Source organism: Pseudomonas sp. VS40 (assembly GCF_018587885.1).
GTDB lineage: Bacteria > Pseudomonadota > Gammaproteobacteria > Pseudomonadales > Pseudomonadaceae > Aquipseudomonas > Aquipseudomonas pergaminensis.
The window spans coordinates 1-57,671 of sequence record NZ_JAGYWD010000008.1; the positions used below are offsets into that span (position 1 = coordinate 1).

The 57,671-nt window shown below is 60.7% G+C and carries 40 protein-coding genes, 1 tRNA gene and 2 pseudogenes (1 of these 43 running past the window's edge); 15 read left to right on the forward strand and 28 right to left on the reverse strand.

From position 1 onward, the window contains the following. The first annotated feature begins 1,292 nt into the window (after positions 1-1,292). Entirely contained in the window at positions 1,293-2,561 is a 1,269-nt protein-coding gene (locus KHP07_RS22360; RefSeq protein WP_214498041.1) for an MFS transporter, read from the forward strand. Here the strand turns inward: KHP07_RS22360 and KHP07_RS22365 are convergent. The 5 genes from KHP07_RS22365 to KHP07_RS22385 form a co-directional block, all read right to left on the reverse strand. Next, positions 2,512-3,309, reverse strand: coding sequence for a DNA/RNA non-specific endonuclease (locus KHP07_RS22365; protein WP_214498042.1), 798 nt, complete (start codon positions 3,307-3,309; stop codon positions 2,512-2,514). The two genes, KHP07_RS22360 and KHP07_RS22365, sit on opposite strands and share 50 nt — an antisense overlap. Positions 3,310-3,442: 133 nt before the next feature. After that, positions 3,443-4,462, reverse strand: a complete 1,020-nt coding sequence (locus tag KHP07_RS22370) for a sensor histidine kinase (protein WP_214498043.1) — start codon at positions 4,460-4,462, stop codon at positions 3,443-3,445. Positions 4,463-4,470: 8 nt separating this feature from the next. After that, positions 4,471-5,931, reverse strand: a complete 1,461-nt coding sequence (locus KHP07_RS22375; protein ID WP_214498044.1) for an ATPase domain-containing protein — start codon at positions 5,929-5,931, stop codon at positions 4,471-4,473. Next, positions 5,928-6,362 (reverse strand): hypothetical protein, encoded by a 435-nt coding sequence (locus KHP07_RS22380; RefSeq protein WP_099492312.1) that lies wholly within the window; start codon positions 6,360-6,362, stop codon positions 5,928-5,930. The genes KHP07_RS22375 and KHP07_RS22380 overlap by 4 nt, the downstream gene beginning before the upstream one ends. Positions 6,363-6,423: 61 nt before the next feature. Beyond that, positions 6,424-7,635: an MFS transporter gene (locus KHP07_RS22385; RefSeq protein WP_214498045.1), complete on the reverse strand. Its 1,212-nt coding sequence runs from the start codon at positions 7,633-7,635 to the stop codon at positions 6,424-6,426. A 122-nt stretch (positions 7,636-7,757) separates the two neighbouring features. Here KHP07_RS22385 and KHP07_RS22390 point away from each other — a divergent pair, with 122 nt between their 5' ends. Continuing rightward, a complete protein-coding gene (locus KHP07_RS22390; RefSeq protein WP_214498046.1) occupies positions 7,758-8,414 on the forward strand; it encodes a TetR/AcrR family transcriptional regulator in 657 nt (218 codons plus the stop codon). Here KHP07_RS22390 and KHP07_RS22395 read toward each other — a convergent pair. After that, positions 8,411-9,322, reverse strand: a complete 912-nt coding sequence (locus KHP07_RS22395; protein ID WP_214498047.1) for a LysR family transcriptional regulator — start codon at positions 9,320-9,322, stop codon at positions 8,411-8,413. The two genes, KHP07_RS22390 and KHP07_RS22395, sit on opposite strands and share 4 nt — an antisense overlap. Positions 9,323-9,605: 283 nt before the next feature. Then, a pseudogene (locus KHP07_RS22400) lies at positions 9,606-9,926 on the reverse strand (LysR substrate-binding domain-containing protein); the annotation flags it as partial. Between KHP07_RS22400 and KHP07_RS22405 the strand changes: the two are divergent. Next, positions 9,924-10,607: pseudogene (locus tag KHP07_RS22405) on the forward strand (cation:dicarboxylate symporter family transporter); the annotation flags it as partial. The pseudogenes KHP07_RS22400 and KHP07_RS22405 sit on opposite strands and share 3 nt — an antisense overlap. Before the next feature lie 52 nt (positions 10,608-10,659). On the opposite strand, the gene KHP07_RS22410 reads toward KHP07_RS22405, so the two are convergent. Continuing rightward, positions 10,660-11,118, reverse strand: coding sequence for an Hsp20 family protein (locus KHP07_RS22410; RefSeq protein ID WP_099492304.1), 459 nt, complete (start codon positions 11,116-11,118; stop codon positions 10,660-10,662). A gap of 342 nt (positions 11,119-11,460) precedes the next feature. On the opposite strand from KHP07_RS22410, the gene KHP07_RS22415 reads away from it, so the two are divergent. The 3 genes from KHP07_RS22415 to KHP07_RS22425 all read left to right on the forward strand — a co-directional run bounded on the left by KHP07_RS22415 (position 11,461) and on the right by KHP07_RS22425 (position 13,136). Continuing rightward, the gene (locus tag KHP07_RS22415; RefSeq protein ID WP_025855055.1) at positions 11,461-11,763 is read left to right on the forward strand and encodes an ArsR/SmtB family transcription factor; all 303 of its coding nucleotides are present in this window, start codon (positions 11,461-11,463) and stop codon (positions 11,761-11,763) included. 93 nt (positions 11,764-11,856) lie between these two features. After that, a complete protein-coding gene (locus KHP07_RS22420; RefSeq protein WP_214498048.1) occupies positions 11,857-12,837 on the forward strand; it encodes a zinc-dependent alcohol dehydrogenase family protein in 981 nt (326 codons plus the stop codon). Continuing rightward, complete coding sequence (locus KHP07_RS22425) at positions 12,834-13,136, forward strand: antibiotic biosynthesis monooxygenase family protein (protein ID WP_214498049.1); 303 nt, start codon at positions 12,834-12,836, stop codon at positions 13,134-13,136. Before KHP07_RS22420 ends, KHP07_RS22425 begins: the two co-directional genes overlap by 4 nt. Before the next feature lie 631 nt (positions 13,137-13,767). Here the strand turns inward: KHP07_RS22425 and KHP07_RS22430 are convergent. From KHP07_RS22430 to KHP07_RS22455, 6 genes are all read right to left on the reverse strand, one after another. Continuing rightward, positions 13,768-14,034 (reverse strand): hypothetical protein, encoded by a 267-nt coding sequence (locus tag KHP07_RS22430; protein WP_122768404.1) that lies wholly within the window; start codon positions 14,032-14,034, stop codon positions 13,768-13,770. Positions 14,035-14,305: 271 nt separating this feature from the next. Continuing rightward, positions 14,306-14,860, reverse strand: a complete 555-nt coding sequence (locus KHP07_RS22435; protein WP_214498050.1) for a hypothetical protein — start codon at positions 14,858-14,860, stop codon at positions 14,306-14,308. Between the two features lie 2 nt (positions 14,861-14,862). Further along, positions 14,863-21,930 (reverse strand): two-partner secretion domain-containing protein, encoded by a 7,068-nt coding sequence (locus tag KHP07_RS22440; protein ID WP_214498051.1) that lies wholly within the window; start codon positions 21,928-21,930, stop codon positions 14,863-14,865. Positions 21,931-21,963: 33 nt separating this feature from the next. Beyond that, complete coding sequence (locus KHP07_RS22445) at positions 21,964-23,685, reverse strand: ShlB/FhaC/HecB family hemolysin secretion/activation protein (protein ID WP_214498052.1); 1,722 nt, start codon at positions 23,683-23,685, stop codon at positions 21,964-21,966. A gap of 175 nt (positions 23,686-23,860) precedes the next feature. Next, positions 23,861-23,936, reverse strand: a tRNA-Asn gene (locus KHP07_RS22450). 60 nt (positions 23,937-23,996) lie between these two features. After that, on the reverse strand, positions 23,997-24,893 hold the full coding sequence (locus tag KHP07_RS22455; RefSeq protein WP_099492301.1) for a LysR family transcriptional regulator: 897 nt from the start codon (positions 24,891-24,893) through the stop codon (positions 23,997-23,999). Positions 24,894-24,994: 101 nt separating this feature from the next. Between KHP07_RS22455 and lldD the strand changes: the two genes are divergently transcribed. After that, on the forward strand, positions 24,995-26,125 hold the full coding sequence (gene lldD / locus KHP07_RS22460; RefSeq protein WP_099492300.1) for an FMN-dependent L-lactate dehydrogenase LldD: 1,131 nt from the start codon (positions 24,995-24,997) through the stop codon (positions 26,123-26,125). On the opposite strand, the gene KHP07_RS22465 is transcribed toward lldD, so the two are convergent. Genes KHP07_RS22465 through KHP07_RS22475 form a run of 3 tightly spaced genes read right to left on the reverse strand, consistent with a single transcriptional unit; the run spans position 26,122 to position 29,698 of the window. After that, positions 26,122-27,354, reverse strand: coding sequence for a CaiB/BaiF CoA transferase family protein (locus KHP07_RS22465; protein ID WP_099492299.1), 1,233 nt, complete (start codon positions 27,352-27,354; stop codon positions 26,122-26,124). The two genes, lldD and KHP07_RS22465, sit on opposite strands and share 4 nt — an antisense overlap. Positions 27,355-27,380: 26 nt before the next feature. Further along, positions 27,381-28,910, reverse strand: coding sequence for a 3-hydroxyacyl-CoA dehydrogenase (locus KHP07_RS22470; protein ID WP_214498053.1), 1,530 nt, complete (start codon positions 28,908-28,910; stop codon positions 27,381-27,383). Between the two features lie 2 nt (positions 28,911-28,912). Continuing rightward, positions 28,913-29,698 carry an enoyl-CoA hydratase gene (locus tag KHP07_RS22475; protein WP_214498054.1) on the reverse strand — a complete coding sequence of 262 codons (786 nt, stop codon included), beginning with the start codon at positions 29,696-29,698 and terminating at the stop codon, positions 28,913-28,915. Between the two features lie 358 nt (positions 29,699-30,056). On the opposite strand from KHP07_RS22475, the gene KHP07_RS22480 reads away from it, so the two are divergent. The 4 genes from KHP07_RS22480 (at position 30,057) to KHP07_RS22495 (ending at position 34,620) form a co-directional block, all read left to right on the forward strand. Next, positions 30,057-30,833, forward strand: a complete 777-nt coding sequence (locus KHP07_RS22480) for an IclR family transcriptional regulator (RefSeq protein WP_252994303.1) — start codon at positions 30,057-30,059, stop codon at positions 30,831-30,833. 69 nt (positions 30,834-30,902) lie between these two features. Further along, a complete protein-coding gene (locus KHP07_RS22485; protein ID WP_214498056.1) occupies positions 30,903-32,057 on the forward strand; it encodes an acyl-CoA dehydrogenase family protein in 1,155 nt (384 codons plus the stop codon). Between the two features lie 54 nt (positions 32,058-32,111). After that, a complete protein-coding gene (locus tag KHP07_RS22490) occupies positions 32,112-33,386 on the forward strand; it encodes an MFS transporter (RefSeq protein ID WP_100490101.1) in 1,275 nt (424 codons plus the stop codon). Between the two features lie 307 nt (positions 33,387-33,693). Next, positions 33,694-34,620: a GGDEF domain-containing protein gene (locus tag KHP07_RS22495; RefSeq protein WP_078049526.1), complete on the forward strand. Its 927-nt coding sequence runs from the start codon at positions 33,694-33,696 to the stop codon at positions 34,618-34,620. A 19-nt stretch (positions 34,621-34,639) separates the two neighbouring features. On the opposite strand, the gene KHP07_RS22500 is transcribed toward KHP07_RS22495, so the two are convergent. The 7 genes from KHP07_RS22500 to KHP07_RS22530 form a co-directional block, all read right to left on the reverse strand. Continuing rightward, a complete protein-coding gene (locus KHP07_RS22500; protein WP_250883706.1) occupies positions 34,640-35,407 on the reverse strand; it encodes an iron-containing redox enzyme family protein in 768 nt (255 codons plus the stop codon). A gap of 79 nt (positions 35,408-35,486) precedes the next feature. Further along, positions 35,487-37,949 carry an EAL domain-containing protein gene (locus KHP07_RS22505; protein ID WP_214498057.1) on the reverse strand — a complete coding sequence of 821 codons (2,463 nt, stop codon included), beginning with the start codon at positions 37,947-37,949 and terminating at the stop codon, positions 35,487-35,489. Positions 37,950-38,020: 71 nt separating this feature from the next. Beyond that, the gene (locus tag KHP07_RS22510) at positions 38,021-39,838 is read right to left on the reverse strand and encodes an ABC transporter ATP-binding protein (protein ID WP_099492293.1); all 1,818 of its coding nucleotides are present in this window, start codon (positions 39,836-39,838) and stop codon (positions 38,021-38,023) included. Next, positions 39,831-40,433: a DsbA family protein gene (locus tag KHP07_RS22515; RefSeq protein WP_178076789.1), complete on the reverse strand. Its 603-nt coding sequence runs from the start codon at positions 40,431-40,433 to the stop codon at positions 39,831-39,833. The genes KHP07_RS22510 and KHP07_RS22515 overlap by 8 nt, the downstream gene beginning before the upstream one ends. A 36-nt stretch (positions 40,434-40,469) precedes the next feature. Next, positions 40,470-41,411, reverse strand: coding sequence for an oxygen-dependent tRNA uridine(34) hydroxylase TrhO (trhO, locus tag KHP07_RS22520; RefSeq protein ID WP_078049531.1), 942 nt, complete (start codon positions 41,409-41,411; stop codon positions 40,470-40,472). Between the two features lie 196 nt (positions 41,412-41,607). Beyond that, positions 41,608-41,901 (reverse strand): BolA family protein, encoded by a 294-nt coding sequence (locus tag KHP07_RS22525; RefSeq protein WP_069077894.1) that lies wholly within the window; start codon positions 41,899-41,901, stop codon positions 41,608-41,610. Between the two features lie 6 nt (positions 41,902-41,907). Beyond that, entirely contained in the window at positions 41,908-42,426 is a 519-nt protein-coding gene (locus tag KHP07_RS22530; protein ID WP_003236690.1) for a DUF2059 domain-containing protein, read from the reverse strand. A 193-nt stretch (positions 42,427-42,619) separates the two neighbouring features. Here KHP07_RS22530 and KHP07_RS22535 point away from each other — a divergent pair, with 193 nt between their 5' ends. Continuing rightward, positions 42,620-44,002: a class II fumarate hydratase gene (locus tag KHP07_RS22535; protein WP_100490098.1), complete on the forward strand. Its 1,383-nt coding sequence runs from the start codon at positions 42,620-42,622 to the stop codon at positions 44,000-44,002. Here the strand turns inward: KHP07_RS22535 and KHP07_RS22540 are convergent. The 3 genes from KHP07_RS22540 to pap all read right to left on the reverse strand — a co-directional run bounded on the left by KHP07_RS22540 (position 43,999) and on the right by pap (position 48,251). Next, positions 43,999-44,955 carry a DMT family transporter gene (locus KHP07_RS22540; RefSeq protein ID WP_078049533.1) on the reverse strand — a complete coding sequence of 319 codons (957 nt, stop codon included), beginning with the start codon at positions 44,953-44,955 and terminating at the stop codon, positions 43,999-44,001. The genes KHP07_RS22535 and KHP07_RS22540 overlap by 4 nt on opposite strands. Positions 44,956-45,443: 488 nt before the next feature. Continuing rightward, positions 45,444-46,628: a thiolase family protein gene (locus KHP07_RS22545; protein ID WP_078049534.1), complete on the reverse strand. Its 1,185-nt coding sequence runs from the start codon at positions 46,626-46,628 to the stop codon at positions 45,444-45,446. Between the two features lie 108 nt (positions 46,629-46,736). Next, positions 46,737-48,251 (reverse strand): polyphosphate:AMP phosphotransferase, encoded by a 1,515-nt coding sequence (gene pap, locus KHP07_RS22550; RefSeq protein WP_078049535.1) that lies wholly within the window; start codon positions 48,249-48,251, stop codon positions 46,737-46,739. A gap of 141 nt (positions 48,252-48,392) precedes the next feature. On the opposite strand from pap, the gene mnmC reads away from it, so the two are divergent. Next, complete coding sequence (gene mnmC, locus KHP07_RS22555; RefSeq protein WP_214498058.1) at positions 48,393-50,381, forward strand: bifunctional tRNA (5-methylaminomethyl-2-thiouridine)(34)-methyltransferase MnmC2/FAD-dependent 5-carboxymethylaminomethyl-2-thiouridine(34) oxidoreductase MnmC1; 1,989 nt, start codon at positions 48,393-48,395, stop codon at positions 50,379-50,381. Here mnmC and KHP07_RS22560 read toward each other — a convergent pair. After that, positions 50,378-55,210 (reverse strand): NEL-type E3 ubiquitin ligase domain-containing protein, encoded by a 4,833-nt coding sequence (locus KHP07_RS22560; protein WP_214498059.1) that lies wholly within the window; start codon positions 55,208-55,210, stop codon positions 50,378-50,380. The genes mnmC and KHP07_RS22560 overlap by 4 nt on opposite strands. Positions 55,211-55,519: 309 nt before the next feature. On the opposite strand from KHP07_RS22560, the gene KHP07_RS22565 reads away from it, so the two are divergent. Both KHP07_RS22565 and ngg read left to right on the forward strand, forming a co-directional pair. Beyond that, positions 55,520-57,292, forward strand: a complete 1,773-nt coding sequence (locus KHP07_RS22565; protein ID WP_214498060.1) for an N-acetylglutaminylglutamine amidotransferase — start codon at positions 55,520-55,522, stop codon at positions 57,290-57,292. Between the two features lie 3 nt (positions 57,293-57,295). Further along, positions 57,296-57,671 carry the beginning of an N-acetylglutaminylglutamine synthetase gene (gene ngg / locus KHP07_RS22570; protein WP_214498061.1) on the forward strand. 1,358 nt of this gene lie beyond the right edge of the window, so 376 of the gene's 1,734 nt are visible here — the first part of the coding sequence; its start codon is at positions 57,296-57,298; the stop codon falls past the right edge of the window.

Below are 57,671 nucleotides of genomic sequence, written 5' to 3' on the forward strand. Positions count from 1 at the left end.
GCAAAGAATATGTCGGCAGTGCCGCCGCCTTCGTAGCCTCGCTGGGGCTCGACAACTCCCACATTGGATCTTTATTGCTGTCGGGTACTGCATTCGCCGCAATGGCCCTGTGAACCGAGACCCAACAGACACCGCCGGTCTTCTGTGGGAGCTGTCGAGCTTTAGCGAGGCTGCGAAGGCGGTGTGTCAGGCAAAGAATATGTCGGCAATGCCGCCGCCTTCGTAGCCTCGCTGGGGCTCGACAACTCCCACAGTGGATCTTTATTGCTGTCGGGTACTGCATGCGCCGCAATGGCCCTTTGAACCGGGACCCAACAGACACCGCCGGTCTCCTGTGGGAGCTGTCGAGCCCCAGCGAGGCTGCGAAGGCGGTGTGTCAGGCAAAGGATATATCGGCAGTGCCGCCGCCTTCGTAGCCTCGCTGGGGCTCGACAACTCCCACGTTGGATCTTTATTGCTGTCGGCTACTGCATTCGCCGCAATGGCCCTGTGAACCGGGACCCAACAAACTCCGCCGGTCTCCTGTGGGAGCTGTCGAGCTTTAGCGAGGCTGCGAAGGCGGTGTGTCAGGCAAAGGATATATCGGCAGTGCCGCCGCCTTCGTAGCCTCGCTGGGGCTCGACAACTCCCACATTGGATCTTTATTGCTCTCAGCTACTGCATTCGCCGCAATGGCCCTGTGAACCGAGACCCAACAGACACCGCCGGTCTCCTGTGGGAGCTGTCGAGCATTAGCGAGGCTGCGAAGGCGGTGTGTCAGGCAAGGGATATGTCGGCAGTACCGCCGTCTTCGTAGCCTCGCTGGGGCTCGACAACTCCCACATTGGATCTTTATTGCTGTCGGGTACTGCATTCGCCGCAATGGTCCTGTGAACCGGGACCCAACAGACACCGCCGGTCTCCTGTGGGAGCTGTCGAGCTTTAGCGAGGCTGCGAAGGCGGTGTATCAGGCAAGGGATATGTCGGCAGTGCCGCCGCCTTCGTAGCCTCGCTGGGGCTCGACAACTCCCACATTGGATCTTTATTGCTCTCGGCTACTGCATGCGCCGCAATGGTCCTGTGAGCCGAAAACTCAACAGACACAGCCGGTCTCCTGTGGGAGCTGTCGAGCTTTAGCGAGGCTGCGAAGGCGGTGTGTCAGGCAAAGGGTATTTCAGCAATGCCGCCGCCTCGCTAAAGCTCGACAACTCCCCCATTGATGTTCACTGTGGTTGTGGACGGCACTCGCCGCACACTGTTGCCAGGTCATCTTCCAATCGTCCTGGCCTGCTTGAGGAGTCACGAACACCGCCATGAGTTTCCTCGGCACCTTCCGTTCCCTGCGCAGCCCCAATTACCGCATCTGGGCCGCCGGTGCGCTGGTTTCCAATATCGGCACCTGGATGCAACGCACCGCTCAGGATTGGCTGGTACTCACTCAGCTCACCCCGCACAACGCCGCCGCTGTCGGTATCGTTATGTCGTTGCAGTTCGGGCCGCAATTGCTGTTGCTGCCGTGGACCGGCTTTGCTGCCGACCACTACGACCAACGCAAACTGCTGATCGTGACCCAGGCGGTCATGGGTCTGCTGGCGCTGACGCTGGGGGTGTTTACCATCACCGGTTTTGTCGAGCTGTGGCATGTGTATGTGTTCGCCTTCCTGTCCGGCTGTGCCTCGGCGTTCGATGCGCCGGTGCGGCAGATTTTCGTAGCGGAATTGGTAGGCGAGAAGGACTTGTCCAACGCCATCGCGCTCAATTCCACCTCGTTCAATATGGCGCGCATGATCGGCCCGGCGGTGGCCGGGCTGACCATCGCGTCGGTGGGCACCGGCTGGGCGTTCCTGCTCAATGGCAGTAGCTTTTTTGCGGTGCTGGCGTCGCTGTTTTTCCTGCAGGTGTCAGGGCAGCATGCCAAGGTCCGTGCCTTGCGCACCAAGGGCAGCCTCACCGAAGGCCTGCGTTATGTGTGGGCGCGACCGGACTTGAAGGCGATCCTGCTGATGCTGTTCCTGATCGGCACCTTCGGCATGAACTTCCCGATTTTCATCTCGACCATGGCAGTGCGCGTGTTCGAGACCGATGCGCGCGGGTATGGCCTGCTGTCCTCGACACTGGCCATTGGCACTATCGCCGGCGCATTGATCGCGGCAGGCCGTGAACGGCCGCAGTTCAAGTCGCTGCTCAACGGTGCGGCGATCTTCGGGATTGGCTGTACGTTGGCGGCCGTGGCGCCGAACTACGGGTTGTTTGCGGTGGCGCTGGTGATTATCGGCGTGGGCGCCATGACCTTCAGCAACACTACCAACAGCCTGATGCAGCTCACCACCGAGCCAGCCATGCGCGGCAGGGTGATCGCCCTGCGTGTCGGCGTGGCCCTGGGCGGTACACCGATCGGTGCGCCGATTGTCGGTTGGGTGGCCGACCACCTGGGCCCACGTTGGGCGCTGGTGGTCGGCGCAGTGTCGGGCATCCTTGCCGTGGGGGTGGCGCTCTACACCCTCAAACGCCAGCTGGATCGGCCCGCGTCGATCACGTCCGCCCCACCGACCCCGAAACCGGGAGATCCCCCAGCAACTTGAGCCCGGTACTTTTTACAAAGGTGGCGTAGTCCATCGGCTTCTGGATCCGCGTCTCGGCGTTGGGTAACACGTAGGCCCAGGCGCGCTGGCTCGAGGCGTCGTACACCAGTTTGAACAGGCGCGTCGGCACCCAGACTTTGTTGTCACCGATGGTGCCGTAGCCCGCGTCGAACAATGGGCCGGTGAACACATACACATCGCCACCGGCCCGCTTGGCAAACTTGCGCACGTCGGCCTCGACCTTGCTCCAGATCTTGCGGTTGTTGGTGGGGTCTTGCGGCACCATGTTCGACAGCGCGAAGGATTGGGCCATGGCATGGGCGTTCGGCGCGTCGGCGGCCGGAGCCTGGTGGCCACGGTCCACGGCCGGGTGCTGGCTGCGGTAGTCACTCAGCTCTGCGCGACCGCCTTTGGGAATGCGCGGGTCCGCATAGAACTGGTTGGTGCGCTCCTCGCCCTTGGCGTCTTTCAATTGCGCGGCATTCAGGCGCTCGACCACCACCAGTGGCGTCTTGCTGGTTTGCGAATACAGCACCGCAAAGGTGTCGGAACACAGGGCCAGGGGCTTCATCGACGCCGCAACGGTGGCCGTCTTGATCGGGGTGGTGGCGGGAAAAAGTTGGGCGCAACCGTCAAACGAGCTGCGTTGCTGCGCGGGGGTATAGGGATTGGCCAGGCTGCGTGCGTCTACAGCGGTGGAGAGCAAAACAAGGGCCGACAGCCCGACTGCAATGTTGCGTAGGTACATGCGTTAGATCTTATGGTGAGGGTAAAACGGACGACAGGCTCCGAGGCACGGAGCCGACAGACGCACGACCACAGTCGGCCGCGCGGGGCTTATGGACCCTCATAAGTCAATTTGGTGCCGCAGGTTCAGCCTGCTAGACCGACAGCGGCAGCGTCACCACAAATTCGCTGCCCTTGCCGTGCCCTTCACTCTTGCCCGTGACCGTTCCGCCGTGGGCTTCGACCAGTTCGCGCACCACGGTCAAGCCGATGCCGAGGCCGGCGCTGTTGAAGCCGATGGCGTGGGCGTCCTGCACATAAGGGTCAAAAATGAACGGCAGGGCCTTGGCGGTCACGCCGATGCCATTGTCGGCAATGCTGATCCTCAATTGCCCGGCCTCTACGGTCGCCTTCATCGCAATGGTGCCACCCGCCTGGGTGTACTTGGCCGCGTTGCCCAGCAGGTTGTGCAGGATCTGCGCCAGCCGCACGGGGTCGCCGTTCAGGCTGAGCACGGCGTCGGGCAGCGCCACATCGAATTGCTGCTTGCGGGTGATCATCACCGGACTACAGGCGTCGACAGCGGCATTGAGGATGCGCAGCATGTCCACTTCGCGGCGGTTGATGCGCAGTTTGCCGGTGCTGGCGCGTGACACATCCAACAAGTCGTCGACCAGTTGGGAAATATGCTGGACCTGGCCTTCGATCAATTCGCGCATGCGCGGCAGCTGGTCGCTGGGCAGCCGGACCATGCGCTCGGCAATCAGGCTGATGGGCGTCAGTGGGTTGCGCAGTTCATGGGCGACCATCGCCAGGATGCTTTTCTGCTGACCCAACGCACGTTCGGCGGTGGCCTGCAGGTCCTGGGCACTGAGTGCGGCGATCACCAGTTGTGCATTGGCTTCGCGCAGTTCCTGGAACAGCTGCTGCTCCTCGACCTGAGGCGCCGCGACCGCGTCGGATTGCGCCAGCAGGATCGCCAGCACCAACTGCTGATTGGCCTCGATCAGTTGCTCGACGTGCTGGGAATCCACCAGGCGGCTGTTGGCGTCGCTCAGTTGTTGCTGCAGTGCGGCCAACACCGCGCGCGCTTCAACCGTTTTCTGGCCGAGCAGGAACAGTTCATGGGCGGCATTGGCCACCTCACGCGCGTCCCCGCCTGTGCCTTTACTCATAAGTCAACTCACACATTTTCAGCGCCTGTGCGCAAGGTGGTCGGGCGACCACCCAGCAGCCCCTCCTGGTCGGCGAGCATCTCGCCGATCTGCAGGCCATCGTCATTGATGTGGTATTGGCGCAGCTCATCGCAGTGAGCGCTGGCGCGCACCTTTACCACGGCCATGATGCGCAGCAGCCGGCTGCGCACTTCGATGTAGCGCTGCACGATGATCGCATCCGTCAGGAACGCCGTGCCGTAGGGGCTGAAGCGCAGGTCGGTGTAGCGGTCTTCGAGTTCCGAGGTCATCAACACACTGACCCCGGCGCGGGTCAGCGCGGTGACCATGCGTGACAACGACTCACGGAAGTCCGCGCGGAAGGTCGGCGCCAGGGCCAACTCAAAGCCCGACAGCGAATCGATGACCACCCGTGTGGCGTTCAAGCGGCTGATTTCACTGAGCAGCAGTTGGACGATTTCATCGATCGACAGGTCCGGTGCCCGGCTGTCCACCAGGCCGACCTTGCCGCTGTGGATCAAGTCGGCCAATACGGCATTTTGCGAACGGTTGGGCCGCTGCTCGAACACCGCGATAACGCCGGTTTCGCCATTGCGCGCGCCCTCGGCCAGGAAGGTTGCCGCGAGGATGCTTTTGCCCGACCCCGACGGCCCCGCCACCAGCAGCGAATAGCCGCGAGGCAGGCCGCCGCCGAGCATATCGTCGAGGCGTGGAACGCCCATTTTCAGGCGTTGCACAGGCAGCGTCATCGGCGCTTCGACCGGGTTGATCGCTGCCGGTGCGAACACCTTGATGCCGGAACTGGCGATACGAAAGGTGTGCAGCCCCGGCAAGGTCGGTTGGCCGCGCATCTTCATGATTTCCATCTTGCGCACCATCGAATTGCGCTCGACGCTCTGGCGCAACCAGATCAGCCCATCGGCCACGGTGAAGATCGGGTTGGTGTCGGTCTCGGTGAAGTACTCGCCGATCAGGAAGGTGGTCGCCTGCCAGGTCGTCATCAACATGCCCAGTTGTTGCACGAACTGCGGCAGGTTGTTATTCGGGTTGTGCTGGGTCTGGCTGGCGAGCACCACCGAACGGAAGGAGTCGACAAACACCAGCGACGGCGAGTGTGCCTCCACTTCGCTGACAATGCGGCGCAGCACTTCGTCCAGGTCCCCGGCCAGGGTGTCGTCGGCCAGGTTGATATAGCGAATCGACTGGTTGATGGCGTCGTTGTCGAAGAAGTCGAACTGCTGCTGATACCGCAGCATCTTCAGCGGTGGCTCGCCCAGTACGGTGAAAAACAGCGCTGGGCGTTCGGGTGTCGCCAGGGCAAACATCATCTGGTGCGCCAGTGTGGTTTTGCCACAGCCAGGCGGGCCGGCGATCAGGTTGAACGAAAACTCCGGCAAACCTCCGCCCAGCACCTCGTCCAGCCCTGGCACACCGGTAGCCAGGCGGTTGATAGTTACTTTGGTGCTCATGGCGAATTTTCCTGCGAAGGGGTGTCGCTCAAAGAAGGTTCCCACACGTCGCGCAGTAAGCGAGCAGTCAGCGAGGGCCCGATCAGCGTGGTGAGCAAGGTATAAAAGGTGGTGAGCAGCACCTCACCGAAAAACAGTGCATCGGCTTCACTCAGCTCAAGCAGTGCGGCCTTGAGCCCGGCCCGATCCGGTGCGGCCTGCGCGCGGTCGTGCACACCGGCCAGGCGCGCCTGGGTCGATGCACTGAGGTGCAGGCTGCGGCGCAACAGCGCGACACAGCCTTGCTGCCCGATGATGGGGGTGAGTGCTGCGTCCATGTCCTGCAATATCGACATGATCGCCTCGGCGATGCCTGCAATATCAGCGGTGGGACCAGCACGGTGCGCCAGAGACGCTACGATCTGGCGGCTCTCTTCGCTTTGCGTGGACATGAAGGGCTAATATCCGATGAATTGAGGCCCAGCGTACACCCTATGGCGTTCGTCCGAAGGTTTAATGCGCCACCACTGCCGCACCCGCCCGCCGCCCGGGCTTGAAACCATGGGCACGGGCGCCCCAGGCAATCGCCAGGGACACGCCGACCAGCACCAGCATGGCCCAGGGAAACGACGCCACGCCCCAGGTGTCCAGCAACACCCCGCCGACCACGCCACTGCCGGCAATCGCGCTGTTCCAGGCCACCACATTCAGCGACAGCGCCACATCCGCGCCATCCCCCGCCGCATCGGCCAAGGCCGTTTGCAGCAAGGTTGCAGCACCGCCGAAGCTCAGGCCCCATACCGCCACGCCGAGGTAGATCACCTGCGCCACGCTGCCGAACAAGCCCAATACCAACGAGACGGCCCCGAACACTGCCAGGCTGGTGAGGACCGTGAGGCGCAACAGCGGCTCCACCAACCTGGCGGTGATCCAGATCCCCGCCAACGCAGCGATCCCGAAGACCAACAGCACCAGGTCGACCCGATCCGCCAAGCCGGCAGGCGCCACGAAGGGTGCGATGTAGGTGTAGAGAATGTTGTGCGCCAGCATCCAACTGATCACGACCGCGAGCACCGGCCGTACACCTGGCGTGGTCAACACCTTGCCCAACGACACGCGTTGGTGCGCAGGCTGGGGCGCGTAGTCCGGGACCTTCACCAACACCCAGGCAATCAGCACCAGGCTCACGGCCGACATCAAGCCAAAAGTAGTGCGCCACCCCACCAGCCCGCCCAGCCAGGTGCCCAGCGGCACACCCAACGACAGTGCAATCGGCGTACCGACCATCGCCAACGCCAGCGCCTTGCCCTGTTGATGCGGCGCGACCATGCGCCGGGCGTAACCGGCCAGCAGGCTCCAGGCCAACCCGGCCGCGACGCCCGCAAAGAAACGCGCCACCAGCGTCACGCCATAGTGGGACGACAGCGCCGTGATGGAGTTGAACAACAGAAAACCGACGATGGTCAGCAGCAGCACATTGCGCCGGCGCCAGCCACGCGTGGCAATGGTCATCGGGATCACCGCCAGCACCGAGCCCAGGGCATAGGCAGTGACCATCTGCCCGGCCATCGATGGGGAGATCGCCAGGCCGTCACTGATCAACGGCAACAGGCCAGCGGGCAGGGTTTCGGTGACGATGCAGATAAAGCCAGTCATGGCCAGGGCGAGCAAGGCGCCGATGGGCAGGCGGTCGGATGACGCCGATAAAGTCAGTGAGGGTGTCACGGAAAACTCCTTGAGCGGGACTTAAATACTGATCGATACAAATGTTGCAGGCGAGCGCGCCACGTTGTCAACGACTTATGTATCGACTAGTATTTATCTCGCTTCCCCACCGGAGATCAGACATGGCACAGATGGGCCGCCCCCGCACCTTCGACCGCCAACTCGCCGTGGACCAGGCCCTGCACCTGTTCTGGCAGCACGGCTACGATGCCACCTCCCTCGCCCGGCTCAAGGCCGGCCTGGGGGGCGGGATCTCCGCACCGAGTTTTTACGCAGCGTTCGGCTCCAAAGAAGCGCTGTTCGACGAGTGTGTGCAGCGCTACCTCGCCACCTACGCCCGGGTCACGGAATGCCTATGGGATGAAAACCTGCTCCCGCGCCAGGCCGTTGAAACCGCACTGCGCCAATCCGCACGCATGCAGTGTGAAGACGGGCACCCCAAGGGCTGCATGGTGGCCTTGGGCGTGATGAGCGCACCAAGCCCGGAGAATGCGCGGGTGGCGGATGGATTGACGCAATCGCGGCTGCGCACGCGGGCGGGGATCGTGGCCTGTGTGGAGCGCGCCATCAGCGCGGGGCAGTTGCCGGAGACGATCAACGCCTCGGCCATGGCGGCGGTGTTTGACAGTTTCTTGCAGGGCGTTTCGATACTGGCGCGCGACGGCGTGCCCCATGCAGCCATCGACGCGGCGATCAGCCAATTGCTGCTGACCTGGGATATTGCTGCATCCATCGCGCCTCCCTCACCACAGGGGCGATGCCTGCATGCCGGAGGCTAAGCCTCCCGACATTGCATCAGAAAATCCACAAACGCCCGCACCCGGTGCGGCACATACCGCCCATGGGGATACAGCAAGGTAAACGGTCGCGAGCGTCCGCCGTAAGGCTGCAAAACCTCCACCAGGCTGCCATCGGCCAATTCTTGCTCGACGATAAACTTGTAGGTCTGAAACAACCCCGCGCCGTGCTTGGCCAGGGTCACGCCGCCCAGCACATCATCGGAGCAGCTGTACCCTGCCTCCCCCGCGTACTCCTGCGCCTTGCCGTCGACCTGGAACAGCCAGGCGATGCGCCGACCGTTGCTCGGCAGTTCGTACTGGATGCATTCATGGGCGGGCAAATCCGCCAGCGTCTGTGGCACGCCGGCGCGTTTCAGGTAGGACGGTGCCGCGACCACCACCAATTCAGCGTCTTCCAACAAGCGCGCGATCAGTGACGAGTCGGGCTGGGCGCGTACACGGATGGCCAGGTCATACCCTTCGGCGACAAAGTCGATATTGCGGTTGCTGATATGGACATCCACCGTGACCTGCGGGTACAAGGCGCGAAACTTCGGTAGTAACGGCAGCAGGCGGTGATGGGCGTAGGTGGTGGGAATGCTGATACGCAGCAGCCCAGAGGGCACGGCCTGGGCGCCCATCACTTCCTGCTGGGCTTCCACCAGTTGAGTCAGGGCCTGGCGGCATTGTTCGAAGAAGGTCCGGCCACTGTCAGTCAAGCGAATGCTGCGAGTGGTGCGCACAAACAGGCGCGAGCCAAGGCGTTCTTCCAGGCGCGAAATGCTGCGGCTCACGGCGGCGGGTGTGACACCGGCAACCTGCGCGGCGGCGGTGAAGCTGTTGGCTTCGGCGGCAAGGCAGAACAGTTCGATACTGCCCAGCTGCAAATCTTCGAAATGGCGCTTCATGACGCATTACACCGGGTAAATAGGTGTCGCCATACTTACCAGCCCACCGCAAGTAAATACAACAACTCCCGCGCTATTCAACCGCCTTCGGCACAGTGACATACGCATCGGCGCCGGCTGAATACTCAACAATCGAAGGTGTGTTCATTCTGAGTTCGTGGCGTTCGATAGGGTCGCTCTTCATCCGCGAAAGAAAGCGAAACTAGTACAAGCCAGGCTCATCCAGCTTGACCACATACTTGAGCTCGTAGGATTCGGACGGTCCAAAGTCCAAAGATAGGCGCTAAAACAACAGCCGCGAAAAATCGCAGCAGGCCTGGGCCAGCTTCGCCACGTCCTGGTTCAGGCCGAACTGGCGGTCCACCCGGTGCAGCGCCACGTATTGGATATCCGGCAACGCCGGCTGGGTGACCAACGCGCGCAACGTGCCTTGCTCGATCAGATGGGACAGGCACGCCACCGGCAGGTAGCTCACGCCAATCCCCGACAGCGCCAACCCGGCCTGCACCAGCAGGTTGTGGCTGGTGAGGGTGCGCGGCATCTGCACGTTGTTTGCCGCCAGCCAGCGCTCGTAGATCATCCCGGTCCCCGACTGTGAGCCTTGGCCTACTCGCCCATTGGCGTGTTCGGCATGATCGCCGTGACCGTGGCCAACTTCGGCTTTGGCTCGTTGCTGCCGTTGGCCAAGCTGATCATGGTCAGTTACGTGTCCATCGCGTTCTTTGTGCTGGTGGTGCTCAACCTGGTGGCGCGCCTGTGCGGGATCAATCTGTTTGCCTTGATGCGCCATATCAAGGATGAGCTGATCCTGGCTTTCTCCACCGCGAGTTCGGCGTCGGTCATGCCGCAACTGATGAAGAAGCTGGAGACCTACGGCGTGCCGCCTTCGCTGGTGAGCTTTGTGGTGCCGGTGGGTTACTCGTTCAATCTCGACGGCGCCTCGCTGTTCCTTGGCATCGGCACGCTATTCGTGGCGCAGCTATACGGAATCGACTTGAGCCTTGGGGATCAGGCGCTGCTGGTGGTGACCATGGTGCTCACCTCCAAGGGGGCTGCGGGTGTGCCGGGGTTCATGTTCGTGATTCTCTCGGCAACACTCGCCAGTGCCGGGTTGCCACTGGAGGGGATCGCGTTTATTGCCGGGGTGTATCGCTTGATGGAAATGCCGACTACCGCACTGAACGTGCTGGGCAATGCGCTGGCGCCGTTGGTGATTGCCAAGTGGGAGGGTGGTGACGCTAAGGCGACGCACGAACCGAGCGCCAAGAATGTGCCTTCACGTTAGCGAGGGCCTTACGAATAAAGGCGCTCCAAAGAGCGCCTTTATTCATTTCAACTCACTGCTCGCCGATGGATTTCACCTCAGCTTTAGCAGCGCCACCGATGGCAATGCGTTTAGGCTTGGCTTCCTCCGGCACGACCCTGAGCAGGTCGATGCTCAGCAAGCCATTGGAAAGCTGTGCGCCTTGCACTTCGATGTGGTCGACCAGGCGGAACGACAGGCGGAACGCGCGCTGGGCAATGCCTTGGTGCAGGTAGGTGATGCCTTCATTGTGTTCGCGTTTGCCGCCGGCGACGGTCAACACGCCCTTTTCCACCTGGATTTCCAGGTCATCTTCCACCAGGCCTGCCGCCGCGATGACGATTCGATAATGGTCATCGCCGTGCTTTTCGACGTTGTGCGGTGGGTAGGTGGTACCGGCCTCGCTGCGAAGCGCCGATTCGAAAAGGTCGTTGAAACGGTCAAAGCCGACGGAATGGCGGAACAGTGGGGCCAACGAAAGAGTAGTAGCCATTGCAAAATCTCCTGAGGTTTCTCCAAGTGATTTGGTACGCGACCCATATTCGGCATCGCGTAAAACCTATGTAGGTTCAGGCTTAAAATTTTCAAGCGGCGCCCACAAAAAAATTTACCCGATGCGATAAGCCCCCAACGAAAGGCTCACACACCTACGCGCAAGGACCGTTGTGGGATCAACCAAGGCGACCCGGTGGGCACCGATTTCAAACACGTCACACTGCGCCGGTACCAGCGGCAACTCGGTATACCCAAGGAATGGCGATGGCCTGGGCACCGGAAAAAATCATGGCTTCACTTTGCACATTGACATATCGGTAAATCTCGATATCCTAGCGCCATGGACCTACTCGACATATTCAAAGCCCTCTCAAACCGAACTCGACTTGAAATCCTGAAAGGTTTGAAGGACCCCGAAAAGCACTTCCCCCCGCAGGATGAAGGGGACGTTCATACCGTGGGCGTCTGCGTCAGCAGCATCCAAGAGGGCGTCGGGCTGTCGCAGTCAACTGTGTCCGATTACCTGGCCACGCTGCATCGAGCCGGCTTGATTGAAACCCGGCGCATCGGCCAGTGGACCTACTACAAGCGCAACGAAGCAACCATCAGCGCCCTGGCCGAAATCATCGGCAAGGAGCTGTAATTTTTTACCCCAGGATATCGAGAATTCCCGATATCCCTTTTTACCGAAATTCACTGCTACTGAACCCCACTGTTACTGAAACGAGGTAATGCAATGAAAGCGATGATGCTCGACTCATTTGGCGGCCCGGATTCGTTCAAACGCTGCGAGGTGCCCACGCCGGTTCCGCAGACAGGACAGGTACTGGTGCGGGTCCACGCAACGTCTATCAACCCGCTGGATTACCAGGTGCGGCGCGGCGACTATGCCGACCTGGTACCCCTCCCCGCCATCACCGGCCACGACGTCTCAGGCGTTGTCGAAGCCATCGGCCCGGGCGTGACGAACTTCGCGCCCGGCGACGAAGTCTGGTACACCCCGCAGATCTTCGACGGCCCCGGCAGTTACGCCGAATACCACGTCGCAGCCGAAAACATCATCGGCAAGAAACCGCCCGCCCTGAGCCACCTTGAAGCGGCCAGCCTGAGCCTGGTTGGCGGCACGGCATGGGAAGCGCTGACCGTGCGCGCAGCGCTTCGGGTCGGGGAAAGTATCCTGATACATGGCGGCGCCGGCGGCGTCGGCCACGTGGCGATCCAACTGGCAAAAGCCATCGGCGCCAGGGTGTTCACCACCGTGCGCGAAGCCAACATTGAGTTCGTTGAAAGCATGGGCGCCGACGTGATCATCAACTACGAAAAGGAGGACTACGTTGACGCCATCCTGCGGGAAACCGGTGGGCGCGGCGTCGATGTGGTGTTCGACACCATCGGCGGCAACACGCTGTCGCGCAGCCCCGACGCACTCGCGCAACTGGGCCGCGTGGTGTCGATCGTCGACATCACCCAGCCACAGAACCTAGTCCAGGCCTGGGGCAAAAATGCGAGTTACCACTTCGTGTTCACGCGGCAAAATCGCGGCAAGCTGGATGAGCTGAGCACGTTGGTTGCGCAGGGCCAACTGCGCCCCCATGTGGGCGCCGTCTACTCGCTGGCCGACATTGGACGCGCCCATGCCCGCCTGGAGAGCCCCAACAACGGCATCCAAGGGAAGATCGCAATTGCTGTCGAGCCTACTCAAGGAGCAACGTCATGATCTACGAGATCGCCGTGCTGCCTGTTCACAAGGAACACATCGACGCCTTCAGGCTTGCCTTTGCCGAGGTGGCGCCACTGCTCAGCCGTGCGCAAGGCTACCTGGGCCATATGCTTGCCCAGGGCGTTGAAACACCGGAGCGCTTCAACCTGATCGTGCGCTGGGAATCGCTGGAGCACCACACGCCGGTGTTTGAAGCGAGTGAGGACCATCGGCTGTTCATGCTGGGGTTGGAGGCGTTTTTTTCGGAGGAACCGCAGGTTTATCACATTGAGGGGGGGGCGGGGTTTATCGACTAGAAAATCCAAGGCAAAAAAAAGCCTGCATCTCTGCAGGCTTCTCTTGATGTCGCTATCTGGCTCCACGACCTGGACTCGAACCAGGGACCCAATGATTGACAGTCATTTGCTAGCTGTTAGGCGCACAGGGGCCACGAAAAACGTGGTGGAGAGATGGGATTGCTGCATAGCGTGGTTCGCATGAATGCGTCACGCCAGGAAAGTTAGTCGGGTTGGGTTGGCTTGTCAAAGCTGTGCAAATTAATGATCTGTAAGAAAAGGAGACGGTCGTTGTCAGCTACCCGGAGACGAGGCGTCTCAGTGATCTACTTTCTCGACCTTATCTGTGTGCACATCTTTGCAGCCAATGGGTGCCTTATCCTTCTAGCTTGACCCAGGCCGTTTTTCCTTGGCATCGGCATAGCCATACTCTTTTGAAACGCTGTAAATGTCAGGAATTTCCGGCCAGTCTCCGGCCAGAAGTATTTTTTCAGCGTCATCCACCATCGCAAAAAAAGGCTAGTCAACCCCATCAAGCGGGTCCTATTGCTGCCACCGGCAAGACCATCAACTACAAAGAATATACATCTGGAATATTAACCGCTGACAGCTACAGCATTCAAGCCCATAGGCATAATGACTTCCGCACGATCTACCGATCTAATCCTTTCAAGTTACAAACATCAATGAAGTCTGACATAGAGATTTCCTGATCACCATCTTCGCCAGCGATCAAAACGTCTTGCACAATCACCCTTGCTCTTGAAAAGTCCAAAACCACATCAAAGCTATTGAATTCAAACTCTCGTTTATAGACGTTTTCAGAACTACGCTTCTCGTCGATGGCGCCCTGCAGGACCCCTCTAACATGAGTATCTAATTCCTGCTGCACAAATCGTTCTATAACATTCATATTCATCAACCAGCCCTCAATAGGGATACACTGTGTGAATGATACCATCGCGAACATTCACATGGATGGATTTGACTGCGTTCCCAGCTTTATCCGTCCCGATGACCTTTCCTAAGTTGTACTGAACCACATACCCACCTGGGCCATTGTGGGTTACTTTTCCATATCCCAAAGCATCATCGTTGTTTCTGGCCCAAGTCATGAAGGCCGGCCGTTCGTGCCAGAAGGCAGTGAATTACTTTTTTCTCAAACTTTGCTCTCGGCCATATTCGCCCTCTCAACTACCATAAGAATCAATTAGAGCCTTTGCGATTCTAGCTTCAATCAATGAGCCGGAAGCCAACTCACGTAGTTCTCGCATAGAAATAAAATTAGCATTTAGATACATCTCGAAATCCTTCTTAAGAGCAGATGATTTCACTGCAATCACACCAAACTCTTCAAAGGCACTTTCAAATGCCACCCAATCAAATGTGCCATTAAAAAAATAGATTGGATAGCCGACTTTCCCACCAAAAAAATCGTCAGCTCCCTCATTCAGCCAGATGACGTCTTCATTAACGTCTTTCCCTCCCATAGAAAAGCAGGACTGCTCTAAAAACTCCGCGCCAGAAAACTTAATAAAAACACTCGATATCAAGCTTGATACGCTTTCAGCAACCAACCCCGCGAACACATCAACCAAACAAATAAGTGGTCGCTCAAAAAACCAAAAAACCAGCTCATCGCCCATAAAAATATTCGCAGGCAGATCTTTACTCAAGTCGACTACTCCCGATAGTCTATTAAGCAACAAAAATAGCTCTTCCTCTCCAACCTTATGAATAGCCATCACTATTCTCCTGAAAATCTGATTTTAGTAATCGGTTTTTTCATACCATTGATAGTCAGTGATGCAGAGGGTTGACCCGTGGATGTGGACGAAGGATAGAAACGATAAGTTTTTTCAGAATTTGATAAAATCGTAACTGAACCATCTTTAGAAACCGTTTTGATGTAGCCACTAGATTCAAGAGTTTTAATTGCACTGCTCTGAGAAACATTCGCATTAATCTGTCCCGCGCTGTTTCGAGTGGCCTTCGGTAAAAACTCTACGTCTGTTACCTTCGCTTTAGACCGTTTGCCAGGCATGATGAAAATGCCCTGCTTAATCGCTTCTGCTGCCAACGTAGCAATAGTAGTATCACCTTTGACTCCAATTATCGCACCAATATTTGCAGTGGATCCGAAGTTTTGATCAATAATCATGCCTACGGTTGATGCTGCGGGGTTGCCTTCATGACGTAGCACGCTGATCAAATCAGCTGATTTTTGATAGTCATCAGCGAGCCTGATAGAAATCGCCCTGCACTGGTCAGGAGACCTGACACATAATTCGTCCAGCTCAGCATCCCTTTTCGCGCTTAACGCATTGTAGCGGTCAATGACTTCCTGTTTCTCAGTTGCCGTACTCTTACTATCGACCTCACGAAGCATTTCCTTGATTTCTTCATGATACAGATAGTTGAACGTTGTAGCCTTCTGAGCAATCACTGAACCTGTATTAAGATCTCCTCCTACAGCTGCCGCACCAATCAACCCTGTGAGCTGAGAAAAAACCAACTGCAACTGATCATTTTTACCAGCCGCATCGGCCATGACGTTAATCAAGGCCTCGTTCAATCCGGCGGCAGCAGCACCGGTCTTGAAGTCACTCCCAGTCAGCTCTGCCAATAAGCCACCCATAATGGCGTGGGCAGCAATTTTCTGAACACTTCCATTTGGAAAGGTGATCTGATCCCCTACCCAATTGAAACCGGTAGCCATGGCCATATTCCCCGCCTCGCCCAATAGGGCCGCGTTGAAATTATTGCCGAAGCTGCCACCACCAATCGCAGTGGATACGCCACTGCTGATAACTGCTCGAGTTACTGTACGAGTCGCCGCATCAGTCGCATTGCTCCAACGGAATATGTCTTTGGAAGGGTTAGCTGTGCTTACGGCAGCACCATCCGCAGGTTGAATACCCTGTGTGGCGGACCCTGCACCATCGGCTGCCGTAAACCATTTATCGTCCGCGTAATCAAGAAACCCAGCAGTAAACCCTGCAATCGCAGCGTTCTTCAAACTACCCGCGCTGAACGTATCTTTAATCGCCAGACCAAGATTGCCCTTGTTATCAATGGTGCTGGTGACTGCAGTAGTGCTCAAGCTGGCCGCGACAGCCAAGTTAGTCCCACTCAACCCAAGACCCGCAGGGCCAAGTATGAAAGACATCAGAATTGCGATGGCAATCTTGGCGCCGGCTCCCAGACCGGACGATTCATACTTGAAGCTGTCGTGAATTTCTTTTACTTGGCGCCAATCGATATCGCCCCGAGCTTCCGCCTGCTTCATCCAAGCAAGGTTCGGATCAGCTTGAACCATCGCGTCGATGGTTTGGCTAACGCTTTGTTGATCGACCTGTTTGATGTCAATACGAATGCCTTCGGCCGCATTAATGACAAGCTTGCCTTGAGCGATCAGAGCGCTTTGCCGAAGGGTCTCATCCGTTTTCCCTTCGCCTTTCATCTTGTACCAAGCCAAGTCACCCTTGCTCTTGGTATGGCTCTCATCGTGGAAATCCTTCACCCCCTCAAACACGATGCGGCCACCGCTATCCAGCGTCAGGTCCTTTCCGCTATCCAGGGTTGCCACTTGATAACGTTGATCGCCGCCACTCTTGAGCGTGAGATTGCCGCCCGTCTTGATTTCACTGCCGACGTTTGTGTGCTGCGTCACCTCATCCCGTTTCGCCGCGTTACTCCCCCAACTGCCTTTCTTGGTCATGTCATAAAGGGAGTAGTCGCGATTGAGCTCAGCCAGTAAATTCAGCTGGTTACCGGCAACCAGATACGCCTCATTACCAGCGTTGATTTTGCTGGCCACCATCGTCACGTCGTTCAGCGCAACGACGTTTACATCTCCACTGGCATCAATCGTCGTACCCTGCTGCCGAATATGGTCTTCATCCTGATTGATCTTCTTGCCGCTGCGTTTATAGCGGTACTCACTTGATTCTTCGTTGGCAGCCGCCAGGAGGTTCACATCCTTGCCAGACAGGTTGACGTCGCTCCCCGCCTTGACATGGCTGGCGACCATCGTGAGCTCATTCGTCGCCACAACATCGAGATCCCCACCGACCTTGATCTCACTGGCATGCTGCACCGTCTGGCTTTGTTCCCAGAAATGCCGTTTGTCCTGACGCATCGACCCGGTTTCTTCGCGAGCCGCCGCAATCACCACATCATTACCCGCGCTTAACTCCGCGTTCTTGCCTGCCGTAATGGCCCCGCCCACGTTCAGCAGGTCGCGAGCGGCATGCATCGTCAGGTTGTTTCCGGCTTCAATGCTCGCAGCGCTATCCACAACAGCAGTCTTGGAGCTGAACCCTTTTCCACTGTTTTCAATCGTGGTGATGGTCCGGTCGTTGCGGATATCGCCGGTCAACGTGCTCAGGTCAACATCCTTGCCTTTGAGGATGCCGCCTTGCATGTTCACCAGGTCCTTGCCCGCGACCAGCTTGAGCTTTTCACCAGCCTCGGCCAGCCTTGTATTCACCAGGTTATTACCCGCCGCTGCCGACAGGCTTTCACTGGCGCGCAAGGTCCCGGCGTTCTTCAAATCCGCACCGGCAATCAGCGTCACATCCTTGCCTTGAATCAGCGCGCCATCCGCCGTCAGGCGGTTATTCGCCTGGGCCATGTACAACACGGGCACCAACACGTGTTCACCATTGACCACCTGGTCTTCCATCCAGACGATGTCGTGGGTCAGTGCGGCGACTTGTTGGGAGGTGAGGGTTACACCGACGGCGAGGTTAAGTTGCTCCTTGCTGGCAATGGCGTTGTTCATCAAGTACTTGAACATGCCTTCATCGGTGGTCTGGCCAGCGATGAAACGTTGTCCGGTTCGGGCAGTGACGGCTTGTTGGATCAGGCGTTGTTCGTAAAGGCCGTCACCCAGGCGTTTCCAACTGGTTTCAGGGTCGTAGCCGAGTTTGCCCAACAGGTAATCCGAGCTCATGAATTGCTTGAGGTCGGTGAAGGCGGAGTTGGTTTCGACCAGGTATTTAGGGCCAACGAACACGCGGCTGGCGTCCGAGCCCTGGATGTTGGCCTTGCTCAGGTCCTGGCTGTTTTTGGCTGCAGCGGCGCTATCGACCACATGGAACAAGCCGTTCGTACCGCTCGGCAATGTGAAGCCCGGCAGATTGGTCGGGTTGACTTGTTGCTGTGCCAGGTCAGGTGGTAGCTGTGGGTTCAGCACGACCACGGCGGGTTTGGTCACTGCAGTAGCGCCGCCTTTGTCCGAAACCGGTGTAGGCGGTGCGAACTGTACGATGCTGCTGTTTTCCAGCTGTTGGGTCGCCTGGATGCTGATGTTACCGCCCGCTTGAATCACCGAGGCGATCGGGTCGCCAGGGGTCACGGTGGTGGTATCACCTACCAGATTGAAGGAGTTGAGCGCGCCTACCGGTAGTACCTTGGGGTTACCTTGCGCGTTGTAGGGGTAGATCCAGTTGGCACGAAAGCGCTCGTCTGTACCATCGGTAATACGACCGGTGTTCCACGTACGCGTGCGCGTGCTGGTACCGGTGGTCGCGCCAATGTTGGCGAAGTTGTCAGCGGTGATCAGCAGATCAGCGCCCGAGGCCATGGTGCTGTACTTATTGAGAACACTTGACCCTTCGACGGTCAGCTTCGCGCCACTCTGGATCAAAGAGCTGGCCGAATCTGTCGCCACCACACTTTTGGAGACTTCATGTGCAACGTAGTCGACGTTGTGATGATCACCACCGCAGTCGTAGCACGTCACGCTGAGGTAGCCCGAGACCGCCTCGTCGACGGTGCTAAATACGTCCTTGCGGTTGATCACGCTGTCGCTGCGCACCAGCACATCGTTGGTGGCTTCGATATGGCTGGAAATGTTTTCCAACGACGCACTGCGTGCCACGCCGTCGCGAGCCATCATGCTCAGGCCGCCCAGGCTGTAGATATCGGCGTAGTAATTGGTCAGATTCTTGAAGCGCAGCGCCATGTCGGTGCCGCTGAAGATCAGGCCGTGGTCGTTACGTACAGCTTCGGCGTTCAGATCCACCTTGCCGGCGCCACCGAGGGTACCGGTGTTGATGACGTTGGTAGCGGTCAGGGAGAACGTCCCGCCACTGGTAATGCGCCCGGCATTGGTCCACGTGTCGCCCTTACCGGTGAAACTCTGGCTGGCGGCAAGCTTGCCGGTGGCTGCCTGGTTGAACTGGCCTACGGTGACGTTGAGCACATCAGCTTGAATGTCGGTGCTGTTGTCCCAGGTCGCGGCATCGACGGTCAGTGTGCCGGCAGTTGCAACGCTTCCGCCGATATTGCTGAACTTCGCCAGATCGACTCCAAAGGTCCCAGTGCCGACGTGCTGGATATTGCCATCCGTGTTGTTGAAGCTGGCCATGCGCAACGAGACGTCATGGTTAGCCGCTTCGATTATGCCGCTCTGGTTATCCAGCAATTGCTGGCTGGCCACGCTGGCGGTGCCTTGTTGGCCGAGGGAACGCAACTTGCCGTTCTGGTTGTTGATGGAGGCGGCGCCGATCAACAAACCGCTGGAGCCTTCGACCAGGCCTGACTGGTTGTTCAGTACGCCGGTCAGGCCGAAGTCGATGGCGTCGGCGGCCGCGCGGCCTTGGGTGTTGTTGAGGTCGTGAGCGCGTACCACCAGCTGTTGCTTGGCCAGCAAGGCGCCGCCTTGGTTGTCGAGGGTGGCGGTGGTGATCAGGGCATCGCCATTCAGGGCAGACACTTGGCCGCCGTTGTTGAGCACGGCCTGCTGGGCACCGAGGTCGAGCGACTGAGCCTGAATCAGCCCTGCCTCGCCGGAAATGTTGAGCGACTTGCCATTATCCAATACAGACGCCAGGGTGGTCTTGAGCTTGCCCGCGACACTCGCCAAAACTCCCCCACGGTTATCGACGCTATCGGCATCAATAGTGAGGTCGTCTGTTTGCGTGATGACGCTACCGTCCCTGTTGTTGAGCCCCTCGCTCAACGTAGCGGTAATACCGCTCTGGCTGAGCAGGCTGCCGGTGGTGTTGTCCACCGCACCGCCGTTGATCGTCAGGCCCTGCTGGGTGCTGATAATGCCTTTGCCGGTGTTAATCAATTGCTGGTGGGCCGTAAGGCTCATGGCATTGGCGGACGCGATGTAGCCGTCAAGACTGTTATCAAGGGTGTCGGCTACCAGCGTGAGTTGGCCTTGGCTGATCAGCTTGCCGCCCTGCTGGCTGAACGTTTTGGCCGTGGCGAGGATGTCTCCCTGACTGGTGATCTGGCCCTTGGCGTTTTCAATGGTCATGCCGTCAAGCGTCAGGGTGTTTTTGGCGGTGATCTTGCCGCTGGTGTTGTCGAGGCTGGCTACGTCCAGGCCCAGCGTGTCTTGGCTGCTGATGACGCCATCAATATTTTTTACTGCCACAGCGTTCAACGTTTGCTCGCCGCCGCTGGCGAGAGTGCCTTTTTCTCGGTTGTCGAGTGTGCCGCTGAGGGTGGTCTTGACCGCACCCTGACCCGTCAAGGTGCCGCCACGGTTGTCCAGATCCTGCGCGTCAAGCGTCAGGCGGGCGCTGGCTGAAAGTGTGCCCGCACGGTTGTCGAGTGCTTCGGTGGCGGTTGCCTTGAGGTCACGGCTGGCGACAACGCTCTGGCCACGGTTGTCGATGCGCTTGGCGGTGAGCACCACGTCACCGGTCTGGTTGCGGGTGTTCTCCGGGGTGACGCCGGCTTCGATCATGCCCAGGTTTTCAAGCTGACCCGCCGTGGTCAACGCAACGCTGTCTTGGGCAGCGATGGCGCTGCGATTGGTCAACGTACCTTGGGTGGTCGCTTCAACGCGGGTGCCGGCGTAGATCTTGCCTTGGGCATCCAGGCTCTGGGCCTTGATGACAACCGCTTCGGCGGCGGTGGCTTGCACCAGGCTCAAATGACCATTGGCATCCAGTTGCATGTCGCCGCCACTGGCGAGCATCTTGCCGTCGAGCTTCACGCCCACGCCGCCTTCGCTGCTCACGAGCTTGATTGCACCGGCGTACATCCCGCCCAACGCCGAAGAGTCGATGGCCAGTTGAGGCGCGGTCGCCGGGTCAGCGTTACGTGCCGTTGTCTTGAGGGTCTTGGCATCGACGTCGTTGGCGCCGGCGATGATTGTCAGGTTCTTCGCCTGGATCTCGGCATTGATCTTGGCCGAACGGGTGATGATCTCGAAGCGGTCGATGTTGTTGGCGTTGAGCCCGGCGCCTTCTATGGTGACGCTGCCTTGATCGACTTGGTAACGGCTGACCTGGCCGTTTTCGATCACCGCTTTACCGGTGGTCAGGGTCGCCTGTGGCGTGTTGATAAACCCGCAGCCGTTGCAGGTGATGCCGTAGGGATTGGCGACGATCACATGGGCCGACTGCCCCGCCACTTCGGTGAAGCCGCGCAATTGGCTGGGGCTGCCGCCATTCACCTCGTTGAGGATCACACTGGCGGCGTTACCCTTGAGGTTCGAGTTGCCAAGGATGATCCCGCCCAACTGCGTGGACTGGGTACGGCTGGTGGCGTTGTTAAGAATCAGCCCCTGCTGGCCGACGTTGTAGTCCTTGAACTGGTTGTGCGACAACCCGCTGCCATTGGGCGCAGCGATATTGACGATCGGTACGCCATTCGCCGCCTGGCCCAAGCTGGTGCCGGGTGCGCTGACCACAATACCGTCCGCCTGGGCCAGCAACGGCTGCCAGAACATGGCGTTGGCAAGCACCAATGCCAACCCACGTTTGGGCAGGCACAGAAAGGTGGAACGGGTTTTCAAGGCCGCAGAAGGTTGGCGCGCAAGAAAGGCGAACTGGCGAACGTCCATGTATTTTCTCGATGCCCGAGGGGCGGTAAAAATTTAAAGAAAGAAATCCAGTCGAAAATAGATCGGCGCTTCACGCTCAGTGATCGGCCCCGGTCGTTCCAAAGAGTGTGCAAAGGTCACCGTGGCCGCGACGTTCTGGCCGCGTGCAAACAGATCGACCGAGTTGCTGCTCATGCGCCCATGCTGCTCGGCGTTGTAACGGCCGTGGCTGATCACGCCCTGGTCGTAGCCGAGGCTGGTGCCGTACTCGCTGAACACCGGTTGCAGCCAGGCCCAGGTCACCGGGCGGCTCCAGCGCAGGTCGTTGCGCCAGTAACCGCCGCTGTCGCCGCTGAGGGTCTGGTCCTTGTAGCCACGAATCGAAGACTGCCCGCCGAGGCTCATGCGTTGTGGGCTGAACAGCACGTCTTCACTGCGCTGGCCGGTCATCAGGCTGCTGAAGCTGAACGACTCGCCCCACAATTTGAAGGGGTACAGATAGCTCAGCGTTGCGGTGTATTTGCGATAGCGCGCATCAGCCTGGCCCGGTCGAGGGTTGTGATTGGCCTGGGCGTCGAAGGCGCCAATGCCGTCCTGCATGCCCAGGTCGATGTTGAGGAATGACCCGCCTATGCGCCGACCATGGTTGATGCCGAACTGAGCTTCGCTGAGGCGGTTGCTGCTCAGGGCCAGCTTGCTGTCGTCGATGAAGTTGTTGGTACGCAGGTAGGCCACGCCGGTGCTAAGGGAGGTTTTACTCAGAGCATCACGATGGACGACCCGCTCCAGGCGCAACTGGTGGTTCTGGCTGTCGCCGGACTGCTTGAAGTTGAAGTTGCTGGCATGGGCCAGGGAGCGGTACTCGGACTCGCTGTAGGTGTAATTGAGGTTCCACCAGCCAAAAGGCAGGTTGTAATTGAGCATCGAGTTACGCGAGGTTTTCTGGTGATCGCTGACCGCATCATGGCCGCCGCGCAGGGACAGTTGGTCGGCCAGGCCGAGCGGGTTGTCCCAATCCAGGCTCGCTCCCCACTGCTGTTCGCCGGTGCTGCGCTGGCCACCGTTGTGGCGTGACAGGCCGACGCGCCAGGGTTTCTGCGGGGCGTTCTTCACCAGCACGTCACTGCCGCCGACGGCCTTGCCGGGGGCCAACTCCATCTGCGCCTGGTTCGACGGAAGGCGGTTCAACTGATCGACCATCTGCTCGATTTCACGCAGGTTGAGCAGGTCGCCGGGTTTGCCGGGGAAGGTCATAGCCAGTTGGCGATCGGTGATACCGCTGCCCTCTTCGCCCTTCATTCCTTCGAGGCGGCCTTCGATCACCTGCACCTTCAGGTTGCCACTGGAGAGGTCCTGTTGTGGCAGGTAGGCACGGCTGGTGACCAGGCCTTTGCCCAGGTAATGATCGGTGATGACTTTGAGCAACTCGTTGAGCTGCGGCACACCGAGGCATTTGCCGATGTAGGGTTTGAGCAGGCTGTTGCGCTCGCCTTCGGACAGGGCGTCGGCACCGATGAGTTCGATGGTGTTGATGGGGAAGCAGCGGGTGTCGACAGGTGCTGATGGCTTGGCTGGCGCGGCGGTTTTGTCGGGCAGGTCTTTGAGTTCTTCTAGGCGGCGTTGCTGCTCTTCGAGCAGGCGGTCCTGGCGGTCGCGGATCAGGTCAGTGACGCCTGGAGTGTTCGGCGGAGTTGCGCCTTGAGCCAAGCTGGCTGTGCCCAGGCAAAAAAAAGCGGACAGCAGGCCGAGCCTGGTCCGATGTACCGAACGCCACATGTCTAGATCCCTCTACATGGCCTTATGCCATATTTTGGCGGCGATCTTATGGTGGCGCTTTGATGACGTCAATAAAATGTACGAGTTTGTTTCAGCACTGATACTCGGGATAGCTTGATAAAATCCGGGCAAAAAAAAGCCTGCATCTCTGCAGGCTTCTCTTTATGTCGCTATCTGGCTCCACGACCTGGACTCGAACCAGGGACCCAATGATTAACAGTCATTTGCTCTACCAACTGAGCTATCGCGGAATGCGCCGTATGTTACTGATTGAAAAGGAGAAGTCAAGCTTTCTATAGCATTCGGCGCGATTAAACCGGATGGCCGGTTGAAACGGCGTGTTCCCTGGCCAGTTCCAGCCATGCCAAGGCGGCGGGTGGCAGGTGGGCGCTGGTACGCCAGGCCAGGGCGATGTGCCAGTCGGTGTGCGGTTCGTCCAGAGGGATCAGGGCGATGCCGGCGTGTTGATGCTTGTGCGCCAGCATGCGTGGCAGGAAGGCCACGCCCAGGCCGGCCGCGACCAGGTCGACAATAAAGTCGATCTGCCCGCTGCGGGCTGTCACTTTGGGGGTGACGCCTTTGCGCTCACAGGCGGCGAGGATCTTGGCATTCAGGGCGAAGCCGGCTTCGAACAGGATGAACGGCGAATCGGCCAGGTGGGTGAAGTCGATACGCCCGAGGTGAGCCAGTGGGTGGCTGATGGGCAGCACGGCCATCAGCGGCTCATTGCGCACCGGCTGGTAATCGAAGTCTTCGTCGACCGGCAGCAACAGCGCCGCCAGGTCGACCTCCCCCGCTTCCAGGCACTCGCGCAGGCGTTTGCTGCCGTATTCGGTGAGTTCGATGTCGATGTCCGGGTAGCGGCTGCGGTAGGTGGCGAACATTGTTGCGAAGAGCACGCCGCAGCCCACGGGTGGCAGGCCGATGCGCAGCACGCCACGCTTGAGGCCGCGCAGGTCGTTGATTTCGGCCACCAGGTCATTGCGCTCGGCGAGCAGCACCAAGGCGCGGCGGTAGGCAATTTCGCCGGCAGCGGTGAGTTCATTGCGGTGGCCCAAGCGATTGAGCAGCGGCGTGCCCAGTTCCTCTTCCAGGGTTTTGACCGCCTTGCTTACGGTGGATTGAGTCAGGGCCACCACCTCGGCAGCCTGGGAGAAACCGCCCTGGCGCACCACTTCGACAAAGGCCCGCAATGTTCTGAGGTTCATCAGTATTCCTTTGGCGACTGGCTACCAGTGATAAAAGTTGTTTTTATCATGCCAGAGAGTTGCCTATCCTGAACCCACTTTGCCTTGTGGAGCCCCTAATAATGATCATCTCGTCCGCCTCCGACTACCGCGCAGCCGCCAAGCGCAAGCTGCCGCGCTTCCTGTTCGACTACATCGATGGCGGCGCCTACGCCGAACACACGATGCGTGCGAACAGTTCGGACCTGGCCGAGATCAGCCTGCGCCAACGCATCCTGCGCAATGTGGACAACCTGAGCCTGAAAACCACCCTGTTCGGGCAGTCACTGGACATGCCGGTGATCCTCAGCCCGGTCGGCCTCACCGGGATGTACGCGCGGCGCGGCGAAGTGCAGGCGGCCAAGGCAGCGGCGAACAAAGGCATTCCGTTCTGCCTGTCGACGGTGTCGGTCTGCCCGATTGAAGAAGTGGCGTCGCAAAGCGCGCAGGCGATCTGGTTCCAGCTGTATGTGCTCAAGGACCGTGGCTTCATGCGCAACGCGCTGGAGCGCGCGCAAGCCGCTGGGGTCACCACCTTGGTGTTTACCGTGGACATGCCCACGCCCGGCGCGCGCTATCGCGATGCTCATTCGGGTATGTCCGGGCCGTTCGCGGCACAGCGGCGCATGCTGCAAGCCGTGACCAAGCCGCAGTGGGCGTTCGACGTCGGGTTGATGGGCCGCCCCCACGACTTGGGCAATATCTCCAAGTACCTGGGCAAACCGACCCATCTGGAAGATTACATCGGCTGGCTGGCGAACAATTTCGACCCGTCGATCAGCTGGAAAGACCTGGAGTGGATCCGTGAGTTCTGGAAAGGCCCGATGATCATCAAAGGCATCCTCGACCCCCAGGACGCCAAGGACGCGGTGAGCTTCGGCGCCGACGGCATCGTGGTCTCCAACCACGGCGGGCGCCAGCTGGACGGCGTACTGTCCACCGCCAAGGCCTTGCCGCCGATTGCCGATGCAGTGGGCGATGACCTCACGGTGCTGGTGGACTCGGGCATCCGCTCCGGACTGGACGTGGTGCGCATGCTCGCCCTGGGTGCCAAGGCGTGCCTGCTGGGACGCGCCACCGCCTATGCACTGGCCGCCGATGGCCAGCACGGCGTGGAAAACCTGCTGGACATCTTCGCCAAGGAAATGCGCGTGGCCATGACCCTGACCGGCGTCACCTCCATCGAGCAGATCGACCGCACCACCCTGGTCTAACCCTGCTGCTCGACGATCCCGCGTGCCTTGAGTTGGGCCAGTTGCTCCGGCGTCAGGCCCAACCGCCCGCCGAGGATATCGTCGGTGTGTTGCCCCAGCATCGGCGCCGGCCGCACATACTCCACGGGCGTACCCGACAGCTTGATCGGGCTGCCGACCATGGCAAAGTCCGGGTTGCGGGGGTGGGGGATTTTCACCATCAGGTTGCGGGCAATCACCTGGGGCTCTTCCAGGGATTGGGCGATGGAATTGATCGCCCCCACCGGTACTTTCGACGCATGGATGCACGCCACCCACTCATCGGCGCTGCGTCCCAGGAAGTGCGCCGAGAGCAGCGCGACGATTGCTTCGCGATGCGCCACGCGGTCGGCATTGCGGCGAAAGCGCGGGTCGTCCGGCAGGTGTGGCAGGCCAATGCTCTGGCACAAGGCAATGAACTGGCTGTCGTTGCCGCAGGCGATGATGAAGTCGCGGTCGGCGGCGCGGAACACCTGGTAAGGCACGATATTGGCGTGGGCATTGCCATAGCGCTGCGGCACCTTGCCCGAGGCCAGGTAATTCATGCTCTGGTTGGCGAGCGTGGCGACCTGCACATCCAGCAGCGCCATATCAATGTATTGACCCACACCGGTACGTTCCCGGCTGAGCAGCGCGGCCTGGATTGCCACGGTGGAATACAGGCCGGTCATCAGGTCGGAAAACGCCACGCCGACTTTTTGCGGGCCGCCGCCCGGCAGGTCATCACGCTCACCGGTGATGCTCATCAGGCCGCCGATGCCCTGGATGATGAAGTCGTAGCCGGGCTCTTCGGCACGCGGACCGGTCTGGCCGAAGCCCGTGATGGAGCAATACACCAGGCGCGGGTTGAGCTCTGCCAGGGTCGCGTAGTCCAGACCGTAACGGGCCAGGGAGCCCGCTTTGTAGTTTTCGATCAATACATCCGAGCTGGCCGCCAGTGCGCGTACCAGCTCCTGGCCTTCGGGGCTGGCCATGTCGATGGCCACGGATAACTTGCCACGGTTGGTCGACTGGTAATACGAAGCTTCGCCCGACGACTCGCCGTTGTCAGCCTTCATCCAGGGCGGCCCCCAGCCACGCGTGTCGTCGCCGCTTTGGGGGCGTTCGATCTTGATCACTTCCGCACCGAGGTCGGCCAACACTTGCCCACACCAGGGACCGGCCAACACACGGCTTAAATCCAGCACCCGCAAACCTGTCAATGCACCCATTGTTCTTATCCTGTGAGGTTGGGAAATCAGCCGAGTGTCGGCTCTTCATGGCGCAGGGAAATCCCCAGCATCGCCCGCCGCCGCAACCAGGGGCTGGGGCGGTAACGCGGGTCGTGGGTGAGTTCGCTCATGCGCTGCAAAATCGTCAGCAGCCGCCGTGGCCCAAGGGCATCGCCCCACGCCAGCGGACCATTGGGGTAGCCCAGGCCGAGCTGCACCGCCTGGTCGATATCCTCGACGCTGGCAATGCGTTGCTGGGCGATGTCACACGCCAGGTTGACCACCATCGCCAAGGTGCGCTGCGCCACGAAGCCAACGCTGTCACCGATCACCGTGACGCCCACGCCATCCGCCGCCAGCAAGGCGTGTGCCGCGTCGCGCATGGCCGTGGATGTCAGCGGGTTTTGCATCAGTGTGCGATGGCGTGACAGGTCCGTCAGCAGGTCGACGCACAGGGTCCGTGCAGGGTCGGTATCGAAACGCACGCAGGCGCTGGTGGCATCGAGGCCATACGGGGCCAGCAGGCACAACGCGTCGGGCGAGGGTTGCGCGGCGTGCTCCACGTGGGCGCCCAAGTTGATCACCAGGGCACTCAAGCGCTCGTAGTCTTCACTGTTCTCGGTGGCGATCCATACCGGTGGCTGCTGTTGCACACGGGGCACCGGCTGGGGTTGCGGGCCGTTGATGAGCTGGCCGTTCTCATAGTGATAGAAGCCATGGCCGGTCTTGCGCCCGAGGCGGCCGCCCACCAGCATCTGCCGGGTCAGGGGCGACGGTCTGTAGCGTGGCTCCTGATAGAACTGGTTGTAGATCGACTCCATCACCGGGTGCGACACGTCCAGGCCGGTGAGATCCAGAAGCTGCAGCGGCCCCATGCGGAACCCGGCGCCGTCGCGCAGGATGCGGTCGATATCGCCGCGCTCGGCGATGCCTTCATCCAACATTTTCAGGGCCTCGGTGCCATAGGCACGGCCGGCGTGGTTGACGATGAACCCAGGGGTGTCCTTGGCGCGCACACCGCGATGGCCGATCCGCGCCACCAGCGCCAGCAGCGCGTCACCGACCGCCGGCGCGGTGGCCAGGCCGTCGATCACCTCCACCACGCGCATCAGCGGCACCGGGTTGAAGAAATGCAGCCCGGCCACGCGCTCAGGGCGCTGGCAACCGGTGGCGATGGCCGTGACCGAGAGTGACGAGGTGTTGGTCGCCAGGATGCAGTTCGGGCTCACGATACTTTCAAGCTGTTGCAGCAGCCCGCGCTTGGCGTCGAGGTTTTCGACGATGGCTTCCACCACCAGGTCGCAGCCCTTCAGCTCGTCGATGAGGCCGACCACCTGCAAGTTGGCCAACGCCGCGTCCATCGCCGCCTGGCTGATCTTGCCCTTGCTTAACAACGTCGCAAACGTGCTGTCGAGGTGGTCCCGCGCCGCTTGCGCAGCGCCGTCACGGGCATCGAACAGGCGCACCGCCACACCGGCTTGAGCGGCGATTTGCGCAATGCCTGCGCCCATGACACCGGTGCCCACCAGCCCCATCGTATTCAGGGTGTCGGTCATGCTTATTCCCCTCGGTATTGCGGCGTGCGTTTCTCGAAGAACGCCGCGGCGCCCTCCTTCTGGTCCTTGGAATCGAACAGCAATTGGAACGCCTTGCGTTCCAGCACCAAGGCGCTTTCCAGCGGCAGGTCGGCACCGGCCAGCATCACTTCCTTGATCTGCTGCACCGCCAGTGGCGGCAGCGCGGCGATCTGCGCGGCCAGTTCCAGTGCGCGCGGCAGTGTCTGGTCGTCGCTGACCATTTCGCTGAGCATGCCCATCGCCAGGGCTTCCTTCGCACTGACCATGCAGCCGGTGAGCGCAATGCGCATCGCCTGGAACTTACCCACCGCACGCACCAGGCGCTGGGTGCCGCCCGCGCCCGGCATCAAGCCCAGTTTGACCTCGGGCTGGGCAAAGCGCGCCGATTCGCCAGCCACGATCAGGTCGCAATGCATCGCCAGCTCGCAGCCGCCGCCCAGGGCAAAACCGTTGACGGCAGCGATCACCGGCTTGGGGCAACGGCTGATGGCTTCCCACAGGTATTCGGTATGGCGGCGGTACATATCAATCGCGCCCGCTGCGGCGAACTCCTTGATATCCGCCCCGGCGACGAAAAACTGTTCGCCACCGGTCAGCACAATGGCGCGCACATCCTGGCGCCGGGACAGCGCACGGAAATGCTCGGCAAGGGCTTCACGCACCTGGGCATTGAGGGCGTTCTTGACCTCGGGCCGATGGATACGGACCACGGCCACGCCATTGTCCTGGACGTCGAGGGTCACTACGGGTGGGTTAGCGCTGGTCACATTCACTCCTGCTACAACGTTCTTGTTAGTGGAATTGTTGTTAGTTTCGCTGTGCGAAATAATATTCCGTATTTGTCGATAATCATAAGTATCGACCCCGCACGTGTAAACGTAAAAACCCTAAGCCTGACTAAAACAATCGATAACATGTTGTTTTAAAGGGTTTTATCGACATTAAATATCACGGATTAAAAAGTTGCTTAGTTTCGCTGTGCGGAATACTATTTTGTTTTGTTGATTTTATAAAAAAATGAGGATTAACATGCGCGGTCGAAACGCGGACTCGGACACCCCAGGAGCTCCTGCAGGAAACGTCCCTACAGGCAACAACGCCTTCGAGCATTTGTTGATTGACCCGATGAACAACGATGAGGAGGAAGACAAGGACCGCCAGTTCGTCACCGCCCTGGCCCGTGGCCTGGAACTGCTGCGCTGTTTCACGCCGAGCGAGAGCGTGCTGGGCAACCAGGAATTGGCGCGCAAGACCGGGCTGCCAAAGCCGACGATCACCCGCATGACCCACACGCTGACGCGCCTGGGTTACCTCAAGCACCTGCCGCAGTCGGGCCGGTACCAGTTGGAGGTGGGCGTGATGGCGTTCGGTTACGCGATGCTGTCGAACCTGTCGATCCGGGCCGTGGCGCATCCGTTGATGGAGACCATGGCCAGGTACGCCCAGGCTGCCGTCGCGATGGCCACCCGGGACCGCCTCGACGCGGTGTACCTGGACGTGGTCCAGGGCGAAGCGAACATGACCATGCGCCGCCAGGTGGGTACGCGGTTGCCGTTGCACTTGAGTTCAGCAGGCCGCGCCTGCCTGGCAGCGATGCCGGAAAACGAGCGGGATTTCATTCTCGACCACATCCGCCAGCGCCATCTGGAGGACTGGCCGACGATCCGCAAGGGGCTGGAACGCGCCTTCCGGGACTACACCGATTTCGGCTACTGCATGTCGATCGGTGAGTGGCACCGCGATGTCAACGCCATCGCCGTACCGCTGCGACACGCACAACACGGCTTGCTGGCGTTCAACTGTGGCGGACCGAGTTTCCACCTCTCCCGGGAGAAACTCGAAGACGACATCGGCCCACGCCTCAAGCACATGGTGAACAATATCGAGGCCGCCACCCGCTAGCTGGACAGGTGCATGGCCTCGGCAGATCGACGATAACAGGCCCGCCGAACGGGCCGCTGAGGAATGCACATGATCCGAGACGCACAAACGCTTCATATCCTGGTGGACGCCATTGCGCAGTTCGTCGACGAAGCGCTGATCCCACGGGAAAACGAAGTCGCCGAGACCGATGAGATCCCGGCGGATATCGTCAGCCAGTTCCAGGACATGGGCCTGTTCGGCCTGACCATTCCCGAAGCCTACGGCGGCCTGGGCCTGACCATGGAAGAAGAGGTGACTATTGCCTTTGAACTGGGCCGCACCTCCCCGGCCTTCCGCTCCTACTTCGGCACCAACAATGGCATCGGCTCCATCGGCATCCTGCTCGACGGCACCGATGCGCAGAAAGAACACTACCTGCCGTTGCTGGCCAGCGGCGACCTGCTCAGCTCGTTCTGCCTCACCGAACCGGACTCCGGCTCCGACGCCGCCTCGCTGAAAACCACGGCGGTGCGCGATGGCGATGACTACATCATTAACGGCACCAAGCGCTTCATCACCAATGCCCCACACGCCGGGATCTTTACGGTAATGGCGCGCACCAATCCTGGCATCAAGGGTTCGGGTGGGATCAGCGCTTTTATCGTCGAACGTGAAACGCCAGGCCTGTCGTTGGGCAAGCGCGACCACAAGATGGGCCAGCAAGGCGCGCACACCAGTGACGTGATTTTCGACAACGTGCGTGTGCCCGCCAGCCAATTGATCGGTGGCGTCGAAGGCGTGGGCTTCAAGACCGCCATGAAGGTCCTCGACAAAGGCCGCTTGCACATCGCCGCCGTCAGCGTAGGCGCAGCCGAGCGCATGTTGAGCGACGCGCTGAACTATGCGATCGAACGCAAGCAGTTCGGCCAACCGATTGCCGAGTTCCAACTGATCCAGGCCATGCTCGCCGACAGCAAGGCTGAAATCTACGCCGCGCGCTGCATGGTGCTCGACGCTGCCCGCCAGCGCGACGAAGGCCGGGACATCGGCACCGAAGCCTCGTGCTCGAAGATGTTCGCCACCGAAATGTGCGGCCGCGTCGCTGACCGTTGCGTGCAGATCCATGGTGGTGCCGGTTACATCAGCGAGTACGCCATCGAACGTTTCTACAGGGATGTGCGCCTGTTCCGACTGTACGAAGGCACGACGCAGATCCAGCAACTGGTGATTGCCCGCAACATGATTCGCGCGGCGCAACGCTAAGCCTCACCGCACCACCATACCCAATGCCCTAACAACTACAAGCAAGGTATCGTTATGGAAGTCGCCGCATCGGCGGGCGCGTTGTCGCCTGCACAAAGCAAACTGTGGATCATCGTTTTTATCTTCTGCTTCCTTGGCCTATTGATCGATGGCGCAGACCTGATGCTGCTGTCCTACAGCCTCAGCAGCCTCAAGGCCGAATTCGGCCTGACCAGCGTCGAGGCGGGCAGCCTCGGCAGTTTCACCCTGGCCGGCATGGCCATCGGCGGCATCTACGGTGGCTGGGCCTGCGACCGCTTTGGCCGGGTGAAGACCGTGGTGTGGAGCATCGTGCTGTTCTCCGTGGGCACGGCGATCCTGGGCATGACCCACAGCTATTGGCAGTTCGCGAGTACGCGGTTTTTCGCCTCCCTCGGCCTGGGCGCGCTGTACGTGGCGTGCAATACGCTGATGGCGGAATACGTGCCGACCCGCTACCGCACCACCGTGCTCGGCACCCTGCAGGCGGGTTGGTCGGTGGGTTACATCGTCGCCACCCTGCTGGCCGGCTGGATCCTTCCCGAGCACGGCTGGCGCTGGCTGTTCTACGTGGCAATCATCCCGGTGATCCTCGCCGTGCTGATGCAACGCCTGGTCCCCGAGCCCCAGGCCTGGCTGACCGCACGGGCCGAGCGAGCACGGGAGAAAGCCACTGGTAGCCAGCAGGCCATGACGAAAAAGCCCGACGGCATGTTCAAATTGATCTTCAGCGACCCGAAGGCCAGCCGCATGTTTCTGCTCTGGGCCCTTACCGCAGGCTTCCTGCAGTTCGGCTACTACGGAGTGAACAATTGGATGCCGTCCTACCTGGAAGGCGAGTTGGGGATGAACTTCAAGTCAATGACCAGCTACATGGTCGGCACCTATGCGGCGATGATCTTTGGCAAGATCCTCGCGGGGCTGGCGGCGGATCGCCTGGGACGTCGCGCCGTGTTTGCATTTGGCGCCCTGGGCACGGCGGTCTTCCTACCGGTAATCGTGTTGTTCCAAAGCCCCGAGAACATCTTGTGGATGCTGGTGGTGTTCGGCTTCCTGTACGGGATTCCCTATGGCGTCAATGCCACGTACATGACCGAAAGCTTCGAAGCGAAGTTTCGCGGCTCTGCAGTGGGCGGCGCCTATAACATCGGGCGCATTGGTGCGGCAGTGGCACCGGCGGCCATCGGTTTCCTGGCGTCCCATGGCTCGATCGGCATGGGCTTCCTGGTGATGGGCGGCGCGTATTTTATCTGCGGTGTGATCCCCGCGTTGTTTATTCGCGATAAGCAGTTTGATCCGCAAAAACAGTAAGCCCTGCCTTCAGTTGCCAAATAACTGGCGTCATCATTCGGCGACTGTTTTTAGCGATAAAAACAGTCGCTTGATTTATAAGCCATTTAATTAGATTGAACCTATTTGGCATGAATCTCGCTCTAACCTCACCCAAGCAGGTTAAGCGATGACAAGACGTGCGGCAGTACCCAGGGGTTATAACCCTTGGCAAAGCGGTCTAAACTGTTACCTATGTTTTACGGAACTGAAGGAACAGTAAGACGCTTGGCACTCGCCACTCTCATCGAGCCTGTAAGACAGCTATGTGCTTTGAGGCCGATCGCTTATGAAAACACCTACCCAGACCAACGCAATTGACTTTGACACCGCCAAATTGCAACGCCTGGGATTTGGTCAGCCATCCCTCCTTCCACGCCGCCCCACGACCCTTGCGCAACTTCGCCAGCAGCTGAGTCAGCAATTGCAGACCAGCCTGGAACCGGAGCGCATCCTCGGCGTGTTCTTCCGCGAGATCCAACGCCTGGTACCGCTGGACGCCCTGCAGTACCGCCATCAAGCCAGCGACTTGCGCCTGGAGTTCGGCCATCGCGGCCACCATTCGGTTAGCTACTGCCTGAGCCATGAGGGCGAGCACCTCGGCGAGCTGATCTTTCGGCGCAACCAGCGTCTGGTGGAAGAAGAACTCGGCCAGCTCGAATCCCTGCTGTCCACCCTGCTCTACCCGATGCGCAACGCCTTGCTCTATCGCGCCGCCACCCGCAGCGCGCTGCGCGACCCGCTGACCGAGACCGGCAACCGCATCGCCATGGACCAGACCCTGCAACGGGAAATCGACATGGCGCGTCGGCACCTGAACCCGCTGTCGTTGCTGATGCTGGACATCGACCACTTCAAGACCATCAACGACACCCACGGTCATGCCGCTGGCGATAACGTACTGCGCGCCGTCGCCGGGGCGATCAAGGGCCAGTTGCGGAACGTGGACATGGTGTTTCGGTTTGGCGGGGAAGAGTTTCTGATCCTGCTGTCCAACACCGGCCGTGACGCGGCGGCGATGGTCGGTGAACGCCTGCGCCAGGCGGCACAGAACCAGGAATACTGGGCCGACGGGACACGGATCGAATTGACGGTCAGCCTGGGTTGCTCGACCCTACTGGCCGCCGAGTCTGGCGAAAGCCTGCTGCGCCGGGCCGACAGTGCGTTGTACGTGGCCAAGCGCGAAGGCCGCAACCGCCTGGCAATGGCGGGGTAACCCCCGCCATTGAATGACGTCAGGCTTCGCTGGCGACCCGCGCCTGGCGTTCACGCAGCACGGCTGGGGCTTTCTCTTTCTCCAGGCGCATGCAGCTTTCCAGGAACAGGTACATGTAGTCGTAGCTCTTGCACACGGCCTGGCGCAGCTCTACCTGCAATTCCTTGCTTGGGTTCATCCCGGCCAGGGTGCAGATGATCTCCAGTGCTTCCCACGGATGGGCGTCGTCGTACTGGGCGTGCATCTTCAGCCACTTCATTGCACGCTTGCGCTCTTCCTCGGGGAAGGCGGCCGCGTAGACACCGGTGGAGCACACCACCGCAGACCACTCCCCCGTCGCCCCCTCGATCGCGTAGTTGGTCGCGGCAATGGCCACGATCAGCGAATCGGCGGAGCTGGTGTGCCAGCACCAGTGGCTCAGCGCATGCAACTCCGGCGGCACGTTCTGGGCCTGCAACTCCTCCAGGCTCACACCGTGGGCACGGGCCCAATGCACCCAATAGTCGGCGTGGTTGAGTTCCACGCGAATATTGCGCATCAGCCAGCGGCGCGCCATGTCCTCCCCAGGATGGCGGGCGAATTTGGTCTTGGTGAGGTTCTGTGCCATGTACAAGGCAAACTGTTCCACCACTGGCCAGCCACCGATCAGGTAGTGACGCATGGTCTTGGCGCTGAGCGCGTTATCGCGCATGCGCTGGTACAGTTCGTGTTCGACAACGCGGCGCTTGCTCTCGCTACAGTCCAGGATCAGTTTCTGAGCCCAGGCGGGGTAACTCGAGGCTTCCATAAGCGGGCCGGTTCTGATGAATGTGTCGATCACTGTTAAGGCTCCTTTTTAAGTGTGATTGTACAGACCAGCAAATGTTTCAGCGGAATGTGCCGGGCGCCTTGAATAACAGAGGCTGCGGCCGCACAGGTCGACACTGCAAGCTATCAAAGGTAAACAATTGCGGTCGTTCAATCAGGTAGCCCTGAGCGTAATCCACACCAATCTCGAGTAACGCCTGTTCGATTTGCGGTGTCTCAACAAACTCTGCAATTGTGCGCTTACCCATGACATGGCCGATGTGGTTGATCACTTCGACCATCGCGCGGTTAATCGGGTCGTCCAGCATATCCTTTACGAAACTTCCATCGATCTTCAGGAAGTCTACAGGTAAATGTTTGAGATAGGCGAATGAGGACATTCCGGCACAGAAGTCATCCAGGGAGAAATGACACCCTAAGGCTTTGAGTTCATTAATAAAGCGGATCGCACTGCCCAAGTTTGCAATCGCACTGGTTTCAGTAATTTCAAAACAAATCATTCCCGGCGGAATATTGTATGTATGAAACTTCTCACGCAAAAACCCAAGGAAGTCATCATCGCCAATGGTGATGCCTGACAGATTGATCGCACACATAGCCATGGGGCGCTCCGGACGCTCCAGCAGGCAACGGGCGATGATCCTGAACACGTTCTCCACCACCCAACGGTCCAGGGATGTCATCAACCCGTAACGCTCGGCGGCCGGGATGAAGCTGTCGGGCAGGATCATCCGCCCGGCCTCGTCATGCAGGCGCAGCAGAATCTCGATATGCCCATCGCCGCCGTCGGTGTGGCCCAGCGGTGAGATCTCCTGGGCGTACAGGCAGAACCGGTTCTCTTCCAGCGCCATGTGCAAGCGCTGCACCCAGGCCATTTCGCCAAAGCGCAGCGACAGTTCAGAATCGTCGGCGTGGTACACCTGCACACGGTTGCGGCCTTTTTCCTTGGCCATGTAGCACGCCATGTCGGCGGCGCGCAGTGAGGTTTCCAGGGTGGTCGGGGTGTTCCCCAGGTGCACCAGGCCGATGCTGACGGTGGTCATGAATGGCCGGCCCTTCCAGACGAAGTGCAGGCTTTGCACAGTATGGCGCAGGCTCTCGGCGATTTTTTCCGCCACCGCCGGCGGGCAGTTCTCCAGCAGGATCCCGAACTCATCGCCGCCCAGGCGCGCCAGGGTGTCGCCCTCGCGCAGGTCCGACTGCAGCAGCGCGCAGATATGCCGCAGCAACTCGTCACCCGCCGCATGGCCACAGGTGTCGTTGACCAGCTTGAACTGGTCCAGGTCGAGGAACATCAAGGCATGGCGCCCGCCGTTTTGCTGAGTGGAAGGATGCAGCACCTGCTCCAGGCGGAACTCGAACTCGCGGCGGTTGGCCAGGCCGGTCAGGGCGTCGTGGGTCGCCTGCCAGGACAGGTTGGCGATGTATTGACGCTCCTGGGTCATGTCATGCAACACCAGCACCGCCCCCGTGATTTTGCCGGCACTGCGGATCGGCGCGCCCACCAGGGTCACCGACACCGTGCTGCCATCCAGGCGCTGGATGGTTTTGGAGTGTTCGCTGCCCCCGCTGAGCTGGCCCTTGACGATATGCTCGATCAAGGTAAAGCCGTCAGGCTGGGCATTGTCATCCAGCAACTTGAACAGCGCCGCCAGCGGCAGCCCCTGGGCCTGGGCCGAATTCCAGTGGGTCAGCGCCTCGGCTGCCGGGTTCATATAGGTGATGGCGCCGTCGACGTCGGTGGTGATCACACCGTCGCCAATTGACTCCAGGGTGATCTGCGCCCGCTCCTTCTCTTGCTGCAGTGCGTCGGCAAACGCGTGGCGCTGGGTCAGCAGCTTATGGGTACGCAACAACGCCAGCACGATCAGGCCCAGGGCCGTCGCCAGGTTAGTGATCAACAGCAGCCGCAGGATCATCCGCGAGCCTTCGCCCAAGGCATCGCTGAAGGCCTTGGCCGCTGGCGTCACACCTTCGTTGATGGCGATGATGTGCGCCTTCCATTGCCGCACATCGTTGGCACTGACCTGGTCACGGGTGATTGCACCGTGCATCTCCCGCGCCAGGTCATCGAGTTGCACCAGGTAGCCATCGCCCACGGTCCATAGCTCGATGGCTTTTTCCAAATAGCTGAAATGGCGAAAGTTGAGGTACAACCAGATTAGGCTGGAGACGTCATCCGGGTGGTTGCCGCCCTTGAGAATCCCCAGGCGTGCAGCGCTCAGGTCGGGGGTGGAGCGGTCCAGGGCGATGCGCAGCTCATGCCCGCCCTGGGGCACGGCGATGGCCTGCTGGTATTTAAGGTAAGTGGCTTCGTCGCGGTTGTCGGCGTAGAGGGTCAGGTAGTAGATGGCGTCCTTCTGGCCCTTGGACCACAGGCTTTCGCCAGCCACGTAACCACGCACCGCCGAGAGCACATAAAGACTGACGCAGCCTAACAATGCCTGGAACAGTACGACGGCGATAAAGGGCCAGACAATGCCCAACAGCCTTGGCGTTCCGAGAGTCCGCTTTTGCTTCATGAAGTCCCTTGCACATGCACTGCTGGATACGCACGCGAAAATCCGCTTCCGATAGCTCAGCCTAGGCTAAATCAACGCACTTGTTGTAAGTGTCCGTAGAGTTTGGCGTACAGCCCACCGTCAGCAATCAGTTGCTGATGGTCACCGTCCTCTGCAATGTGACCGCCGTCGAACACTAATACTCGATCGGCCTGCTTAACCGCCGACAGGCGGTGGGCAATAATCAGTGTAGTACGCCCACTGAGGAATCGCGCCAGCGCCTGGTGCAGGTTGTACTCGGTGGCGGCGTCCAGGGCGGAGGTGGCTTCGTCGAGTATCACCACCTTCGGTTCGGCCAACACCATGCGCGCAATCGCCAGGCGCTGACGCTGCCCGCCGGAAAACCGCACGCCCGAACGCCCGACCACACTGTCCAGGCCCATGGGCAAAGCCCTGACAGTAGCATCCAACTGGGCGATTTCCAGTGCCTGCCAGCAGGCCTGGTCACTGCGCTCACGGCCCATGGTCAGGTTGGCACGCACGGTGTCGTTGAACAGTGCCGGGTGCTGCAGCACCACGGCGACGTGCTCGCGAATTGTCTCCAGGCCGATTTCCTGCTGGGTTGCACCGCCAAAACGGATCGTGCCGGCCTGGGGCGTGTAGAGCCCGAGCAACAGTTGCACCAGGGTGCTTTTGCCCCCGCCGCTGGCGCCGACAATCGCCACCTTTTCACCGGGCGCAATGGCCAGGTTCAACTGGTCGAGCACCAGCTCTTCGCCATAGCCGAAATTGAGGCCGCGCACTTCGATGCCGACGGTCTCACGCCCGGTGAAGGGGTCTTGGCCACCGGCGTATTGCGGCTCATCGGCGCGCGCCAGCAGCTCATTAATCCGCGTCAGCGCCCCGCCCGCTGCGTAGTAGGCATATTGCAGGTTGAGCAATTGCTCCACCGGACCAATCATGAACCACAGGTAGCTGAACACGGCGAGCATCTGGCCGATGGACAGGTCGGAAAACAACACCGTCAGCATCGCCGCCGCGCGGAAGATGTCGATGCCGAACTGGAACAGCAGCCCGCTGGCACGGCTGGAGGCGTCGGTTTTCCACTGCGAGTGGATCGCGTAGTCGCGCACCTCCTGGGCACGCTGGCCCAGGCGCCCGAGGAAAAAGCCCTGGCGGTTGCCGGCGCGCACTTCCTGGATCGCGTCCAGGGTTTCGGTCAGCGCCTGGGTAAAACGCGAGGTGCTGTCGTTTTCCAGTTTTTTCAGGTGTTTGACGCGCTTGCCCAACTGCACCGTGGCGTAGATCACCAGTGGGTTGAACAGCAGGATCAGCAACGCCAGTTGCCAATGCATCCAGACCAGAATGGCCGAGGTGCCCACCAGGGTGAGCATGGCCACGAGGAAACGGCTGAGGGTTTCGCCGACGAATTTATCCAGGGTATCCAGGTCGGTGACCAGGTGCGTGGTGACAGTGCCACTGCCCAGGCTTTCATATTCGCCCAGTGATATACGCTTGAGCCGTTCGATCAGCCGCACGCGGATGCGATACACGATGTCCTTGGCCAGCCGCGCAAACAGCCGCGCCTGCACTACGTTGAACACCAGGGCGCCGCAGCGCAGGCACAAGGTCACCAGCAGCATCAAGCCAATATAGCCGGCTGCCTTCTGCCAGCCCAGGGGCAACGCGTGGTTCATCACCTTGAGGGCGGCATCGCCATGGCCCAGCAGCACTTCGTCCACCAGCAACGGCAAGAGCAGCGGGATGGGCACGCTGCACAGGGTCGCCAGTACCGCAACGCCATTGGCGATCCACAGGGATTTCTTGTGGCGCAGGGCCAGGCGGCGAATTTCCGCCCAGGTCAGGCGGTCGATGCGTTTACCGGGTTCTTTGTCGGGCTGATCATGCACAGGTTGCTCGCTCCAGCCATCGACCCAACAACGGCGACAGCTCGGACAGCGGCTGATACCCATTGGTCAACAAGGCCAATTGGCCATTACGCTCGGCCAGCAACGTCGGGAAACCGGCGATGCCCAAGTCTTGTACCCAGGTGAAATCGGCAGCGGTGGCCGCGTGTTGCTCGGCGCGGTCGAAGGCGCCGGCAAACTCGATACGCGGGATGCCCGCCTGCTCGGCCAGCTCCACCAGCACGCTGGCGAGGGTCACGTCGCGACCCTCGACGTAAAACGCGCGCTGGATCAGCCCCAGCAGCTTCCAGGCACAATCCGGCGCCAGGCTGCGGGCAGTGACGATGGCACGGCACGCAGGCTCAGTGTCGTAGACAAATCCCTCGGGCAACGCACCTTCACGCTTGAACGGCTGGCCGGTGGCGTCGGTGACCGCCTGCCAGTGCTCCAGGATATAGCGCCGGGTCGTCGGCTCCAGCGCCGCGCCGCTGCCGGTGCGCAAGCCGCCCACCACCAGGTGCAACTCCACGCCGGCCGCCTGGGCCTGCTCCACCAACGCTTCGGCCACCGGGGCAAAGCCCCAGCACCAGGAACACATCGGGTCCATTACATAGAGCAGGCGCGCGGACATGGCTCAGGCCTCGGAAGGAGTTTGCTTATAGTTGAAGCCAATCGGGTGCGGCATGTTGCGGGCCTTGGCCAGCTCGATCTGCTTCTGGCGGTCAATCGCGCTGCGACGGGTCTTCTCCGGCAGCTTATCCCAGCAATGCGGGCAACTGATGCCAGCCACGTAGTGCTCGGAGGCGCGGTCTTCGACGCTCACCGGTGTGCGGCAGGCATGACATTGATCGTAGTCGCCTTCGCTCAGGTCGTGGCGCACGGTCACGCGATTATCGAAAACAAAGCAGTCGCCCTGCCACTTGGTGTCTTCCTGGGGCACCTCTTCGAGGTACTTCAGGATGCCGCCCTTGAGGTGGTAGACCTCGTCGAAACCTTCGCTGAGCATGTAGCTCGAGGCTTTCTCGCAACGAATGCCGCCGGTGCAGAACATGGCGACTTTCTTGTGCTTGGCCGGGTCGAAGTTGGCTTTGATGTAGTCGGGAAATTCGCGAAAACTGGTGGTTTTCGGGTCGATCGCACCTTCGAAGGTGCCGATGGACACTTCGTAGTCGTTACGGGTGTCGATCAACAGCACTTCCGGGTCGCTGATCAGCGCGTTCCAGTCCTGCGGGTCGACATAGGTGCCAACCTTTTTGTTCGGGTCGACGCCTTCGACACCCAGGGTCACGATCTCTTTCTTGAGCTTGACCTTGGTGCGGTAGAACGGCTGGTCGTCGCAGTAGGATTCTTTGTGGTCGATGTCGACCATGCGTGGGTCGTTCTTCAGCCAGGCCATCAGGCCATCAATGCCTTCACGGCTGCCGGAAACGGTGCCGTTGATGCCTTCTTCGGCAATCAGCAAGGTGCCTTTGATGCCGTTGTCGACCATCGCCTGCAGCAATGGCTCGCGCAGGGCGACGTAATCTTCGAGGGTGACGAACTTATACAGTGCCGCCACGACAATCGGTTGAGTCATGGGTGTTCTCTCCAGGTGGCTACCCTCGTAAGGGGTGAACCGGATTTGGGCAGTTGCGAGTTTTAAGCTGCAAGCTGCAAGTAAAAGCGAAAGCAAAAAAAACGCGCCGACTAGGCGGCGCGTGGGATTCTAACAAAAACGCAGAGGCAAGCGCGCTTCAATCTTGCAGCTTGAAACTTGAAGCTTGCAGCTGCTGTCAGTGCCCTCCGGCGCAGGTCGGCGAAGCCGGGGCTGCGTCGATTTTCGCCCATTCCTCAGGCGTGTAGGTATGCAGCGCCAGCGCATGAAACTCGCTCATCAGGTCACCCAGGGTGGCGTAGACCTTCTGGTGGCGCTTAACGCGGTTGAGCCCCTCGAACTGCGGGCTGACCAGCACGGCCTTGAAGTGGGTCTGCAACCCACGGCTGTGCATATGGCTTTCATCCAGCACGCTCAAGTGGTCTGTGCCCAAGGCGGCAAGCGCCGTTTCGATACGCTGTTGCATGGTCATTCCTGCTTACTTCTTCTTGGCCGGTGCGGCGGCTTTTGGCGTCAGCTCGTTGGTCATGTCTTCCAACAGCTTGTTCACTACCGGTACGGCGCTTTCCAGCTTGGCCTGGGTCATCTGGGCCGATTGCTGGGTCAGCTGCGGCATTTTTTCCAGGACTTTCTTGCCCAGTGGCGACTGGTAGAAGGCAACCAGGTCCTTGAGCTCGGATTCGCTGAAGTTGGTGGTGTAGAGCTTGACCATGTCAGGCTTCAGCTTTGGCCAGCCAATGGCCTGGTCCAGGGCGGCGTTGGCCTTGGCCTGGTAGCTGTCCAGTACGGACTGCTTGGCGGCAGGCGCCTTGGTCTGCTCGAAACGCTGGGCGAACATTTGCTGCACTTGCATGTACACCGGGGTACCCAGCTTGTCGGCATGGGCCAGGGTAAGGAAGGCTTCGGCACTGGCGTTATGGCTGGCGGTATCGGCAAAGACTTGGCCGCTGGCGCAAACCAGAGCAACCGCGGTACAGATGGCACGAAGACGAGTCATCGAGTTTCCTTTTCTAGCAGGCGAGGTAAGACCCCAAGGGCGCCCATTCTGCGCCTAAAAAACGCCATGGCTCAACCCCACCCCTTGTCGCGCCTGGATTTGCGGCGCTCAATCCGATGAAAAGTCTTTTAGGGGAACCCCCAGGGCCCATCACAGCCTAAACTGCGCAAACGAACCTGAAGGAGTGTGCCCGATGAGCCGTATCGAAACCGACAGCCTGGGAGAAGTCCACGTCCCGGATGACGCTTACTGGGGCGCCCAGACCCAACGTTCGCTGGTGAACTTCGCCATTGGCGAACAGCGCATGCCCCTGGCGGTATTGCACGCCCTGGCCTTGGTCAAGAAGGCGGCGGCACGGGTCAACGACCGTAATGGCGACCTGCCCGCCGATATCGCCCGCCTGATCGAACAGGCCGCCGACGAAGTACTGGCGGGCCAGCACGACGACCAGTTCCCCCTGGTGGTCTGGCAGACCGGCAGCGGCACCCAGAGCAACATGAACGCCAACGAGGTGATCGCCGGGCGCGCCAATGAACTGGCGGGCAACAAGCGCGGCGGCAAGAGCCCAGTGCACCCCAACGACCACGTCAACCGTTCCCAGAGTTCCAACGACTGCTTTCCTACGGCCATGAGCATCGCCGCCGTACAAGCGGTGCATCAACAACTGCTCCCTGCGATCGCGACCCTGTCCGGCGGGCTCGCCGAGCAGGCTGCCAAGCATATGAAGCTGGTGAAAACCGGGCGCACCCACATGATGGACGCCACGCCGATCACCTTTGGCCAGGAACTCTCGGCTTTTATCGCCCAACTTGATTACGCTGAACGCGCCGTTCGCGCAGCCCTTCCCGCCGTGTGCGAACTGGCCCAGGGCGGCACCGCCGTCGGCACCGGGCTCAATGCGCCCCACGGTTTTGGCGAGGCGATTGCCTCCGAGCTGGCCGCACTGTCGGGCTTGCCGTTCGTCACCGCGCCGAACAAATTCGCCGCCCTCTCCGGCCACGAGCCGCTGGTGACCCTGCACGGCGCACTGAAGACCCTGGCCGTGGCCTTGATGAAAATCGCCAACGACTTGCGCCTGCTGGGCTCGGGCCCGCGCACCGGCCTGGCCGAGGTGAAGTTGCCGGCCAACGAACCGGGCAGCTCGATCATGCCGGGCAAGGTCAACCCTACCCAATGTGAAGCGCTGTCGATGCTGGCCTGTCAGGTCCTGGGCAATGACGTGACCATCGGCATTGCCGCCAGCCAGGGGCACTTGCAGTTGAATGTGTACAAGCCAGTGATCATCCATAACCTGCTGGAGTCCATCCGCCTGCTGGCCGACGGCTGCAACAACTTCCAGGAGCACTGCGTGGCCGGTCTCGAACCGGATGCCGTGCAGATGGCCGAACACCTGGAGCGTGGGCTGATGCTGGTCACAGCGCTCAACCCGCACATCGGCTACGACAAGTCCGCAGAGATCGCCAAGAAGGCCTATGCCGAAGGGCTGACGCTACGGGAGGCCGCGCTGGACCTGGGCTACCTCACCGATGCGGAATTCGACCAGTGGGTGCGCCCCGAAGACATGCTCGGCGCCTAGGACGCCATGCGCAACCGCCGGGCCTTGAGCCCGGCGAGCAATGATGGCGCCAGCGCCACGGTCGCCGAGCCCAGCACTACCACCAACGCCCCGGTATACCCCAGGGCGTTGATCTCTTCGGCCTGCACGTATTCCGGCCACAGCCACGCCGCCAAGGCCACCGCCACGAACGTCACCAGAGGCGTCAGCGCCAATGTCGCACTGACCCGCGAGGCTTCCCAGTGGGCGAGCGCTTCGGCAAAGGCGCCGTAGGCCACCAGCGTATTCATGCAACACGCCAGCAACAGCCAGCCTTGCAGCGGGCTCAGGTCCAATGCCTCCAAGGGATGCGCCCAGGGTGTCAGCAGCGCGGCGCAGCACAGGTAGATCACCATCATCACTTGCAGCGAATTCCACACCGTCAGCAATTGCTTCTGGCCCAGGGCGTAGAACACCCAAATGGTAGTGGCGAGCAGGATGGTCAGCACGCCGGCGGTGTAGGCACCGAGCGAGGTGAGCATTTCTTCCAGGCGCTGGTTGAAGAACAGGCCAAACCCGATGATCAATACCACCAGGCCCACGCCCTGCCCCAGGCTGAAGCGCTCCTTGAACACGAACACACTGGCGATCATCAAGAAGATCGGCCCCATCTGCACCACCAACTGCGCGGTGCCGGGGCTGAGCATTTTCAGGCCCACCAGGTACAACACATAGTTGCCCACCAAACCACACACCGCCATCCCCACCAGCCAGCCACCCTTGGGGCCGAGTACCTTGCGGCTGGGCAAGCGCCTGGTGAGCGCCAGGTAGACGAACAGGCAACCGCCGGCCACGGTCAGTCGAAACCAGGTGACGGTGATCGGGTCCATCACCTGCAGGACCTGCTTGAGTTTGATCGGCAGAATGCCCCACAAAAACGCGGTCAGCAGGGTCAGGAGAAAACCATAGACCCAGCGGCCGGAAGAGATGTGCATGAGTGCCCCGAATGCCTGAGGAAGTGGAAGCCGCATTCTAGGGGCAAGCGAACGATCCGGGATACGCCGCCGTTCAAAATGTAGCCGCTGGCTTACCAGCTCCAGAGTGCAAAAAAGCGTACCTACGATGCGAAGCGAGTCGCTCTTGATCTTGATCTCGCTTTTGATCCTAGGCGCCCCGTCAAACACGCTGGCCGGAATTCGACAGGGATTTGGGGGGTAAACCGGCAGGGATGCCGGTTTAGCCGCCCCGCGCCATGGATGGCGCGTGGCGGCGGCCCCCCCAAATACCTGTCGGATTACGGGCACACCGAGCCTAGGCGAGGTGCCGAGTGTTGGGGCAAGAGCCTTTTGCTTACTTTTGGGCTTTTCAAAAGTGAGCCGCCGTAAGGGCGGAACCCATAGCAGCCGTTACCCAAATAACGGATATGTACACCGCACCACCGCCATCGCTGGCAAGCCAGCGTCTACAAGAGCCGCTTTAAGCTTCAGCGCACAGCTTCGAAAAGCCCGCTGGCGCCCATGCCGCCGCCCACGCACATGGTGACGATGCCATAGCGCAGGTTACGCCGCTGCAACTCACGCACCAGGTGCCCCACCTGCCGCGAACCGGTCATGCCGAAGGGGTGGCCGATAGAAATCGAGCCCCCATTGACGTTGTACTTGGCATTGTCGATTTCCAGGCGGTTACGCGCATACAGGCACTGGGACGCAAATGCTTCGTTGAGTTCCCACAGGTCGATATCCGCCACCTGCAAGCCCTTGGCCTTGAGTAGCTTGGGCACCGAGAACACCGGGCCGATGCCCATCTCGTCCGGTTCGCAGCCGGCGACGGTGAAGCCGCGGAAAAACGCCTTGGGCTTGAGCCCCAGCGCCAGGGCTTTTTCCAGGCTCATCACCAGGGTCATCGAAGCGCCGTCGGAAAGCTGCGACGAGTTGCCCGCCGTCACCGAGCCGTCTTCGGCAAATACGGGCTTCAAGCCTTGCAGGCTGGCCAAGGTGGTGTCCGGGCGATTGCAGTCATCACGGTCGACCACACCATCGAGCACCTGCACCTCACCGGTATTCTTGTCCTCGACCTTGTACTTGACCGTCATCGGCACGATTTCATCGTTGAACAGGCCGTCGGCCTGGGCCTGGGCGGTGCGCTGCTGGCTTTGCAGGGCGTACAGGTCCTGGTCTTCGCGGCTGACGTTGTAGCGACGCGCGACGATCTCGGCGGTCTGGCCCATGGGGAAGTAGATGCCCGGCACCTGCTCCTTCAGCAGCGGGTTGATCAGGTTGTCGGTGTTCACGCTTTTCATGGTCAGGCTGATGGACTCGACGCCGCCGGCGACGATGATGTCGCTGCAGCCCGAGGCAATCTGGTTGGCAGCGATGGCAATCGCCTGCAAGCCCGAAGAGCAGAATCGGTTGAGGGTCATGCCCGCGGTCCCCGTGCCCAATTGCGAGAGCACCGCCACGTTGCGCCCAATGTTGTAGCCCTGGGCGCCTTCGTTGGAGCCGGCGCCGACGATGCAATCTTCCACCGTGGCCGGGTCGATGCCATTGCGCGCGAGCAGCGCATTGACGCAATGGGCGGCCATGTCATCCGGACGGGTCTGGTTGAACTTGCCGCGAAAGGATTTGGCCAGGCCGGTTCGCACGCTGTCGACGATCACTACTTCACGCATGGGCTACCTCGATCTTGTCATTGTTGGAGAGATGGATCGAGGATAGATCCAGCTCAGCGCAACCGCGACGATCATTCACCCCGCCTATGCAAAAGCATGGCGTCGAACCTACTTCTTGCGTTTCTTATCGTGCTTGTCGGTCTTGGCGAACGCCTCTTCCAACGCCAGGTTGATGGTGCGCAACACCTTCACCCGTGCCCAGCGCTTGTCATTGGCTTCCACCAACGTCCAGGGCGCGACTTCGGTGCTGGTGCGGTCGACCATGTCGCCCACGGCCGCACGGTAGTCGTCCCATTTGTCGCGGTTGCGCCAGTCGTCTTCAGTGATCTTGAAGCGCTTGAACGGAATCTCTTCGCGGGCCTGGAAGCGTTCCAACTGGGTCTGCTTGTCGATGGCCAGCCAGAACTTGACCACAATCACCCCCGCGTCGCGCAGTTGCTCTTCAAAGTCATTGATCTCGCCATAGGCGCGCATCCAGTCCGCCGTGGTGCAGAAACCCTCGATACGCTCCACCAGCACGCGGCCATACCAGGAGCGATCAAACACGGTGAACTTGCCCCGCGCCGGGATTTTCTGCCAGAACCGCCACAAGTACGGCTGGGCGCGCTCGTCCTCGGTGGGCGCGGCAATCGGCACGATATGGTACTGACGCGGGTCAAGCGCCGCCGCCACGCGCCGGATAGCCCCGCCCTTGCCCGCCGCGTCATTACCTTCAAACACAGTGACCAGGGCGTGCTTGCGCATGCGTTTGTCACGCATCAGGCCGGAGAACCGCGCCTGTTCGGTGATCAGTTGTTCCTCGTAATCGTCCTTGTCCAGGCGCAGCGTCATGTCGAGGCTACTAAGCAGGCTCATCTGGTCGACGGCGGTGGGCAGCGGCGCCGGGTTCATGCCACTGGCCTTACCTTTGGGCAACTTCAAGGCGTTCTGCAAGCCTTCGAGCAGGATCTTGCCCACGGTCAGGCTGCGGTAGTTGCTGTCGACGCCTTCGATCACATGCCACGGCGCATAGTCGCGGCTGGTACGGCGCAGCACGCGCTCGCCGAAATGCACGAACTTGTCGTAGGTCTCGGACTGCTGCCAGTCCAGCGGGCTGATGCGCCAGCTGTGCAGCGGGTCATCGGCCAGGGCCTTGAGCCGCGCCTTCATCTGTTTCTTGGACAGGTGGAACCAGAATTTGAAGATCAGCGCGCCTTCGTCGCAGAGCATTTTTTCCAGGCGTTCGGCGCCGGCAATGGCCTGGTCGAGCCGTGCGTCCTTGATTTGCCCGTGCACGCGGCCTTGCAGCATCTGGCTGTACCAGTTGCCGAAAAAGATGCCCATGCGCCCTTTGGCCGGCAGTTGCCGCCAGTAGCGCCAGGCCGGTGGCCGTGCCAGCTCTTCGTCGGTCTGCTGGTCGAAGGTGCGCACTTCAATCAGGCGCGGGTCCATCCATTCATTCAACAGCTTGACGGTCTCGCCCTTGCCGGCGCCCTCAATGCCGTTGATCAGGATGATCACCGGGAAGCGCTTTTGCTGCTGTAGTTCGTATTGCACTTCCAGCAAGGCTTCGCGCAGGGCGGGCACCTCGGCCTCAAAGGTGTCTTTGTCGATGGCGTGACCGATTTCGGCGGATTCGAACATGGGCAGCTCCGTTTCAAGATGGATCAAGACTAGCGGATTGGGCAACGCCATGCGGGAGGAAATTCCACCCGCGCTTGCCATGGGTCAATTCAAAGCCTGTTGATCGGCTAGAATGGCGGCCTTGTATTAGCCGAGCCGCCCATGAACCCCATCACCCACGCCCAACTCGACTGGGATGACCAAGGTCGCCCGCACTCGCGGGTGTTCGACGACGTGTACTTCTCCGACCAGTCGGGCCTTGAAGAAACCCGTTATGTGTTCCTTGAACAGAACCGTCTGCAAGCGCGTTTTGCTGCGCTGCCGGTGGGCGGGCGGTTGGTGATCGGCGAGACCGGGTTCGGCACCGGCTTGAATTTTCTGTGTGCCTGGCAACTGTTCGAGCAACACGCCGTGGCAGGCGCACGCTTGCATTTCGTCAGCGTGGAAAAGTACCCACTGAGCCACGCCGACCTGCAACGCGCCCTCAACCTCTGGCCCGAGCTCGCGCCCTTCGCCGCGCCTCTGCTGGCCCAGTACGTCGCCATTCATCAAGGCTTCCAGCGCCTGGTGCTGGATAACGGCCGCGTGACGTTGACCCTGCTGATCGGTGACGTCCTGGAGCAATTGCCGCAACTGGATGCACAGTTCGACGCCTGGTTCCTGGACGGCTTCGCCCCGGCGAAAAACCCCGAGATGTGGACCGCTGAACTGTTCGCCGAGTTGGCCAGGCTGTCAGCACCGGGTTGTACCATCAGTACCTTCACCAGCACCGGCTGGGTGCGTCGGCTGATCAACGCCGCCGGGTTCAAGATGAAGCGCACGCCGGGGATTGGCCATAAGTGGGAGATCCTGCGCGGTGAGTTTCTCGGTTGGCCTTCCGATACACCAACGCCTGCACAACCCAAGCCGTGGTTCGCCCGCCCCCCTGCCCCCCAGGGTGAGCGCCAGGCATTGGTGATCGGCGGCGGCCTGGCCGGTTGCGCCACGGCGGCCAGCCTGGCGGCGCGGGGTTGGCAGGTGAGCCTGCTGGAACGCCATGCGGCCCTCGCCCAAGAGGCTTCCGGTAACCCGCAGGGGGTGCTGTACCTCAAGCTATCGGCCCATGGCACGGCGTTGTCGCAACTGATCGTCGCCGGGTTCGGCTACACCCGCCGCGTGCTCGAACACCTGCATCGCGGCGTGGACTGGGACGGTTGCGGCGTGCTGCAACTGGCCTTCGACGCCAAGGAAGCGCAACGCCAGGCACAACTGGCCGACGCTTTCGCCCCGGACTTGCTGCACCTGCTCGACCGCGAACAGGCCCAGGCCCGCGCCGGCATTGCGCTGGAGCACGGCGGGCTGTTTTTCCCAGAGGGCGGCTGGGTGCATCCACCGGCCCTGTGCGAATGGCAGGCGCACCGGCCTGGCGTCCGCGTACTCACCCACCATGAGGTGCTCGATCTGCGCCGAGTCGACGGCCAGTGGCAGGCCTGGGATGGCGAGCAGCTGCTGGCCAGCGCCGCCGTGGTGGTGCTGGCCGGTGCGGCCGAGGTCAAGCGCTTCGCCGCCAGTGCCGAGTTGCCCCTCAAGCGCATTCGCGGGCAGATCACCCGTTTGCCACGCACGACCGAGAGCCAAGCCCTCGCCACCGTGGTGTGCGCCGAAGGTTATGTGGCCCCGCCGCGCCTGGGCGAGCACACCCTGGGCGCCAGCTTTGACTTCACCAACGAAGACCTCACCCCCACGGCCGCCGAACACGCCGACAACCTGGGCCTGCTCAACGAAATCTCCACGGACTTGGCTCGACGCCTGCACGCCGACACCCTGGACCCTGCCACCCTGCAAGGCCGCGCGGCGTTCCGCTGCACCAGCCCGGACTACCTGCCGATTGTCGGGCCACTGGCTGACAGCCCGGCGTTCACCGAGGCCTACGCGTCGCTGCGCAAGGATGCCCGCAGCGTGCCAAACATCGACTGCCCCTGGCTGGACGGCCTGTATATCAACAGCGGCCACGGCTCGAGAGGGCTGATCACCGCACCGCTGTGCGCCGAGCTGCTGGCCGCGTGGCTCGACCATGAACCCTTGCCGGTACCGCGCAGCGTGGCCGAGGCTTGCCACCCCAATCGGTTTGCCGTGCGCGGGCTGATCCGCAGCAACGCCGCAAAGCCCTAGGGCATGACACACCCGCCCAGGTCGCCGTGTTTCAAGGCTTCCTGGGTCAAGCGCTCAAGCTCATCCCGTTCGGCCTTCACCTGTTCCTGGAGTATCGTGTTCATCTGCTCGCGATAGCTGGCGTCGTCCAGCGTCAGGCTTTGGTCGAAGACTGCCTCCAGGCGTAGGTCCAATGGCTCGTTCAGCGCCTCGAACCGCGCTGCGTGAGTGTGCTTGAGGTACTGGGTCCAAAACGGCAAATCCACCAGATACCGCAACAAGCGCGGCGACAGCTCGGCGGACTTGACCACATCCTCTGCGTCATCGAGGTCTTTCGCAGTCACCCCGCCCAAGCGCGAAAAGCGCATATGGGTGGGCTGCCCGGGCAGGTGAAAGCGGTCCACCAGGCCGGTCCGATACGCCAGGCTGACCTCCAGCGGGTCAGCGGCGGGATGTTCCAGGCAATGGTTGTATGCCAGGCGCTCCAACTGATCGATACGGAACAGCCCTCTGGCCAGCTTCAACAAGGGTTCGGCCGTCAGTTGTCCACTGGCGACCAGACGGGCTGCTGCGCGTACTTCGACCAATACTTCCAGGTTGCTGAAACTGACGGCCGCAGCGTCGTCGCAGTTGAGCGGCGTGGCGGCACGCTCGAAAATTTCTTCGCGCAGCTGGGTGTCCTGGCTGGCAGCATCGAGTACCCGCCAGACTCGCCGGTCCATGTCCTCACGCACGTGCTCGGTGTCGGCCGTGCCGCCCAGCTCGGCCAACAGCGTGAACAAGCCGTCACCGCCCGGCTCATCCTTGAGCCCGGTCCAGATCCGGTGTTTCTCGCTAAACCCTGCCACACGCTCATCGGCCAGCCACAGGTCACGCGCCTTCTGCTCAGTCAAGCGGGCAAGATCATCCTCCAGGTACCCCATGCCCACGCCATGCACGTTGCGGTATTCACGGAGCAATTGTTGGCTGCGCGCATCCAACGGGTTATGCCGCAGGTTGACGATCCGCGCATAACTGCGCGGTGCCTGGAACAACCACTCGGGCAATACACTGATATCGTTCCCGCGCAGGTCGAGATTCTCCAGGTACGGCAGGCGCGACACGCCTTTGGGGAATTCCTTGAGTCGGCAATTGCGCAACATCAATTCGCGCAGCATGAACATCCTGCTGACATCCGGTGGGTCCACCAACGGGTTGTTGCTCAGGTTCAACACCCGCAGGCTGCGCAGCCCCGCCAGCGTGTTGCGCGAATACTCATCGAGCAACACGGCATTATTGGCCAGGCACAGGTATTCCAACTCCGGCATCAGCGCCAGCGCCTGCGGGATGCGGCTGACACGATTATCCGCCAGGTTGAGGGACATCAGGTTTTTGAAATGCTTGAGAAAATAGGCCGCAGTATCGGTCAGCGCCATTTGGCCCAGGGACAGCAGCCGCACTTGCTCGAAGCTGACCTGCGCCGGCAACGTCGGCAAGGGATCATGCAGCATGCTGTCCAGTGACAGCGCCGGCACGCTGCGGCGTTGGTGGTCGAACCGCTGGGTCATGCCTTTCCAGCCATGCTCTATGGCCTTGGCGACCTGATAGCGGCTCAATCGGTAATCCCAGCGCGATATGACGCTGGGATCATGTGCGGAGCGGTCGCTGCGCCAGATTTCCAAGGCATTGTGCAGCGCTACGAATTGCCGTTCCAGGGCCTCCACCGCCTTCGCACGGCTCAGGTGATCCGCGCCGGCGGACTGGACAATGCCCGCCAATTGCGTGTCATCCGTCAACGGGTAGAGTTTTCTCATCTTGCGCAACAAATTGGGCACCAAGGACGGCAATGCCGGGGGCGCGCCCTGTATGCACGGGACAGGTTCAGGCTCGGCGGGCACCCATTCGGCTTGCAGGTAGGCTGCCACGCGCGCCCGTCGATCCTGGGTCTGCAAGCGGATACGCGTGAGCAGTCGCTGGGGTACGCCATTGCCTTGCAGGTTCAGGGCTGCACGGTGGCGATTCGGCACTGAATCCACCAGCGCCTGATAAAAACCCAGTGCCCCGTCCGCCCGTTCGGCCAAGGGTCTGTTCGCCTGATCAAACGCCTGGAAACCCTCGGCAGTCTGCACCAGCGTGTGCCGCACACTGGCCGTCGGCTCCCCGACCTCGGCCACGACCTCGCCGTCCACTGCCTGCTGGCGAAGTTGCAGAAACAGCTCGCGGGGCCAGCCTGGCAAATCCTGCATCACCCTCAGGGCGAGGCGTCGGGTCATGGCCTGCGCCTGCTCGGGCAAGTACAAACCGGTCACCGCCTGATCCTCTTGCGTCAGGGCCGCCGCCTCGCGCGCACGTTCGGCAAGCGCCAGCGGAACACGGCCCTGTTTGTGCAGGTACAGGCGCTGGGCATAGGGCGCGTCGGTCAGCACCTCCCAGACCCGACGGTTAGAGAGCTGCGGGAAGGCTTTTTTGAGCAGCAGCAGTTCGCCCTGCGTATACCCTTCATGTGCCTGGTACAGCTGTTGCGTCAGCACTTGTTGCTGAGTCTTGAGTGTTACCAGCAAGCGGCGTCTCAGCAGCGCAGGCGCCTCGTCCAACGGAGCCTTTTCGCCCAACAGGGCGCTGCGCTCATCCTCGCTGAGCGCCTGCAACACCGTCTGCATCACCTGCCCGTCCTTGAGCTGGCGCTGGGTGAGGTGAACGCTTAAATCGTTATAATCGAAGGGGCGGACATCGGGGTAGCGTTCCAGCAGCTGGTCCTGCTCATCCAGCAGCTCGATAAACCTTCCCCTCGGCCAGCCTGGGATCAATGGAATCGCCAGCATCTGTGTGAGCGACGTATCGGCGGACGGCACCTCGCCGCGCTTCAGTTGGCCCATCAGGTCAGCCACTTTTTGATGCTGTTTGAAGCGCATCACGCAGTCCTGGAAGCGCTGTGGCAAAGGTTCGTGTTCGAGGGCCAGGCGACGCACCCGAGGGATGTTCAAGTCGGTGACATGGGCCATCGCCTCGGTGGCCTCCGGGCTCCACTCATCGAGGCTGGGGTCGAGGCGGGTCAAGTTGTAGCGCAGGTCATTCCACTGCTCAGGCTGCTCAAAGACATGCTGCCAGCCACCGCGATAGTTATGGTTCAACGGCGGGCGGTAGGCATGTGGACGCAACGGATGGTTGATCCGCCATTTGCCAATGCCCGGGTCGTAGCTGATCGCATAGGTTGCACCATCGAGCTTGACCCAGGACTGCCCTTTCGACTGGACCACACCTTTGCTGTCGGCGACCCAAGGCAGTGCTTCGGGAAGCGCCTGGCTGTAGGGCGCCAGGCGCGGTCGCCACAGGCCCGGGCGGTGGTCGGTGCGCGTGACGGCCTCGACATTGCTGAAAAAATCCGCCGACGACACCCGGGCCTTCAAGGTGCCCACTACCCGCCCACCCACTGCAAACGCGGCCATGGCGGCCAGGCTCTCGCCAATATTGGCCAGGTGATGCAGGGCCTCGACCTTGTCACCATGGGACCAGTCTTCGACGCCATCGAACACCTCGCCCAACAGTTGCCCGACGGCCACGCCCATCATCAACTGGCCGAGTACCGGCACGACTAAAGCAGCCACATTAAGTACATCCAGCCCGGTCTCCAGATAACCCAGCCAGCGGGCCTCATCGGCGTCCTTATCGACCAGCACCGTAGGGGGTGCCAAGGCCAGGGCATCACGCTGGACCTTGCCCACATAGGCATTGAAATAAAACCCTGAAAACCCGCTGTTGACCGGCAAGGGCTCCAGCGAGCCCAGGCTTTTGTCCTGCTCGAAACGCTTAAAAAAATCCAGCCGCACGAACTCATCCAGGTAGCCTGCGAAAAAGCTGCGGTAGGACGCCACTTGCAACTTCAAGCGCAAGTACAGCTTGAAGTCCTCAAGCCGCTCGTACTCGTACCACGGCCTGACCGGCTCGTTGGGCATATACACCAGGAAAGACCCGGCCCCCAACTTGCCGGGGTCATCATCGGAGACCACCAATACGCTCCACAGGCAAGCGTCATGCAGGTTCAGGCCTTGCCAGCGCAATGGCTTTTCCAAGGGTGTGAGGTATTCCAGTTCACTGGCGGGGCGGTCAGCCTTGATCAATCTGAGCAGCCGCTCGGCCATTGCGGCGCTGACGTGCTCCTTGGCGCAGGCGATGTGCAGGTCGATCTGCATGTCCAGGCACTTGGACTGACCTATCGTCACGGCCGCCGGGTTGTAACTCAAGCCCATCGGCGGCGGCGCTTCGGACGGATGGGGCAAGTTGAACACCTCACGCAGGTGGCGCTGGTAGGCTTCACCCAGGTCCAACTCCCGACAATGGCTCATGAATTGCTGCCCGGTGATACCCGCGAGCACCTGCTGCGTCTTGCCGGAGCGTACCCGTGCCAACGGCGGCCTTTTATCATCGCGCGCCTGGGCCGCATCGAAATTCTGCATGGCTGCCTTGATCAGGCTGTGCTTTTCCCATCGAATCGCTTCAATCAAAGGACCGCTCAGTGGCGGCGCGGGGGCTGAAATCGTGCGCTTGGGTACCTCCAGTTGGTCATGTTCGACATCAATATTCTCCACACCCTTGCTCAGCAGGAACGTATGCAAGCGCTCCGTGCAGAACTGGTTCAACGGCTGCACGCGTTCCAATAGCTGTTCGAGCTGACGACGTGGCTGTTCACTGTCGGCATGGGCTTTTTCCAGGGCTGCCAGGGTTGCGGGTTCGGCTTCAACCAGCCAGGCAGGCAGGGTCTGGCGCAGTACCTGGGCTTTATCCAGGTCACCGGTCACGTCCAACAGGACTGCCAGCAGTTCATCGTCCGTTACTGAGTCGGTGACCGCACTCAAATCGCGTTTTTCCGTCATGGATGGGCATCCCTGTCACGCTGCAAAAGAATCACCCACCCTAAAGGCGTGCCGGTTGAAAACGCATTCGAATAACGAGACGGTCAGCCGTCGGATCGGCCGTTTTTTTGTATGCAACCTGGCGTTATGTAACGCCCTTTGCGCCCAGCCCGCGCGGCGTCTGGGGGCTCATATGAGGCGCTAAGGCCATGTGCCTTATAACGTATTGTTCTAAAACTCCCACTGTAGCCCCGTGTCAGTTTCTGGGTACGCGCCCTCAGGGCGTATTGAGTGTTTCCCCTCCCCAACGGAAAAACCGGTAAGGAATTTATGTGCGGATTAGCTGGAGAATTACGTTTCGATGCCCAACCTGCCGACCTGGCTGCGATTGAGCGCATCACCCATCACTTGGCCCCCCGTGGCCCCGACGCCTGGGGCTTCCATGCCCAAGGGCCGATCGCGCTGGGCCATCGACGCCTGAAAATCATGGACCTGTCGGACGGCTCCGCCCAACCGATGGTTGACGCCCACTTGGGCCTGTCCCTGGCGTTCAACGGCGCGATCTACAATTTCCCGGAACTGCGAGAAGAGCTGGAAGCCCTGGGCTACGCCTTCTACTCCGGCGGCGACACCGAAGTGCTGCTCAAGGGCTACCACGCCTGGGGCGAAGCGCTGCTGCCCAAGCTCAACGGCATGTTCGCCTTTGCCATCTGGGAGCGTGATGCCCAGCGTCTGTTCATCGCCCGTGACCGTCTCGGCGTGAAGCCGCTGTACCTGTCGCGCACCGGCCAACGCCTGCGCTTTGCTTCGGCCCTGCCCGCGCTGCTCAAGGGCGGCGATATCAACCCGATCCTCGATCCGGTCGCCCTCAATCATTACCTGAACTTCCACGCCGTGGTGCCTGCGCCTCGCACCTTGCTGGCCGGTATCGAAAAACTGCCACCGGCCAGCTGGATGCGCATTGATGCCAGTGGTAAGACCGAGCAGAAAACCTGGTGGACCCTGCCCTACGGTCCCCATGAAGATGAAAAACACCTGACCCTCGAAGACTGGACCGACCGCGTGCTCGACAGCACCCGCGAAGCCGTGGCGATCCGCCAACGTGCAGCCGTGGATGTCGGTGTGCTGCTCTCGGGCGGTGTCGATTCGAGCATGCTAGTGGGCCTGCTGCGCGAGGTTGGCGTGCAGGATTTGTCGACCTTCTCCATTGGCTTCGAAGACGCCGGGGGCGAGGCCGGCAACGAGTTCCAGTACTCGGACCTGATCGCCAAGCACTACGGCACGCGTCACCATCAATTGCGCATTGCCGAAAGCGAGATCATCGAACAACTGCCGGCCGCCTTCCGCGCCATGAGCGAGCCGATGGTCAGCCATGACTGCATCGCGTTCTACCTGTTGTCGCGGGAAGTGGCCAAGCACTGCAAGGTCGTGCAGAGCGGCCAAGGCGCCGATGAGCTGTTCGCCGGCTACCACTGGTACCCGCAAGTCGAGGGTGCCAGCGACCCGTATGCCGCCTACCGCGAAGCGTTTTTCGACCGCAGCTACGACGACTATGCCGCAACGGTCGCGCCCAAATGGCTGACCGCCAACGATGCTGCCGGCGACTTTGTGCGCGAACACTTCGCCATGCCCGGCGCCGATGCCGCGGTGGACAAGGCCTTGCGCCTGGACAGCACCGTGATGCTGGTGGACGACCCGGTCAAACGCGTCGACAACATGACCATGGCCTGGGGCCTGGAAGCGCGCACGCCGTTCCTTGATTACCGCCTGGTGGAATTGTCAGCCCGCGTACCCGGCAAGTTCAAGTTGCCCGACGGCGGCAAGCAGGTGTTGAAAGAAGCCGCGCGCCGCGTGATCCCAAGCGAAGTCATCGACCGCAAGAAAGGCTACTTCCCCGTGCCCGGCCTCAAGCATCTGCAGGGTGACACCCTGAACTGGGTGCGCGAATTGCTGCTCGACCCGAGCCAGGATCGCGGCCTGTTCAACCCGGCCATGCTTGACCGCCTGCTCACCGATCCGCAAGGCCAATTGACCCCGCTGCGCGGCTCCAAGCTGTGGCAACTGGCAGCGCTGAACCTGTGGCTCAGCGAACAAGGAATCTGATTGATGAAACCCCATGCAGCGGCTTATAGCCAACGCTTGCTCAAGGGCCAGGCGCCCACCTATGAGCGCCTGCAAGCCCGCCTGGCGGAAGACGGCAGCCCACTGGCCGCCGAGCCGATTGCCGTGCATTGCGGTTGGGGCCGGTTGCTGATCGGGCATACCTTCCCCGACCCGGCGAGCCTGGCCCAGGAACTGCTGAACGAACAGCCTGGCGAGCGTGACATCGCGCTCTACGTGGCGGCACCGCAGCAGATCCTGGGGATCGACCCGCAGCAATTGTTCCTCGACCCGTCCGACACCTTGCGCCTGTGGTTCAGTGACTATCGGCCTGCCACCCGTGTATTTCGCGGTTTTCGCATTCGCCGGGTGCAGACCGACG

Excerpts from the sequence above, each read along its gene's own strand:
- KHP07_RS22360 (WP_214498041.1), top strand. The coding sequence starts at position 1,293 with ATGAGTTTCCTCGGCACCTTCCGTTCCCTGCGCAGCCCCAATTACCGC.
- KHP07_RS22365 (WP_214498042.1), bottom strand. The coding sequence starts at position 3,309 with ATGTACCTACGCAACATTGCAGTCGGGCTGTCGGCCCTTGTTTTGCTC.
- KHP07_RS22370 (WP_214498043.1), bottom strand. The coding sequence starts at position 4,462 with ATGAGTAAAGGCACAGGCGGGGACGCGCGTGAGGTGGCCAATGCCGCC.
- KHP07_RS22375 (WP_214498044.1), bottom strand. The coding sequence starts at position 5,931 with ATGAGCACCAAAGTAACTATCAACCGCCTGGCTACCGGTGTGCCAGGG.
- KHP07_RS22380 (WP_099492312.1), bottom strand. The coding sequence starts at position 6,362 with ATGTCCACGCAAAGCGAAGAGAGCCGCCAGATCGTAGCGTCTCTGGCG.
- KHP07_RS22390 (WP_214498046.1), top strand. The coding sequence starts at position 7,758 with ATGGCACAGATGGGCCGCCCCCGCACCTTCGACCGCCAACTCGCCGTG.
- KHP07_RS22395 (WP_214498047.1), bottom strand. The coding sequence starts at position 9,322 with ATGAAGCGCCATTTCGAAGATTTGCAGCTGGGCAGTATCGAACTGTTC.
- KHP07_RS22410 (WP_099492304.1), bottom strand. The coding sequence starts at position 11,118 with ATGGCTACTACTCTTTCGTTGGCCCCACTGTTCCGCCATTCCGTCGGC.
- KHP07_RS22415 (WP_025855055.1), top strand. The coding sequence starts at position 11,461 with ATGGACCTACTCGACATATTCAAAGCCCTCTCAAACCGAACTCGACTT.
- KHP07_RS22420 (WP_214498048.1), top strand. The coding sequence starts at position 11,857 with ATGAAAGCGATGATGCTCGACTCATTTGGCGGCCCGGATTCGTTCAAA.
- KHP07_RS22425 (WP_214498049.1), top strand. The coding sequence starts at position 12,834 with ATGATCTACGAGATCGCCGTGCTGCCTGTTCACAAGGAACACATCGAC.
- KHP07_RS22430 (WP_122768404.1), bottom strand. The coding sequence starts at position 14,034 with ATGAATATGAATGTTATAGAACGATTTGTGCAGCAGGAATTAGATACT.
- KHP07_RS22435 (WP_214498050.1), bottom strand. The coding sequence starts at position 14,860 with ATGGCTATTCATAAGGTTGGAGAGGAAGAGCTATTTTTGTTGCTTAAT.
- KHP07_RS22440 (WP_214498051.1), bottom strand. The coding sequence starts at position 21,930 with ATGGACGTTCGCCAGTTCGCCTTTCTTGCGCGCCAACCTTCTGCGGCC.
- KHP07_RS22445 (WP_214498052.1), bottom strand. The coding sequence starts at position 23,685 with ATGTGGCGTTCGGTACATCGGACCAGGCTCGGCCTGCTGTCCGCTTTT.
- KHP07_RS22455 (WP_099492301.1), bottom strand. The coding sequence starts at position 24,893 with ATGAACCTCAGAACATTGCGGGCCTTTGTCGAAGTGGTGCGCCAGGGC.
- lldD (WP_099492300.1), top strand. The coding sequence starts at position 24,995 with ATGATCATCTCGTCCGCCTCCGACTACCGCGCAGCCGCCAAGCGCAAG.
- KHP07_RS22465 (WP_099492299.1), bottom strand. The coding sequence starts at position 27,354 with ATGGGTGCATTGACAGGTTTGCGGGTGCTGGATTTAAGCCGTGTGTTG.
- KHP07_RS22470 (WP_214498053.1), bottom strand. The coding sequence starts at position 28,910 with ATGACCGACACCCTGAATACGATGGGGCTGGTGGGCACCGGTGTCATG.
- KHP07_RS22480 (WP_252994303.1), top strand. The coding sequence starts at position 30,057 with ATGAACAACGATGAGGAGGAAGACAAGGACCGCCAGTTCGTCACCGCC.
- KHP07_RS22485 (WP_214498056.1), top strand. The coding sequence starts at position 30,903 with ATGATCCGAGACGCACAAACGCTTCATATCCTGGTGGACGCCATTGCG.
- KHP07_RS22490 (WP_100490101.1), top strand. The coding sequence starts at position 32,112 with ATGGAAGTCGCCGCATCGGCGGGCGCGTTGTCGCCTGCACAAAGCAAA.
- KHP07_RS22495 (WP_078049526.1), top strand. The coding sequence starts at position 33,694 with ATGAAAACACCTACCCAGACCAACGCAATTGACTTTGACACCGCCAAA.
- KHP07_RS22500 (WP_250883706.1), bottom strand. The coding sequence starts at position 35,407 with ATGGAAGCCTCGAGTTACCCCGCCTGGGCTCAGAAACTGATCCTGGAC.
- KHP07_RS22505 (WP_214498057.1), bottom strand. The coding sequence starts at position 37,949 with ATGAAGCAAAAGCGGACTCTCGGAACGCCAAGGCTGTTGGGCATTGTC.
- KHP07_RS22515 (WP_178076789.1), bottom strand. The coding sequence starts at position 40,433 with ATGTGTTCCTGGTGCTGGGGCTTTGCCCCGGTGGCCGAAGCGTTGGTG.
- trhO (WP_078049531.1), bottom strand. The coding sequence starts at position 41,411 with ATGACTCAACCGATTGTCGTGGCGGCACTGTATAAGTTCGTCACCCTC.
- KHP07_RS22525 (WP_069077894.1), bottom strand. The coding sequence starts at position 41,901 with ATGACCATGCAACAGCGTATCGAAACGGCGCTTGCCGCCTTGGGCACA.
- KHP07_RS22530 (WP_003236690.1), bottom strand. The coding sequence starts at position 42,426 with ATGACTCGTCTTCGTGCCATCTGTACCGCGGTTGCTCTGGTTTGCGCC.
- KHP07_RS22535 (WP_100490098.1), top strand. The coding sequence starts at position 42,620 with ATGAGCCGTATCGAAACCGACAGCCTGGGAGAAGTCCACGTCCCGGAT.
- KHP07_RS22540 (WP_078049533.1), bottom strand. The coding sequence starts at position 44,955 with ATGCACATCTCTTCCGGCCGCTGGGTCTATGGTTTTCTCCTGACCCTG.
- KHP07_RS22545 (WP_078049534.1), bottom strand. The coding sequence starts at position 46,628 with ATGCGTGAAGTAGTGATCGTCGACAGCGTGCGAACCGGCCTGGCCAAA.
- pap (WP_078049535.1), bottom strand. The coding sequence starts at position 48,251 with ATGTTCGAATCCGCCGAAATCGGTCACGCCATCGACAAAGACACCTTT.
- mnmC (WP_214498058.1), top strand. The coding sequence starts at position 48,393 with ATGAACCCCATCACCCACGCCCAACTCGACTGGGATGACCAAGGTCGC.
- KHP07_RS22560 (WP_214498059.1), bottom strand. The coding sequence starts at position 55,210 with ATGACGGAAAAACGCGATTTGAGTGCGGTCACCGACTCAGTAACGGAC.
- KHP07_RS22565 (WP_214498060.1), top strand. The coding sequence starts at position 55,520 with ATGTGCGGATTAGCTGGAGAATTACGTTTCGATGCCCAACCTGCCGAC.